Raw genomic sequence first — 55,903 nt, forward strand, 5'->3', positions numbered from 1 at the left:
CGCCGACGCCCCGCGCGCGCAGCCGCCGCGCCAGCCGATGCACCCGGTCGGCGAGTTCCCCCGCGGTGACCCGCCGCTCCCCGTGCACCAGCACCGTCCGTCCGCCGGGCAGGGCGTCGAGCAGGTCCGGGACCGGAGCCGGCCGCCCGGGGACCGCCGGGGTCGTCCAGCTGCCGAGCAGCGCCGCCCGCGCGTCGGCGGGCACCAGGTCCGCGGTGCCGACGGTGGGCTCGTCCGGCCCGGTCAGCGCGTCGAGCAGCGTCAGCAACCCGGTGAGCCGCGCGTCGACCCCCGCCTGGTCGTGGGTCCGGGCGTCCACCTCGAACCCCAGGGAGAGTCCTCCGCTCCCGGTCGGGAGCACGCTCAGCCCCAGGTCCTCCGGCGGGCCACCGGCGATGTTGCGCATGTCGCCGGAGCTTCCGGCGAAGTCCAGCGTGAGGTCGAACGCCTTCAGGTTGATGCCCCGGCCGTGCAGCAACGCCCCGGCGCCCGGCACCGCGAGGTCCCGCGGCAGGTTCTCGCCCCGGTAACGCTGGTGCGCCCGCATCTCCCGCAACGCCACGGCCACCTGCGCGGTCAGCTCCGGGAGCGTGTCGGTCTTGTGCACTCGCACCCGCAGCGGCAGCACGTTCACTGTCATGGCCGGGGTGCGCAGCGCCCTGCCGAACCGGCACATCAACGGCATCGCGAGCACCATGTCGTCGTGGCCGAGCACCCGGTGCAGGAACGCGATGTAACCCGCGATCAGCACTTCGCCCCAGGTCGACCCGATCCGCTCGGCGTAGGTCTTCAACTCGGCCAGCCGCTCCGCGGACAGCACCGTGCCGGCCGCCACGGTTCGCTCCGGTGGGCCCGAGGCGTGGCCGGTGTCGCCGAGGTCGGGCAGCGGAGTGAACCGGTCCGTCCAGTACGCCCGGTCCTCGGTGAGCTGGTCGCTCACCTGGTAGTCGGAGTCCGCGGCGACCAGGTCGGCGAACGCGGCGAACGGGCACGGCGGCGCCGGTTCACCGCGTACCAGGGCCGTGTAGTGCGCGGCGACACGGCGGTTCAGCATGGCCGCGGTGTAGCCGTCGATCACCAGGTGGTGGCTGAGCTGGACGTACCAGACCTCGGTGTCGGACAGGCGGAGCACGGTGTGGCCGGACAGCGGCCGGTCCACCATCCCCCGGCACTCGTCGGCCGCCTGCCAGCGCAACTCGTCGACGCGCGCCCGCGCCGCGGCGGGTGGGTCCGCCTCGGCGCGCAGGTCCATCACCCGGGGCGCGGGCACCGCGTCGGCGGACACCGTCTGGCGCGGACCGTCCGGGGTGTCGCGGACCCGCAGCCGCAGGCTCTCCGCCTCCTCGGTGGTCGCCCGGATCGCCTTGGTCAGCGCGGGCACGTGGACGGGTTCGCGGCCGGTGATCTCCACCACGTCACCGACCACGTAGTACGGCGAGTCCGGTTCCAGCCGCTGAGCGTGCCAGATGCCCAGCTGCGCGCCGGTCAGGGGCAGGTCGGTCATGCGATGCTCCCTCGATCCACGGTGGGAACGACCATCGGCGTGCCGGTCACCGGGTCCGGCACGACCAGGCACGGCAGGTCGAACACCTCTTTGATCAGCGCGGCGTCCACGATGTCGGCGGGTGCGCCCTCGGCGACCACCGCGCCGTTCCTCATGGCGATCACGTGGTCGGCGAACCGGCAGGCCTGGTTGACGTCGTGCAGCACCGCGATCACCGTGCGGCCCTCGTCGCGCAGCCGGCTCAGCAGCGCCAGCAGCTGGTACTGGTGCGTGATGTCCAGGAACGAGGTCGGTTCGTCCAGCAGCAGGTACGGGGTCCGCTGGGCGAGCGCCATGGCCACCCAGACGCGCTGCCGCTGCCCACCGGACAGCTCCTGCACGAGGCGCTCGGCGAGGTCGGTGATCCGGGCCGCGGCCATCGCCCCGGTCACCGCCTCTTGGTCCGCCTCGGACCACCCGCTGAGCAGCGACTGGTGCGGGTACCGGCCCCGCGCGACGAGCTGGCGCACCCGGATGTCGTCGGGCGCCGAGGGCTCCTGCGGCAGGAACGCCACCGACCGGGCGAACCGCTTGGCCGCGATGGCGCCGATGTCGGCGCCGTCGAAGGTCACCGTGCCCTCCGCGGGCCGCAGCAGCCGCACGAGCGCGCGCAGCATGGTCGACTTTCCGCACGCGTTCGGGCCGACGACCGCGGTGAGCGCGCCGTCCGGGACGTCGACCGAGAGCCGGGTGGACACCACCCGGTCGCCGTAGCGGAGGGCCAGGTCCCGTGCGGTGAGGCGGCTGGTCATCCGCTCCGCACCTCCTTGCTGAGAAGCCAGATCAGATAACAACCGCCGATGGCGGTGGTGACGACGCCGACCGGCAGTGATACCGGCGAGAGCAGCAGCTGGGCGATCAGGTCGGCCGACTGCAGCAGCACCGCGCCGGTCAGCGCCGCCGGCAGCAGGCCGATGCCGGAGGTGCGGGCGAGGCGCCGCCCGATCTGCGGCGCGGCCAGCGCGACGAACACGATCGGCCCGGCGGCGGCGGTCACGGTGGCCGTGCAGCCGACCCCGATCACCACCAGCTGCACCTGCAGCGACTCCGTCCGCACGCCCGTTCCGACCGCGACCTCGGTGCCCAGCGCCGCCTGGTGCAGCGCCGGCGCCCGGGTCACCAGCGCGGCGAGGAGCACCGCGATGACGCAGAACGGGATGCGTACCTGCTCCCAGCCGAGCCCGTTGAGCGAGCCGGCGCTCCAGCCGACGGCGGCGATCGCCACCTCGAGTTCGGTGCGCAGCACGATCCACGAGTTGACCGCGGTGAGCATGGCGTTGACCGCGATGCCGATCACGATCAGCCGCAGCCCGGAGACCCCGCCGCGCATCGCGAGCAGGTAAACCAGGGCCGCGGCGGCGAGACCGCCCAGCACGGAACCGGCGGTCAGCCGGGCGGGCGTGCCGGACAGGACGGTGATGGCGACCAGCGCGCCTGTGTAGGCGCCCGCGTCGAGGCCGATCACGTCCGGGCTGCCCAGCGGGTTGCGGGTGACGTTCTGGAAGACGGCGCCCGCGGTGCCGAGCGCCGCGCCGAACACCACGGCGGCGAGCACCCTCGGCAGCTGCCACTCGCGGATCATCACGTTCGGGCCGCCGCGCTGCCCGCTCAGCGCGGCGAACACCCGCGCGGGGCTGGTCCAGCCGTCGCCGTAGCACAGCGCGGTGAGCCCGAGCGCGAGCAGCAGCACCAGCATCACGGCCGTGAACACCAGCGTCCGGCGTTCCACCAGGGCTGAGAAGCGGCCCCGGCGCAGCACCAGGGCGGTTCCGGTCGCGCTCACGGTTGTGCCACCCCATACCGCCGTACCGCCCAGATCAGGGCGGGTCCGCCGAGGAAGGCCGTGACGATGGCCACCGGCACCTCACCGGTGGTCAGCAGCACCCGGGCGGCGGTGTCGGCGGCCAGCAGCAGGACCGGGCCGAGGACGGCGGCGAACCCGATCAGCCACGGCACCGAGCCGTCCGCGGCCCGGCGCACCAGGTGCGGCACGATCAGGCCGACGAACAGGATGGGACCGGCGATCGCGGTCGCCGCCCCCGCCAAGGCGGTGATCAGCACCAACGTGACCAGCCGGACCCGCGTCACGTTCACGCCGAGGGTGTGCGCCACCGCCTCGCCCAGTGCGACGGCCGCGAGCTGGCGGCTCAGCAGCAGCGCCGCGGCCACCGCGACCGCGATCACCAGCAGCGGCACCGTGTTCGGTGCCTGCTCCCGGCCGGCCAGCGAACCGATCGACCAGAACCGGTACTTGTCGAACACGGTCGGCGAGATCAGCCGCATGCCCAGCGTGAGACCGGTCAGCACGGAGCTGAGAGCCATTCCGGCCAGCAGCATGCGCAGCGGTGAACGCCGGCCCACCGCGGCGACCAGCGCGGCCGCCGCCACCGCGCCGACCACGGCCGCCAGCAGTTCGCCGAGCGCGTTCACGGTGAGCCCGAGGCCGGACCCGACGCTGATCGCGAACCCGGCGCCCGAGGTGACGCCCAGCACCCCCGGTTCGCCGAGCGGGTTGCGCGACAGCACCTGCACCAGCACCCCGGACACGGCGAGCGCGGCACCGACCCCGATGGCCAGCACCCCTCTCGGCAGCCGGATGTCGCGGACCAGGGCGACGTCGTTCGGGTCCCCGCTCCCGGACAGCGCGCGCAGTGCCGTGGCCGGCCCGGTGAAGTGCGCGCCCACTCCAACGCTGACCACCATGACCGTGGCCAGCGCGACGAGCCCGGCGAGCAGCAGAAGCGGCCGCCGCGCACCCCACGTTGACCCGGTGCTGTCGGCAGCTGTCGCCGTGGCGGTCATTTCAGCAGGGGCGCGAAGGCCTTGTCAGCCGCGTCGAGCGTCATCTCCGCCTCCCGGTAGGTCGCGGCTTCGGTGTATCGCAGCGGGAAGACCTTGCCCGCCTTGACCGCGGGCAGGTTCTTCCACAGCGGCGAGTCCAGGACGGACTGCACCGGGGGCGGCACCGAGCCGTCCGCCTTGAGCGAATAGGTGATCGCGTCGGCCTCCGCGAAGGCGTCGGGCAGCTCCTCGATCGACGGGTACTCGCTGACGGACCTGGAGCCCTTGCCCTCGACCTTGACCGCGCCGTAGTAGTTGGCGCCCATGTCCTGCGTCACGTTGGTGCCCCACGAACCGTGGAACTCGCGCTGGAAGGTGCCCTTGGCGACCTCACCGTAGGCGCCGACGTGCCCGAGCTTCAGCTTGGGCAGTACGGACTTGTACTTCTCGGCCAGCTGCTTGGCCTTCAGCTCGTACGCGGTCCGGGTGGCGTCGAAGCCCTTGAGCGCGCCCGCGGCGTCGGCCTGCCTGCGGGACAGTTCCCGCCACGCCTTGGGCACCGACGGGCCGAGCGTCACGACCGGTGCGATGGACTCCAGGCGCTTCATGTTGATGTCGGCGAGCGCCGGCTTCGGCACCCCGATGACGATCAGATCAGGGTCCGCCTTCGCGATCGCGTTGTAGTTGGTCTCCGCGGCGGACTCACCGGCGACCTTGGAGATCTCGTCGTACCGCTCGCGTTCCGCGGCGCCCATCATCGGCAGGCCGCGTTGCCAGGTGGAGACGCCCACCAGCGGGGCGCCCGAGTCGAGCAGCGCGGGCACCGCGTAACCGGTGGCCACCACCCGCTTCGGCTTCGCCGGGATGGTGATGGTGCCGTTGTCGGCGACGAACTTCCTGGTGGGTCCGGCGTCGCCGCCGGTGCCGGCGTCACTGGAGCCGCAACCGGCGGCCAGCGCGGCCGCGAGCGCCACGGCGCCCACGATACGGAACCGGGCGGAGGGGCTCCGGGTGGAGACGGGCATGGCTCTTCCTTGGGAGTGGGGGGCGGGGGTCAATGGCGGGGTTCGTGCTCATGGGTCCTCGTCGAAGTCGGCGACGCCGCGCTTCCAGTAGCCCGTGATGTCGTAGTCGGCCCTGGCCAGCCGCAGTTCGTCGCGGACCCAGCGGCGCAGCGGCTTGAGCACCCCGGCTTCACCGGCGAGCCACACGTACACCCGTTCGTCCGGCGGGACCTCGGCCCGCCGCACCGCGTCGGCGAGCAGGCCGATGGTGCCGGGCGCGGCGGCGCCGCGATGCAGCCAGCACACCTCGACCCCTTCCGGCGGGTCCAGCCCGATCTCCTCCCGGGCGTCGGCGACCTCGATGAACGCCCAGCCGCGGGCCGTACGGGGCAGTTCCTCCACCCGCCGCGCGATCGCGGGCAGCGCGGTGATGTCGCCGCCGAGCAGGTAGCGGTCGTAGGGCGGCACGATCAGGCCGCCGGGCGGGCCCGCGACGTGGACGATCTCACCCGGGCGCACCGCCCGCGCCCACGCGGCGCCGAGCCCTTCGGTGCCTCCGGCGCCGTGCAGCGCGATGTCGATGTCGAGTTCCCGGCCGACCGGGTCGTAGCGGCGCACCGTGTACTCGCGTGACGTCGGCGCCGGCCGCGGCCAGCGCAGCAGGTCGCCGTCGGGCTCGGGCAGCCGCAGGCTGCCGTCGTCCTCAGGGAAGATCAGTTTGACGTGCTCGTCCGGCGCGTGCGACTCGAACCCGTCGACGCCGGGCCCGCCCAGCGTGACCCGCACCAGGCCCGCACCGACCATGCCGGTGCGAAGCACCTCGGCCGCGCAGACGCGGATCGGGTAGCGGACCTTCGCGGGCACGGTGCCCGCCCGCACCTCGGCGATCCTGGCCAGGTGCCCGGTCACTGGTTCACCCCCGCCCGGGCGGGCACGGACAGTGCGGAGAGCACGTCGGCGGTGGTGGTGACCACGCCGCAGCGCTGCGCCACGTACTCGCAGGCCCTGTCGTGCCAGGCGCGGGAGAAGTCGGCGACCGCGTCGGCGACGAAGAAGGCGCGTATGTCGCGCATGAACGCCTCGACGGCCGTGGCCTGGCAGCCGATGTGCGCGTACACGCCGGTGATCAGCAGCTGATCGCGCCCCCGCGCGGTAAGGGCTTCGTGGAACGTGCTGCGCTGGAACGCGCTGTAGCGCCACTTCACCAGCACCGTGTCCACGGGTTCCGGTACGAGGTCGGTCACGATGTCGGCGGCGCGCGGGTCGTCGTCGATGACGGCGCCGATGCCCGGTCCCCAGAACTCGGTGAGCAACCCGCGGTCGGCGTCGGCCTGGCGGCCCGGCTGCGCGGTGTAGAACACCGGCACCCCGGCCACGCGCGCCGCGGCGAGCAGGCGTGCGGTATTGGCCGTCAGTTCGGGGATCGGCGACCCGGCAAAGGGAGCAAGGAAGTAGCGCTGGGCATCGTGGACCAGCAGAGCCGCCCGCGCCGGCTCAAGTGGCCAGCGCACCCGGCCGGTGGGCAGTTCGGCCGCCGCCGGCAGCGGATACGGTGCGATCTTCGGCAAGGACATCGGTCACCCTTCCTTCTCCTGGGCGGCCAGCGCCGCCCGCAGATCCCGCTTGCTGGTCTTGCCGACCCCGGTGACCGGGAACGCGTCCACCACGCGCACCAGGTCGGGCACCTTGAACGCGGCCACCCCGCGCTCGCGCACGAACTTGCGCAGCTGAACCCCGGTCGGCGCCGCACCGTCCGCGGGCACCACGTAGGCGCAGGTGCGCTCACCGAGGTAGGCGTCGGGGACCGCGACGACGGCCGCGTCGAGGACGTCCGGATGCGCCATCAGGTGGTTCTCCACCTCTTCGGCGGCGACCTTCTCACCGCCCCGGTTGATCTGCTCCTTGACCCGGCCGACCACTTCCAGGTGCCCGGTCGCGGTGCGCCGCACCAGGTCCCCGGTGCGGTAGAAGCCGTCCGGGGTGAACGCGACCTCGTTGTGCCCGCCCGCGCGGTAGTAGCCGCGGATGGTGTACGGGCCCCTGGTGAGCAGCGCGCCGACCGCGCCGTCGGGCACCACGTCGGTGGACGCGGCCAGCGGGTCGTCCGGGTCGACCACGCGGATCTCGTCGTCGGGCGATATCGGCCGGCCCTGGGTGCCCAGCACGATCTCGTCCGGGTCGTCCAGGCGGGTGTAGCAGACCAGCCCTTCGGCCATGCCGAACACCTGCTGCAACCGGCAGCCCAGCGCGGGCCCGATCCGTTCGGCCAGCTCCCGCCCGCACTTGGCGCCGCCGACCAGCAGCACGTCCAAGGAGGACAGGTCGCAGCCGGTGCGTCCCGCCGCCTGCACCCAGGCCGCGGCCAGCGGCGGCACCACGCCGGTGATCGTCACCCGTTCCGCCTCGATCAACGGGAACACGGTGTCGGCGTCCGGACGCGGTGCCAGCACGACCTTGGCGCCGGCGTGCAGCGCTCCGAGCACCCCCGGCGAGCTGAGCGGGTAGTTGTGCGCGGCCGGCAACGCGGCGAGGTACACGCTGTCCGGGGCCAGCGCGCAGATCCGCATGCTTTCCCGCACGCTGTAGAGGTAGTCGTCGTGAGTGCGCGGGATCAGCTTCGGCAGGCCGGTGGTGCCCCCGGACAGTTGCAGGAACGCCACTCCGGCCGGGTCCGGGTCGGGCAGCTCGCGGGGCCGCGCGGCGGACAGGTCGCCGAACTCCGCCGAGCCGACCACGTGAACCGCCCGCAGCGACGGCACCGCTCCGGCCACCGCGCGCGCGGTGGCCGCGTGGTCGTGCCGCTCGTGCTCGCCGACCGTGATCACCGCGACCGCCTCCGCCTGTCCGGCAATGTGCCGCAGTTCGCTGTCGCGGTGCGCGGGTAACGCGAACACCGGCCACGCGCCCAGCCGCCACAGCCCGAACACCACGGGCAGGAACTCCGGCACGTTCGGCAGTTGCACCAGGACGCGGTCCCCTGCCCGGACCCCGGACTCGGCGAGGCCCGCGGCGATGCGGTGTGCGCGTTCGTCCAGTTCGGCGTAGGTCCACCGGGTCTCGCCGCCGACCACCGCCGTCCGCTCGGCATGGGCCGCCGCCAGCGCGGTGAGCAGCGCTCCGAAGGTCTGGCCGCGCCAGTGGCCGGCCGCGCGGTAGCGGGCGGCGGTCTCCGGCGGCCACGCGACGACGTCCGCGCTCACGAGGGCGTCCCCTCTCCGAGCGCCCGCAGCAGGGTCTGGAACTTCGCCGTCGTCTCGTCGAGCTCCCTGTCCGGGTCGGAGCCGGAGACGATGCCCGCGCCCGCGTGCAGCCGCACGATCCGCTCGGACACCTCGGCGCTGCGGATGGTGACGACCCACTCCCCGTCCCCGGAGGTGTCGGTCCAGCCGACCAGTCCCGCGTAGTAGCCGCGGTCCGCCGGTTCCAGCGCCGCGATGGCGTCCCGCGCCGCGGCCGGCGGCACCCCGCAGACCGCGGGGGTCGGATGCAGCGCCTCGGCCAGGCCCAGCGCGGAGGAGGTGGGGGCGGCGGGGGCCGCGAGCGTACCGGTGATCTTCGTGGACAGATGCCACATGGTCGGTGTCCCGATGACCGACGGCTCGGCGGGCACGTCCAGGTCCACGCAGAACCGGCCGAGCACGTCGGCGACCCCGGCCGCCGTGTGCGCGTGTTCCGCTCTTTCCTTCTCGGACGCCAGCAGGGCGGCGACGCGCCGCCGGTTCTCCGCGTCGTCGGCGCACCGGGGCAGTGACCCGGCGAGCGGGTTGGCCACGACCTGGTCACCGCGCCGGGACACCAGCAGTTCGGGGCTCGCGCCGACCAGGGTGCGCGGCGCGGGGTCGCCGGGCGCGCTGACGTCGATGGCGAACGCGTGCGCGGCGGGGTCCGCGCGCACCAGGCGGGTCAGCAGCGCGGGCACCGAGACCGGTCCGTCCGCGGCCAGTTCGAGGCCGCGGGCCAGCACCACCTTGCTCAGCTCGCCGCCGTCTATTAACGCCAGCGCACGGCGCACGGCGTCGGTGTAGCAGCCGGGCTCCGGCCGGGGCCTGATCGACCAGCGCCGCGCGGGCGCGTCGGGCACCGGAGCGCCGACGGGCGCGCCCGCGCGCCGCACCACTGACGGGACGACCAGTGTGGCCGACGCCTCCGGGCGGAACCCGAGCGCGCCGATCACCACCGGACCCGCCGCCCCGCCGACGGCCGCCGCCCCGCCGACGGCCGCCACCTCGGCGAGTGCCGCCGCGGCCGCGGTCGCCCGGTTCCCGGGGGCGCCGCCGACCACGGCGTCCACCCCGTCGGCGAGGAGGGTGCCACGAGTCGAAGAGAAGTAGTACGAGCCGGGGAGATACGCGGCCAGCAGGTCGGCGGCGCGGTACACGGGGCGGGGGCGCGTCAGCGCGGATACCGACACAGGAGGTTCCTTTCCGTCGATTTCAGGCTGGCGGACCTAAAATCGACGCGATCAGTGGGAGCTTGACGATCAGTGGGAGCTTGACGGTTAGTGGGAGCTTGACGGTTAGTGGGAGCTTGGCGATTAGTGGGAGCTTGCGGTCACGCCCGCAGAGTGGCGCCGCCGTCGACGTAGATGTTCTGCATGGTGATGTGCCGGGCGTGGTCGGAGGCCAGGAACAGCACCGCGTCCGCGATGTCCGCCGGTTCGGCGACCCGGCCGAGCGGGATGCCCACCCGGAATCTGTCCGGGTCGCCGTGCAGCACCCGGCTCTCCGCGTCCTCGTCCGTCCACAGCAGGCGCATCATGGCGGTGTCGGTGGATCCTGGGGAGACCGCGTTGCAGCGCACACCCGCACCGGCCACTTCGAGCCCCAGGCACCGGGTCAGCATGGTCGCCGCCGCCTTGGACGCGGCGTAGGCGGCCATCCCGGTACGGGGTACGCCCGCCGCGTTGGAGCCGACGGTGACCAGCGCGCCGCGCCGTCGCCCGGTCATCCGCCGGGCCAGTTCCCGCAGCACCGTGAACACGCCGGTGACGTTCACCGCGAAGGTCGCCGCCCAGTCCTCGTCAGAGGTCTCGCAGACCGTCGCCGGGCGCAGGATCCCGGCGACCGACACACCGATGTCCACCGGGCCCAGCCGATCCTCGGCCGCTGCGATCGTCGCGTCGACCGCCGCCACATCCGTTACATCGGCGGGGAACGGCATCACCCGATCGGCGCACCGGGCGGCCAGCCGGGTCAAGCCCTCGGTGTCGACGTCGACGGCGGCCACGGTGGCACCGGCGTCGGCTAACGCCCTTGCCACAGCGGCACCGATGCCACGGCCCGCGCCCGTGACCAGCGCGTTCTTCCCGGCCACGCCTGGCCAGCTCTCTGGCAGCGCCACTCGATTCTCCTCATTAATTAGGTTAGGCTCGCCTAACGTAGCGAGACCTCAAGCGGGCGTACAGACCTAATCCGGCCCAATCGGACGACGCACCCCAAACCGCGCCACGCCCGCCCTGATGCGAAGGTGGCCACGGTGGATGGGCGCCAGTGGCGCCCGAGCTGGGCATCATCAGAGCCCGGCCAGTTCGGGGAGCCGGCGCCCAGATCGAGCGGGGCGTTGGTCACCGTGCAGGCGAACCCGCGCCGCCACGGGTTGACCTCGTCGGCGACGCGTTCATCGCCGAGGACGCCTTCGCCGCCGAGATAATGCGGATCGCCCGAGACGACAGAACGGCAAGGGCGGTGACCACTTTTCCCTCTTGATAGAAAAGTTAGGCTAACCTAACATCATCTCATGTCGCGCAGCTCGCCTCCCAAATCGGCATAGATGGCAAATCCGTTGCCGTGCACACGTCGAAGACGACTGAAGACATGGCATCAAGGCACCGAGCCGATGATGAACCCGGCCGAGCACGTGAAATCGCAGAATCCCGGCATGGTCTCGGACATGTTCGTCGAACGCGCCGCCGCACACGGCTTTCGCGGTCGGCGGTTGAGCACCGGCCGCCGCATTGTCCACATCAGACTGATTGGGAGGCCGCATGGCCGAGGATAAGGCAGGATCGGCATTGGACGCGGATCGGCTGCGCGCAGACGTCGCGAAACTGCTCGGCGAAGCACCCGAGAACATCGATTCCTCGGCCAACCTGCTGGACCACGGCCTGGACTCGATCCGCATCATGAGCCTGGTCGAGCGGTGGCGTGAAGAGGGCGCCGAGATCACGCCCCTGGAGCTCGCCGAAGCGCCGACGCTGGCCAGCTGGATCGAGATGATCGGGCGAAAAACGGCGGCGGGATGAGTGCCCAGATCACGGCCACGCCGGCCGCTAGTCGAGGCCACCGGGTGGTGCTGCTGAGACCGTCCCCGTAGACGCGTCACCGGCGGAAGCAGCGCTTGCACCGTCCCCGTGCCCAACCCTGCGTCTACGGCGAAACGTCATGGGTTCTCAATTCAGGCTCGGATGCAGCGCGGCGAACAGGTGCAAGGAGGAGATTTCGGGGGAGGCGAGCCTCCCGGTTATCTGTGTGCCGAGGTGCCACCTCGTAGCGGTCTTCGCCAATGCAGGCCTGTCCTGAATGGTCAGCTCCGCGCAGTAGGGACTCAGCTCGCCCGCGACCGCATCGACCACGTCACCAGAATCGGTCGCGGGTGGTCGTCGGCCACCCGATCCAGCGTGGTGCGCATCCGCATCAGCATGGTTGCGGGGTCGCGGGCGTTGCAGCTCGGTAGTGTCTCCAGCACGCCCTGAGCGAGCAGAGTGTGCCGGGGCGAGCGAAAGTAGAACGAATGGCCCGGCCTGTACCCGTCTAGCGGGTCGATGCCATGAGACGCCTGCCTTACGCTGCTCAAATGCTCGTCCGTTCCGTGAGCGACTCGGGGGCGCAACGCAGCTGCTGTCGAGACGATCGTGCTTGGCCGCGGCTGGCTATGGCGACGTGTCAGTTCCACCCTCGGCAGTGGGACTGGGCGAGTGCGATGAGGGTCCGGGTGGTGGTGGCGACCTCGGAGAGGGCCACGCACTCGTCGGGGGTGTGCATGCGGGCGATGTCACCTGGGCCGTACTGGACTGTTGGAATACGGCCGAGACCGGTGAGAAGGCGTAGGTCGCTGCCGTATGGGGCGCCCCAGACGGCCGGAGTGGCGCCGGTGACGGCGGCGTGTGCCTCGGTGAGCCGGTTCAGCAGGTCGCCGTCCGCGGGGGGAAGGCGCCCGGAGGCGAACCGGCCGCCCCACCACTCGACCTCCACAGGATGGCGGCGCAGCCATTCGTCGGAGGCGCAGACGTTGGCCACCGTTTGCTCCAGCGCTCGCCGTGCGGCCTGCTCGGGCTCGCCCAGGGCGACGCCGATGCGGCCCTCGGCGATCAAGTCCCCGGGGACCGTGGACGACCAGTCACCCGCGTGGACGGTTCCGATCTCGATCGCGTATGGGAGGTCCCACCGTTCCATCAGAGTGTCGACGCTCGTGTTTCGGCGGCGTTCCAGCGCTCGCAGCGCGGCGAAGAGCGGCAAGAATTTCTCTATTGCACTTACCCCGTCGTAACGCCGGGCGGCGTGGGCTGCGCGACCGCGTATCCGGAGGCGGAAAGTCAGCGAGCCCGCGTTCGCGGGGACGACGTCCAGCCCGGTGGGTTCAGGGATGACACAGGCGTCAGCCCGCCAGCCACGCTTGAGGAGGGCATAGGTTCCCATGCCACCGTCCTCCTCACCGGGCACACAGGCGATCAGGACGTCACCGCGTAGCCGCCGACGGCGCAGCGCGCGCATCGCGAACAGCGAGGCGACCAGGCCGCCCTTCATGTCGCAGGCGCCGCGTCCGTACAGCAGGTCGCCGTTGATGCGGCCGCTGAAAGGGTCGTCGCTCCAGGCGGACGGGTCACCGGCCGGGACGACATCGACGTGGCAGTTCAGCATGAGGGAGGGGCCGCCACCGGTGCCGGGCAGGCGGCCGACGAGCCCCCAGGCCCGGGTTCTCGCGACCTCCATGCCGGGGAAGTCGGTCTCGGCGGTGACCTGGTTCAGGGGGATGGGCCAGTGGTCGACTTCCAGGCCCTCGGCTCGCAGCCACGTCGCGAGTCGGTCCTGGATCTGTGCTTCCGCGGCTGAGCCGCCGATGCTGGGGATGCGGACCAACTCTGCGAGAAGTTCGGCCATGCCCGCGACATCATCTCGCGTGACGCCGGTGGCGATGGTCACGGGTGGTCCGTGAGGTAGCCGCCCATCGTCTGGAAGAACTCGGTGGCGGGCAGGTCGATGTCGTCGTCGGTGCGGACTCTCTCGATGACGAGGCCGTGGTTGCGTCCGCGGTGAGCGTCCGCGCCGGCGACGATCACCACGCCGTCGCCTTCGCGAATGAAGACACGTCCCGGCGTGCCTCCGTAGACGCCCTTGGAGACTGATGCCTTCAGCACTCGGACGCGCTGCCCCTTGTAGTGGGTGAAGGCGTTGGGGTAGGGGTCGGACTGCGCGCGGACCAGGCGTTCGGTGTCTTCGGCGGGCCAGGCCCAGTCGATGCGGCTGTCCTCGATCGAGCGTTTGTGGAAGAAGCTGGCCCTGGTTCGGTCCTGCGGGGTGAAGTCGGTACGACCGGAGGCGAGCAGGTCGAGCGCTTCGGTGACGATCGGACCGAGCAGGTCGACGGTGCGGTGGAACAGGTCGGTGGCGGTGTCGGTGGGGCCGACCGGGACCGCGCGCTGGACGACGATGTCGCCGGCGTCCAGTTCGTCGTTCATCATGTGCGCGGTGACCCCGACCTCCTTCTCGCCGTTGATGAGCGCCCAGACGATCGGGGAGAAGCCTGCATAGGCGGGGAGCAGCGAGTCGTGGATGTTGAGGGTCCCGCGCGCTGGAAGGTTGAAGATCTGTGGCGGGATCCAGGTCCGCCAATTGTTGGCGACGATGAGGTCGGGGTCGGCGGCTTTGAGCCGGCCCATCAGTTCTTCGTCGTCGGGACGGTTGCGCAGCAGTACGGGCACGCCGTGCTGGGCGGCCAGGTCGGCGACCGAGTCGTCCCAGATCTTCTCGTAGGCGTGGTCGCTCTTTGGGTGCGTCACGACAAGTAAGACCTCGTGTCCGGACTCCAGCAGCGCCTGGAGGGTCCGGTGTCCCCATGTCTGGTAGCCGAACATCACGACCCGCATGCGGCCTCCTTGTGCGGACATTCAGTGGAGGTTAGGCTCACCTCCGTTAGGTGAGCCTAACCTAATCGAAATGTCGCACTGTGGGAAGCCTAGAGATGTGCGCGATGGGCCAGGACGCGTCGCGTACATCGGTTTCGCCCTGCCCGGAACCCACGACTCCCGACCAAAGCTGTCCGCCCCCTGGAAAGGCTCTTCCATGCCCCCCTCGGACATGCACGTTTACGATCTCATCGGCATCGGCTTCGGTCCGTCCAACCTCGCCCTGGCCATCGCGCTGCGGGAACGGCGGGCGCAGACCGGCGATGCGGTGGACGCGGTGTTCCTCGAGAAGCAACCGGCGTTCGGCTGGCACCGCGGAATGCTCATCGAGGGCACGACCATGCAGGTGTCCTTCCTGAAGGATCTGGTCACGATGCGCAACCCGGCGAGCGGCTTCGGCTTTCTCAGCTACCTGCACGACCGTGGTCGGATGGCCGACTTCATCAACCACAAGACGATGTTCCCCTCGCGGGCGGAATTCCACGATTACCTGGAATGGGCCGCAGTCGCATTCGACGAGCAGGTCGAGTACGGCTCGGAGGTCGTCGGCGTGACCCCGGTCGTCGTCGACGGCGCCGTCGAGTACGTCGACGTCGTGGTGCGGCAGGGCGGCTGCTCCGACGAGCTGACCACGCGGCGCGCTCGGAACCTGGTGATCGCCGCGGGGCTGGAGCCGGTCCTGCCCGACGGGACCGCCGAGAGCGAGCGGATCTGGCACACCGAGGAACTGCTCGACCGCGTGACCGGCCTGCGCGACCCGCGGCGGCTGCTGGTGGTGGGCGCTGGTCAGAGCGCCGCCGAGGCCACCGACTACCTGCACCGCACTTACGCCGACGCCGAGGTCTGCGCGGTCTTCACCAAGTACGGCTACACGCCCGCCGACGACAGCTCGTTCGCCAACCGTGTCTTCGACCCGGAGGCGGTCGACCACTTCTACGCGGCGTCCGACGAGGTCAAACGGATGCTGATGGACTACCACCAATCCACCAACTACTCGGTGGTCGATCTGGAGCTCATCGACGAGCTCTACCGGCGGCACTACCAGGAGAAAGTGGCGGGCGAGGAGCGGCTGCGCATCCTCAACGCCTCGCGGATCGTCGACGTCGCGTCCGATGGCGCGGGGGTGCGGTCCACGGTGGAGTTCCTGCCGACCGGCGAACGCACCACGCTGGACGCCGACGTCCTCGTCTACGCGACCGGCTACCGGCCGTGCAACCCGCTGAACCTTCTCGGCGGGGTGGGAGAGTACTGCTTGCGACACACCGACGGCGCCGTGCGCGTGGAGCGTGACTACCGCATCGCCACCAGCGGGGCGATGAGCTGCGGCATCTACCTGCAGGGCGCCACCGAGCACACGCACGGCATCGGCTCCACGCTGCTGTCCAACACCGCCGTCCGCGCCGGTGAGATCGCCGATTCGATCGGCGAACGCCTCGGTTCCCTCGACCGGAACCCCTACGCCGTCCGCTGACCTGTCGACGAACCTCCGCCGTCCGGGTCAAGCGTTGTGCCTGCAGAGCCCGGCCCCGCGCCGGGCTTCGCGGCGCAGTGCGGCGGGGCCGCCCCGGGGTTAGGGGGCGGTGCCTTTGTCGTGCGGCCGTCCGTGTTGGCGTCCCATGGGATGCCCAAGGACGTGCGGCTGACCGGGTCGGGGGTCACCTGGCAGCGAAGCCCGAAGACGTCTGCGGCCACCGTCGGCGTCCCGATCGTCACCGGCGACAGGTGCACACACTGCGCGATCCCACCCGCGGCGGACTCGCCTCCGCACTCAACGAACTCGCCGAGACCGCCGCCTGCGAACTGCTCGGCCTGGCCCCCCTGCACGTGGCCAACGAGGGCTGCCTGGTCGCCTTCGTCGCACCGACCGCGGCCGACGCCGTCCTGCACGCGATGCACACCCGCCCCGAAGGCGCTCGCCGCCCGTGTGATGGGCAGCCTCGCCGATGAGCATCCCGGCCGCGTCCACATGCGGACTTTCATCGGCGGTGTCCGCGTCGTCGACATGCTCGTAGGCGAACAACTCCCACAGGTGACCGACCGTTCGGGGAGACGCCCTCGTCCCGCTATCGGTTCCGGGGTCATGGTGTGCCGGGGGCATCGCGCCGTTCGGTACGGCCGATGAACGAGCCGGATCAGATTCCTGTACTCCGGCACCCCGAACCGGCGCGATCCCGACAAGCGGACAGACGTGTATAAATCTGCATTGTGTTCTTTGCGAAGACCGAAGCGAATCGCATTATTGAGCTTGCGAATCGATTATTCCAAACAATTTAGGATAGCCTGTCCTTGCCGAGGATAGGCTATCCTAAATAAGGTCGCCCTAAGCAATCGGAGTGCTTTAGAGATCCTTTCACATAGTGCGACGGTGGCCATTTGCGTGATCATCTAAGTTCCTAACGCTGTGACCTCAAACAACGTTCTGAACCGCAGGTGCGCGGCTTGCTTCTTCCAAGAACATTAGAAAGTCGGTCGCGATGTGAAACCGGGATGTGGCAATTGTCCATCTACTGGTCGGCCGAAGATCGTCACGCGGCCGATCGTACGTTCGGTGCCATGACCTGTGTCTTCATGCAGACTTCGCTGTTCCGTCGACGCATCTTGGGGCCTTCTTGTTGAGAATCTCAGCTTCATCTTTTCTGGCTCGGATGAAGACGCCGAAGCCTCCGATGGTGCAGTCCATGCAATGAATTCGTCCGGGAACGGATATTCAACTCGAAATTTCAGGGCTGGTGAGGATCTGCCGGCCGTGCCAGCGTCAGCTACATGGAAGGTGACAGCCAGATCATCGGGCTGCTCAACGAGCAGCTCACAGCGGAACTGACGGCGATCAACCAGTTCTTCCTGCACGCCAAGATGCAGCAGGACTGGGGCTACGTGCGGCTCGCCAAGCACTCGCGCAAGGAAGCCCACGAGGAGCTGGAGCACGCCGAGCGCATCACCGAACGAATCCTTTTCCTGGAGGGAACTCCGAACTACCAGAAACTCAACGCACTGCGGATCGGGCAGGACGTCCCTGAGCAACTCCGGAATGACCTGGCCCTGGAGATGGAGACCGTGACCCGGCTGCGCCCCGGCATCGCGCTGATGCGTGAGCGCGGCGACGTCACCTCCGCCCGGATCTTCGAGGAGATCCTCGCGGACGAAGAAGAGCACGTCGACTACCTGGAGACCGAAGTGGGCCTCGTCGAGTCCCTCGGCGAGCTCAACTACTTGCAGCGCCTCACCGACGCGCCTGGAGAGGACTTCGCCGAGCCCGTCTAAAGCCCTGCGACGACCGACGGGCCCGCGCCGACGCGGGTGTCGCGGCCGTCCCCCCGCTCGCACCCGGGCGCCGAGGATCAGCTTGGTTTCCGACCTGACCCGCTTTCAGGCCGGGGGCGGGATGACCTTGGCGGCCGGGTGCACGTCCACCTACCCCATGTCGACCCGACCCGCCTGTGAGGACGACGGCGACCGCCGCGAGGCCCGGACGACCTGGTGCGCACCGTCCTGCCGATCCCGTGCCTTTCGCCCGGTGCCCCGTGCGGACCAAGCGGCCGGCCGCCCGACTGAGCACCGGAGTCGGCGGTTCCGTTAGCCGGCTGGGCCGGGTGCCGGTCCTCGGCGACGCCCCGTCGCTTCCCATATGGGAGGTGCCGCTGCTCGTGCGGGGACGGAGACATGAAGTTGTGGCGAGACCGTGGGCATCCCGCACATGCCCGTCACATCGGCCGCCCCCACCTCCGTCCCGGCCGGCGTGGCCGGGCACGTGCAGACCCGCCGCGGCGCCGGAAGCCTGAGCTGGACGAACGACTGACCGCCGGTTACCGGCCGCCCCACAGCGGATCCCATCAAAGAAGGAGCATGATCGTGACCAAGACCCTCCCCGCCGACGGCACGGGTACCCGTGCCGCCCCCCTGGAGAACGGCTGGTGCTGAAGATCACCGAGTAAGATCCACCTGGCTAGTGGGCTCCGCAGGTCCGTCCGCCACGCCGCTCGGTAGCTGACCGAGGACGCGAGCCTCTCGAAAATGCGGAAGGAAACTCGGGTCAGGCCTCCCAAGCAGGTGGAAGCCCCGCAGCGCTGGCCACGCACCCGCAATGGAAGCGGCACCCCTGCCTAACTCTCCGCCCGCTCGCCCGGCCCTCCGACCAAGCCGATCACCGCGCCTGAGAGACGATCATGCGGGATCGGGCGTATCGATGACGGGATCAAGCGTGCCAAGAACGGGATCATTTTGGGTGTGACCTGGAGAAACGCGGGTTGCGGGTTCGCCCTCCAAGATCACGCAGATCTACGAGGGCACCAACCAGATCCAGCGCATGGTCATGGCCTGCCAACTCCTCAAGTAACCCGCCATTCCCACGCACGAACCGGCGATCGCGGGATGATCTCCGGTTCCGTCTCAGTTCCGGGCGGCGACGAGCCGGGCCGCCGCATCCGCGCGTCGATCGCCTGCCCGGCACAGTCGTAGCGACCTGACCCGCATGGAGGGGCGGAGTAACGCAGCGTGCACGCTGGATCCTTATGGCCGGCCCAGTGCCGGACGCCGTCACCGTCGGTCGGGGTCGGCGAGGTGGGTGACGACGGTCTGTGTGATGGCCGCGAGAGTGTCGATCTGGTCGTCGGTGAGCAGGTCGATGAAGTGCCGGCGGACGGATTCGACGTGCGGCGGTGCGGCCTCGACGATCGCGCGGAGACCCGTGTCGGTGAGGACGACGAAGCAGCCGCGGCGGTCGGCGGGCGCGTCCTCGCGGGCCACCAGGCCGCGGTTCTCCATGCGGGTGATGTGGTGGGAGAGCCGGCTCTTGGACCACAGGATCTGCGCGGCCAGGTCGTTGAGCTGCTGCCGGTGCCCCTCGGTCTCGGAGAGCGTGGACAGGACGTCGTAGTCGGCCTCGGACAGCCCTGAGTCGCGCGCCAGGTCACGGGTGAACTGCAGGTCGAGCAGGGCGCGCATGCGCCGGTAGCCCCGCCAGGCGCGGTCCTCGGGCTCGGTGAGCCAGCGCGGTTCGGACACGGGGCTCATCCTACCCGATGGTTGACGTGTCATCTAACGCATCCTATGATGTTGACATGTCAACCAGGAGGTCGCGATGCGAGTTCGTCTGGTGAACCTCTACGCGGGGCTGATCCTCTTCGGGGTCAGCATCGCGCTGCTGCTCAAAGCAGGACTGGGGCTGGCCCCGTGGGACGTCCTCCACCAAGGCCTGGCCGAGCGGACCGGGCTGCCGATCGGCCTGGTGGTCAACGTGGTGGGAGCGCTGGTGCTGGCCCTGTGGATCCCGCTGCGGGAGCGGCCGGGCCTCGGCACCATCAGCAACGTGCTGGTCGTCGGGCCGGCCGCGCAGCTCGCGCTGGTGCTCCTGCCGGAGCCGGGAGATCTCGCGGCGCGGGTCGCGCTGCTGATCTCCGGGGTCGTGCTGAACGCGATCGCCACCGGCCTCTACATCGGCGCGAGCCTCGGTCCCGGGCCCCGCGACGGCCTGATGACCGGGCTGGCGCGACGCGGCGTGTCGATCCGCCGGGCGCGTACGTCGGTCGAGGTGTCGGTGCTGGCGGCCGGGTGGCTGCTGGGCGGCACCGTCGGCGCCGGGACGGTGCTCTACGCCGCCGCCATCGGCCCCCTGGCACAGCTCTTCATTCCACTGTTCACCGTGAAGCGCGCCGAGGAGCACGTCGAGGAGCGTGCCGTCGAGGCCGCGAAGACGCCGGTCGGCGTCCGATGAAAGGGAGTCTCATGAATGCTCTGAAGTTCGGGCTGGACGTGCCGGCATCGGCGGCGCCGGGAAGCGACCCGGTCCGCGAGGCGGCGGAGGCCGAGCGGCTCGGCTTCGACTTCGTCTCCGCCTCGGACCACCCCTGCGGCGCCAGCCCGTCGTTCGAGACGTGGACGATGCTGGCGTGGATCGCCGCGGCCACCACGCGGATCCGGGTGGCCACGCGAGTGCTCGGCGTGCCGTACCGGCCGCCGGCGATGGTCGCCAAGATGGCCGAGACCTTCGACCGGCTTTCGGGCGGCCGGCTCATCCTCGGGCTGGGCGGCGGGTACTCCGACGAGGAGTTCCGGGCGTTCGGGCTGCGGGTCCCCTCGCCGCGGGACAAGATCGACGGCCTGGACGAGGCCGTCGCGATCACCCGCGGGCTGTGGTCACGGCCGGCGTTCTCCTTTGACGGGCGCCTCTACCACACCGACGCCGCCGACCTGGAGCCCAAGCCCGACCGGCGCATCCCCATCTGGCTCGGCACCTTCGGCCCCCGCGCGCTGGCGCTCACCGGCCGGGTCGCCGAAGGCTGGATCCCGTCGTACGGGCTCGTACCGCCCGACGCGATCACCGGCCCGCGCGACCGGGTGCTGGCCGCGGCCGAGGAGGCAGGTCGCGATCCCGGCGACATCGTGCTCGCGTACAACATCGAGGTCCGGATCGGCGCGGGAGCCGGGGATCTGACCGGAACCCCCGAGCAGGTCGCCGAGGGCCTGACCGCCTGCGTGAAGCTGGGCTTCACCGCCCTGAACGTCAAGCCCACCGGGCCGGACCGCGCCGAGCAGGTCCACCGGCTCGCCGAGGAGGTCATCCCGGCCGTCCGCGCGGCGGCGTGACCTCCCCTGAGCGCAAGAGCCGCCGCCGTCCAAGCTGGGGCGCACCCGGTGCGGGACGCGGACGTCACCGCCCGCGTGCGGCCCGAAGTCGTTCCCGCCGGCAAAGCGACCATCCGATTACACGGTCGGCAGGCGGACTTCGAAGAGTGCGCCGCCGTTGGGGGCCTCGCCGACGGTGAGGTCTCCGCCGTGCGCCGTCACGAGGTCTCTGGCGATGGCGAGGCCGAGTCCCGCGCCGCCCTCGTCGCGGCTGCGGGCGTCGTCCAGGCGGACGAAGCGCTCGAAGATCCGCTCGCGGTCGGCGGGCGGCACGCCGGGGCCGTCGTCGGCGACCCGCACGACCGCCGTGCCCGCCTCCTCGCGCAGCGACAGCCGCACGGCCCCGTCCGCGTGCCGTTCGGCGTTGTCGAGGAGGTTGCCGATCACCCGCGAGAGCCGTCCGGGCACGCCCATGACCCGCGGGTCGGCCTCGATCGACGCCTGGACGGGGATCCGGTCGCCCGCCGCGCGCCGGTCCAGCTCGGCCCGGACGAGGCGGCCGAGCGCGACGGGGCGCTCCGGCGGACGGTCGCCCGCGTCGATCCGGGCGAGGAGCAGCAGGTCGGCGGCCAGGTCCTGGAGGCGCACGACGTCCTCGACCAGGCCGTCCACGTCGAGGAGTCCGGGATGCGCCGCCGCGACCTCCAGCTGGGTGCGCAGCGACGCGATCGGGCTGCGCAGCTCGTGCGAGGCGTCCGCGACGAACCCACGCTGCTTGGCGACGGAGTCCTCCAGCGCGGCGAGGGTCGCGTTCGTCGTGGCGGCCAGCCCGGCGATCTCGTCCCGCGACTCGGGCACGGGCACCCGGCGGGCCAGGTCCCCGGCCGCGGTGATCTCGGCCAGCTCCGCCCGGACGCCTTCCACCGGGCGCAGCGCTCGCCGCGTGACCAGCCAGGTCACGCCCGCGACCACGGCGAGCAGCAGTGGCAGGCCGGCGAGCATCGCCCGGGTGACGGTGCCGACCGCGTCCCGCGCGGCGGCAAGGTCCGCGCCCGCGTAGACGGTAACGGTCTCGTTCGCGGGCGTCGTCGCCTCGACCGCGGCGAACCGGTAGTCGGCGGTGCGGCCGTCCACGGTCGCGCTGCCGGTGGAGAAGCGCGGACCGTCGTCCGACACCTCGCCGCGTCCGGGATCGTCGTCGGAGTCGGAATCGCCGTCATCGTCGGAGTCGTCGCCCTGGGGCGGGGACGGGTCGGGCCGCACGTCCGGCGAGCCCGTCCCGCCGATCGCGTCCAGGTCCTCGCCGGCGGCGCGCACGCGTCCGCGCTCGTCCACGACCTGGACCGGGTGGTCGTCGGCGTCCGGCAGGTCGAGGCTCCGGTAGGGGACGCCGGTCGCGAGCTGCGACGCGACGTCCCGGGCCGCGACCTCCGCCTCCAGGTCGGCCTGCCCGCCGAGGTTCGCGCGGAGCAGCAGCACCACCGCCAGCCCGGCCGCGACTAGCGCGACCGCGACCACGGCGGTCGCGCCGAGCGTCGTCCGCGCCCGGACGGACGAGAGCCGCCGCGGCACGTCAGGCGCCCCCGTCCCTGGCCAGTCTGTATCCCGCGCCGCGCACCGTCGTGATGGACCTGCGCCCGAACGGGACGTCCAGCTTGCGGCGCAGCGCGCTCACGTACACCTCGACGATGTTGGGGTCCCCGTCGTAGGCGAAGTCCCAGACCGCCTCCATGATCTGCGTCTTCGACACGACCCGGCCCGCGTTCGAGGCCAGGTGCTCCAGGACGGCGAACTCCTTGGCGGTCAACTCCACCTCCGCGCCGCCGCGGAACACCCGCCGCGCCGCCGGGTCGACGACGAGGTCGCCCAGCGCGATGGCCGGGGCGGCGCCGCGCGTCCGGCGGCGCAGGAGTGCGCGGATGCGGGCGACCAGCACCACGTACGAGAACGGCTTGGTGAGGTAGTCGTCCGCGCCGGTGTCCAGGCCCTCGGCCTCGTCGTACTCGCCGTCCTTGGCGGTCAGCATCAGGATCGGCGTGTCGTCGCCCGCGGCCCGCAGCGACGCGCACACCCGGTAGCCGTTCATCCCGGGCAGCATGATGTCGAGGACGATCAGATCGAACTCCCCGCCGAGCGCCCGGCCGAGCCCCTCCGCGCCGTCATGGACGGTCTCGACCACGAACCCCTCGGCCGCCAGTCCGCGGGCGAGCGACGCGGCCAGGCGTTTCTCGTCCTCCACGAGCAGCAGGCGCATGCCCACAGCCTGCCAAACCGTCCCTGAAGAAGGCTTCAGGAAGCTTCAGGGCGGCTACAGGAACCCCCGGCATCGTCGATGGCGCACGGGGCGGCCGGATCCGCCGGCCGCCGGACGCGACACCTGGAGGGTGCAATGAGGATCGACGCACGGCGGTTCGTCTCCGGACGCGGGCTGCTGGTCACGGTGGTCGCCGCGGGCGTTCTCGCGGGTGGGGGAGCGGCCGCCGCGTTCGCGGCCGACGACGGCCCCGGGACGCCGGCGCCCCCGTCCGGCGGCGCGTCCCCCCGGTCGGGGAGCCCGGTCACGGCGGCGGAGGCGGCGGCCGCGGCGCTGAAGGCGTCCCCCGGCACGATCGAGGAGATCGAGCTGGACGACGATGACGACGGCAAGCGCGCCTGGGAGATCGACATCCTCGGCACCGGCGGCGGCTGGCGGGAAGTGACCGTCGACTCCCGCACCGGGAAGATCCTTTCCGACCGCGCGGCCCGCCCGGACGACGACGACGGCGATGACGACGACGGCGCTCCGTCCGCCGCCGCGTTGCGGAAGGCCCAGGTCAGCGCGTCGGACGCCGCTGCCGCCGCGCTGAAGGCGGTTTCCGGCGCCGTGACGTCCGTCGACTTCGAGCGGGACGACGGCAAGTCCCGCTGGGAGGTCGACGTCAACGGCCCGGACGGGAGAGAGCACGAGCTGACCGTGGACGCCGCCACCGCCAAGGTTCTCACCAACGAGACAGACGAAGACGACGACTGACGGGCGAGGGGCCGGGAACGGAACCGCGTATGAGCGCAGACAGGCCCGGCCCCGGCATCGACACGAGCGTCCCCCACGTGGCGCGCATCTGGAACTACTGGCTCGGCGGCAAGGACAACTATCCGGTGGACCGGGAGGTCGGCGACCAGATCCTCGGGATGCTCCCGGACGTGGCGCGCCTCGCCCGCGCGTCCAGGCTGTTCCTCAACCGGGTCGTCTGGCATCTGGCCGCCGAGGCCGGCGTCCGCCAGTTCATCGACGTCGGGTCGGGCCTGCCCACGGTGGACAACACCCATGAGGTCGCGCAGCGGGCGGCGCCCGAGTCGAAGATCGTCTACGTGGACCACGACCCGCTCGTGCTGCGGCACGCGCGGGCGCTGCTCACCAGCACGCCCGAGGGCGAGACCGCCTACGTCCACGCCGACCTGCGCGACCCCGACCGCATCCTGGACGCCGCCGCGCGGACCCTGGACTTCGACCGGCCGATCGCGTTCACGCTGATGGGCGTCCTGGAGTTCATCCCGGACGACGACGAGGCGTACGCGATCGTCCGGCGGCTCATGGACGCGGTGCCGCCCGGCAGCCACTTCGCCATGTCCGACGGGACGAACGTCGTCCACGGCGAGGCGTCCGACCGGATCGTCGAGGTCTGGAACGCGTCCGGGAACGCGCCGCTGGTCCTGCGCACCCCCGAGCAGCTCGGGCGGTTCTTCGACGGCCTCGAGGTGCTGGAGCCGGGCGTGGTGCCCGTGACGCACTGGCGTCCGGACGGCGGCTCCGAGCCGAACGCGGTGGACGCGTACGGCGGCGTCGGCCGCAAGCCGCGGGATTGACATGCAGCCGTCCGGCTGCCTATTGTGAAAGGCAACCAGATGGCTGCATATAGGGACGGTGCATGGACGACGTCTTCAAGGCGCTCGCCGACGGGAACCGCCGCCGGCTGCTGGACAGCCTCAACACCCGCAACGGGCAGACCCTCCGGGAGTTGTGCGCCGGGCTGGACATGGCCCGGCAGTCGGTCAGCAAGCACCTCGCCGTGCTGGAGGACGCGGGCCTGGTGACGACCATGCGCCGAGGACGCGAGAAGCTCCACTACCTCGACGCCGCCCCGATCAACGCCATCGCCGACCGCTGGATGAGCCGGTACGACCGCGAGCGGGCGAACGCGCTCGCCGACCTGAAGACCGCATTGGAGCAGGACACGATGAGCGAATTCGTCTACACCACCTACATCCGCACCACACCCGAGCGGCTCTGGCAGGCGCTGACCGACCCGGCCTTCACCCGCCGCTACTGGGGCGTCTCCTTCGAGACCGACTGGACCCCCGGCTCCACCATCACCTGGCACGAGGAGTACGCGACGATGGCCGACCCGGAGCAGGTCGTCCTCGAAGCCGACCCGCCCCGCCGCCTCGCCTACACCTGGCACACCTTCACCGAGGAATGGGCGAAGGCCGTAGGCGTGGACGAGGACACACGCGCCAAGCTCCTCGCCGAACCCCGCTCCAAGGTGACCTTCGACATCGAGCCGTCCGGCGAGACGGTCAAGCTGACGGTCGTCCACGAGGCGGGCGACGCCCTCCTGGACATGTGCCGCCACGGCTGGCCGCCCGTCCTGTCCGGCCTGAAGACCCTCCTGGAAACAGGCGAACCCCTCCCCACCGAATAACGGGAAATGCCCCCTGGCCGTGCGTGGGCTGGGGTTAGAGGCGCCTGCCGTTGCTGCCGGGTTCTTCTTCGCCGTCGGTGGTGTGCTCGGGTTCCAGGTACTCGTCGTCGGGCCAGAGGGTGTCGGCGAGGCAGGCGAGGTACTCCTCGTCGGCGGGGTCGAGCTCGGCGGTCATCGACTCCGGGTGGACGGCGGGGGAGGCGCCGTGGGGCGGCGGGTCGGGGTCGAGAGCGGGGGAGTGGCGGGCGGGCACGGGCGGCATGGGGCGGAGCAGGTTCGGCAGGCAGAGGCCGAACAGGGCGGCCAGCGCCACGAGGACCAGGACTGTGAGCACACCACACCGTCCTTCCGCGGTCGAGTTCCACATGATTCTTGCGTAAGGAGCAAAACAGTTGAACGCTACCGGGACGACCCTTCGGATGGGAGCCCGACATGCTGACCGCCGGAGACAATGGGCCCGTGGAGTCTCAGGTGGACGCGCGTACGCGGGAGCTGGCCAGGATCGTCTGGGACCATCTCGTCCTGTCCGAGCCCCTCTCCAAGGCTGACGTGATCCTCGCGCTGGGCAGCCACGACACGCGGGTGGCGGTGCACGCGGCGCGGCTCTGGCACGAGGGGTGGGCGCCGCTTGTGGTCATGTCGGGCGGACGCGGCAAGGTCACGTCGGCATGGGAGCTGACCGAGGCGCAGGTGTTCGGACGCGTCGCGCGCGAGCACGGTGTTCCGGAGCGGGCGCTGCTGCTGGAGGAGACCGCGACGAACACGGGGGAGAACATCACGGCGTCCAGGCGGCTGCTGAAGGAGCGCGGCGCGGCGGTGGGGAGCGGGATCCTGGTCGCCAAGCCGTACATGACGCGCCGGGCGCTGGCCACGGCGCGGCGCCAGTGGGCCGGGGTGAGCTGGTCCGCGTCCGCGCCCGAGCTGGGGTTCGAGGCGTTCGGCGAGGACGAGCGGCAGTTCATCGAGCTGATGGTGGGCGACCTGCAGCGCATGGTCGTCTACGCGGAGCGGGGCTTCCAGGTGCCGATGCCCGTCCCGGCGGCGGCGTGGGCGGCGTACGAGGAGCTGGCGCGGCTCGGCTACGACCGGCACGTGATCAGGTGAACGCCGGGCGCCGGGGCCTCCGCGCGGGCGCCTGAGCGGCGGTGGCGGGGCCTAGGCGGCGGTGGTGGGACGGTGCGGAGCGATCACCTGGCCGTCGGGCAGCAGCTCGCCGGTGTCGTCGAAGACGACGATGCCGTTGCAGAGCAGGCTCCACCCTTGCTCCGGGTGGCTGGCCACGGTGCGGGCGGCCTCGCGGTCGAGGTCGTCCGGCGTCGGGCAGGGCGGCTCGTGCGAGCAGATCGAGTCGTGTTGTGCGGTCACGGTGTCCTCCACGGTGTCCCTGTGAATAAGGACATAGATGCAGCCTGCCGTCGCACGTCCGAAATATGCAAGTCGATGATGGATTCTTTACCGTCAAAGACGTGTGAAGCCGGACAAGGCGGGGCAATCCTGCCCGATTCAGCGCAAGAGGCCCTCATCGGGATCGCCGCCGTGATCGACGTCCAGGCCGACGACCGAGGCGCAGCCCGTGCAGATCCACTCCGCGATGACCGCCTCCGGGTTGGTCCCGTGGGTGCGGTACGGGCGGTCGACCTGCCGGCGCCGCATCCCGTGGCCGCAGGACGAGTGCAGCACCCGGCCGCACGTCGGACACGGCCAGACGTCCTCGCACCGCAGGTCGCAGCGGGGGCAGAGCGGCGACTCGTACGGTCCGGCCGGTCCGCCGGGCTCCAGCTCGCCGAGCCACTCGTGTTCGAGGTCGAGGTACTCGTCGCCTGGCCAGTGGTGGTCGGCCAGCCAGGCGAGGTACTCCTCGTCGCCAGGGCCGAGCACGGCCGTCAGGGACTCGGGGTGCTCGTTCGCCGAACTGCGTCGGCGCCTGCCGTGCCGCGCCGAGGCCAGGAGCGTCAGGAGGCCCAGGAGCGCGGCCGCGGCCAGGCCGGTGGCCCAGGGCATCGCGGCTTCCTTATGATCTTGCGGCGGGATATTCGATCATGAATTCACTTCACAAAACCCTGCGAACGCTACAAGAAAGGTTCTTTACTGAAAAGTCGATCAAAAAGATTCTTTACGTGGGCGGCGGCGGGGGCGGTGTCCGAAACCGGGGCGCGTCCGCGTCCAGAACCCGTGCGGCCTGCGGGAACCGGCGGCGCCGAGCCTCCCCGGCCGAGCCCTCGGCCGGAGCCGGTTTCACTCTCCGCTGAATCCGGCGGGTCGCCGCTGGTGGTCGCGTTTGGACCCGTCTGGGCATGTCTGGGGTCCAGGGGCCCTGGGGTGTGGTTTTCCGCAGGAGCGGGGTGCGGTGCGCGGCCGGTCAGGCGGGCGGTGCGCACCATGGTGACGGGGACGGCCGGTTTCTAGCGTCGTCAACATGATCGAAATGGCGTACGCGGCGACCGGGAGCGAGCCCGCCGGCGGCATCGCGGGATGGGCGACGGACCTGATGGACAAGCTCGGCGCGCCGGGCGCCGGGCTGGCGATCGCGCTGGAGAACCTGTTCCCGCCGCTGCCCAGCGAGGTGATCCTGCCGCTGGCCGGGTTCACCGCCGCGCAGGGCGGGATGAGCCTGGCGGCGGCGCTGATCTGGACGACGGCCGGCAGCGTCCTCGGAGCGCTGGTCCTCTACGGGATCGGCGCGCTGATCGGCCGCGACCGGATCCGCGCGCTCGTGGCGCGGCTCCCGCTGGTCAAGCTGTCCGACCTGGACCGGACGGAGGCGTGGTTCGCGCGGCACGGCGCCAAGGCGGTGTTCTTCGGACGCATGATCCCGATCTTCCGCAGCCTGATCTCCGTCCCGGCCGGGGTGGAGCGGATGCGGATGACGACCTTCCTGATCTACACGAGCCTGGGCAGCCTGCTGTGGAACACGACGTTCGTCCTGGCCGGGTACGGGCTCGGCGACAACTGGCGGACGGTCGAGGAGTACGTCGGCGTCTACTCCAAGGGGGTGCTCGCGCTCGCCGTCCTGGGCGCCGCCGTGTTCGTCGCGGTGCGTATCGTGAAAACGCGGCGAAACGCCCCGGACCAGCGGGCGGACGCCCTAGACCGGCGGGCGGACGACGACATGGCGGGCGAGCGCGCATCGGGTGGAGACGCGAGAGTTCGAACGTGACCGGATCTTCTGACCGCCGCGGCCCGCGCACCCTCGTCCGGGCCGCGGCAGGGTTGTCGGTGGGCGCGGTCACCGCTGGCGTGGAACTGGTCCTGCTGGCGGTGGCGGCGCTCCTGATGGCCTACTCCCTGGCCTTTTCGCGCGGCCAGCGGGTGGTCCCGACGGTGGTCGCGGACGCGGCACAGGCGGCGACCGAACTGGAGCGATGGCGGCTCAGGAAGTTCCACGGCGAGGACAGGCCCGTCCAGTACGGTCCGCTGAAGGCGCTGGCGTATCTCGTCCTGCGCGTGCCGGTCGGGCTGCTCGGCGCGGTGATCCTCCTGCTGCTGGTCTACGGCGCGGCGATGGCGGTCGCGCTGGCCTGGAGCTGGTGGGTCACCGGCGACTACCTGGACGGCATCCCGCCGAGCTGGTGGATCGTCCTGTACACGGCGATCCTCGGGCTGGTGCTGCTGTTCCTCGCCGTCCAGGGGCTGGTCGGGGTCGTGGCGCTGGAGAAGACGGTCGCGCGGCGCTGCCTGGGCCCGAGCCCGTTGGAGGAGTACGAGCGGCGCATCGCGCAGCTGTCCGTCACCCGCGCGGAGGTGGTGGACGCGGTCGACGACGAGCGCCGCCGCATCGAACGCGATCTGCACGACGGCGTCCAGCAGCGCCTCGTCGCGCTCGGCATGCTGATCGGCCGCGCCCGCCGCGCCGGCGACGGGGAGAAGGCGGCCGACCTGCTGCGGCAGGCGCACGAGGAGTCGCGGCGCGCCCTGGAGGACCTGCGGGAGGTCACCTGGCGCGTCTATCCGGCCGCGCTGGACGGCGAGGGCCTGCGCGCCGCGCTGGAGACGGTCGCCGAACGCACCCCGCTGCCGGTGACGATCGCCTACGACGTGCCCGGACGCCCCCCGCACGCGGTGGAGACGGCCGCGTACTTCGTCGTCTGCGAGGCCGTCACGAACGCGGCCAAACACTCGGGCGCCCGCCACGTGAGGGTGGACGTCACCGGATCGGCCACAATGATCGGCGTGCGCATCGAGGACGACGGGAGCGGCGGAGCCGACCCGCGCGGCGGCGGGCTCGCCGGCCTGGCCCGCCGGGTCGCCGCGCTGGACGGCGCGTTCGGCGTGGACAGCCCGCCCGGCGGCCCCACCGTGATCACCGCGGAGCTGCCGTGCGGGTGATGCTGGCCGAGGACTCGACGCTGCTCCGCGAGGGCCTGGTGCGGCTGCTCGCCGATGAGGGCCACGACGTGGCGGCGGCGGTCGGCGACGGCGACGCGCTGATCGCGGCCGTGGCGGCGGGCCCGCCGGACGTCGTGGTCGTGGACGTCCGGATGCCGCCGACGCACACCGACGAGGGCCTGCGCGCCGCGCTGGAGATCAGGAGCCGCTGGCCGGACGTCGGCGTCCTCGTCCTGTCGCAGTACGTGGAGAAGCGCTACGCCACCGAGCTGATCACCGCGGACACGACAGGCGTCGGCTACCTGCTGAAGGACCGCGTCGCGCAGGTGGACGAGTTCCTGGACGCCCTCGACCGCGTCGGCGCGGGCGGCGCGGCGTTCGACCCGGAGGTGGTGCGCCGCCTCCTCGCCGCGCACGGGACCCGGGCGGATCCGCTGTCCCGCCTCACGCCGCGCGAGCGGGACGTCCTCGATCACATGGCGCAGGGCCACACCAACGCCTCGATCGGCGCGATCCTGCACATCTCGCAGAGCGCCGTGGAGAAGCACGTCAACGCGATCTTCGACAAGCTCGACCTGTCGCGCGCGACCGGCTACAGCCGCCGCGTCCTCGCCGTCCTCCGCTACCTCGGAACCTGAACCCGGCTGCCTCGGAACCTGAAGCCGGCTGGCTCGGCACCTGAAGCCGGCCGCCTCGGAACCCGCCGCAAATTCGGTCGAAACCGGACTAATGGCGACGAGTCGGGTATGGGAGGTGGACCGATCCACCGACCCGCGGAGGGAGGGGCCGTGGCGGACACCAACCGAGGCGTCGTGTACCAGCGGCCGGGCGAGGTCACGGTCGAGGACCTGGACTTCCCGAAACTCGAACTGGCCGAGCAGAACGGCCGGAAACTCCAGCACGGCGTCATCCTGAAAGTGCTGGCCACCAACATCTGCGGCTCCGACCAGCACATGGTGCGCGGCCGGACCACCGCGCCCCCCGGGCAGACGCTCGGGCACGAGATCACCGGCGAGGTGATCGAACTCGGCCGGGACGTCGAGTTCGTCAAGGAGGGCGACCTCGTCAGCGTCCCGTTCAACATCGCGTGCGGCCGCTGCCGCAACTGCAAGGAGCGCCAGACCGGCGTGTGCGAGAACGTCAACCGGGAGCGTCCGGGCGCCGCATACGGGTACGTCGACATGGGCGGCTGGCACGGCGGCCAGGCCCGCTACGCGGTCGTCCCGTACGCGGACTTCAACCTGCTGAGGTTCCCCGCCGACCGCGACACCGTGATGGCGAAGCTGCAGGACCTGGCGATGCTGTCGGACATCTTCCCGACCGGCTACCACGGCGCCTACACGGCGGGCGTCACCACCGGCTCCACCGTGTACGTGGCGGGCGCGGGCCCGGTCGGGCTCGCCTGCGCCACCGCGTGCCTGCTGCTCGGCGCCGCCGTCGTGATCGTCGGCGACATGAACGCGCGGCGGCTGGACCAGGCTCGCGGGTTCGGCTGCGAGACGATCGACCTGTCCGTGCACGCCGACGTCCCGGAGCAGCTGGAGCAGATCCTCGGCGTCCCGGAGGTGGACGCGGCCGTCGACTGCGTCGGGTTCGAGGCGCGCGGCCACGGCCCGGAAGGATCCGCCGGCGAGCAGCCCGCGACCGTCCTGAACACGCTGATGGACATCACCCGCGCCGCTGGGCGGCTCGGCATCCCGGGCCTGTACGTCACCGGCGACCCGGGCGCGCCCGACGAGAACGCCAAGATCGGGCAGCTCGGCCTGCGCATCGGCCTCGGCTGGGCGAAGTCGCAGGTCCTCACCACGGGACAGTGCCCGGTGATGACCTACAACCGGCAGCTGATGATGGCGATCCTGCACGACCGGGTCCAGATCGCGCGGAACGTCAACGCGTCGGTCATCCCACTCGACCAGGCGCCCGAGGGCTACGCCGCGTTCGACCAGGGCGCGGCGCACAAGTACATCCTCGACCCGCACGGCGTGGTCGCGGCCTGACCCGCGCCGCGCCGCCGGCCGCGCCGCGCCGCCGGGCCGCCATCGTCGAGGTGCGCGCGTGGGCGCGGTGATCCCGTGGCAGGGTGGGAGCCCGGGAACACGAGAGGGGACGCGCTCATGGTCGGCACGCTCGAATGGGGACCGGCGGACGGACGTCCGGAACTGCTCGCGGACCCGGTCGCGGCGGCGATCGGCGCCGTCCCGGGCGCGGAGGTCGCCGAGATCGACCCGGAGCTGGCCGACACGGCCGCGTTCTGCGAGCGCTACGACGTCCCGCTCGACGCCAGCGCGAACTGCGTGGTCGTCGCGGCCAAGCGCGGCGGCGAGGTCACCTATGCCGCGTGCATGATCCTCGCCACCGATCGCGCGGACGTGAACGGCGTCGTCCGCAAGCGCCTCGGCGCCCGGAAGGCGTCGTTCGCGCCGATGGCCGAGGCGACCGCGCTGACCTGCATGGAGTACGGCGGCATCACCCCGGTCGGCCTCCCCGAGGGCTGGCCGATCCTCGTGGACGAGGCCGTCGCCGCGGCCCCGCAGGCCGTCATCGGCAGCGGCCTGCGCAAGTCGAAGATCCTCCTTCCCGGAAAGACGCTCGCGGGCCTCCCCGGCGCCGAGGTCATCGCGCTGGCGCTGTGACCGCCCGCCGGCGATGCCCGCCGCCCGGCTGACGGGCTTCAGGCGGGAACGGAGTCGACGGCGTAGCGGGTGCCGCCCACGGCGCGGGCGCGGTCGAGCAGCGTCCGGTTGGCGGCGAGCATGTCCGCGACGGACGCGCAGCCCGGCGAGGCGGTGCGCAGGACGCTGAACAGGACGGGATCGTCCGGCACGGCCAGCATCGGCACGTGACCGACCCGCAGCGCCTTGATCAGGATGACGCCGCTGAGGCCGAGCGCGGCGGTGGTCATGTCCGCCAGCGTCGCCTCGATCACTTCGGCGGCGCGCGACGCGGGCAGGAACACCATCGCCCACGGATGCGGGCGCGCCCATTCGCCGAGCCTGATCAGCTCCTCGACGTCGGGACGCAGGCGGTCGCAGAAGTCGAAGTACGAAAGCTCCTCGACCTCCGTCGTGCCGGGCGGTGGCTCGGCCTTGTCCCCGTGGAGGACGGCCTTTGCCTCGTACGTCCACCCGTCTCCGTCCTCGGACGGCTTGACCTGCGCCGACATGTCGTCCGCCGTTACGTCGCGCTGCACGCGGAGCACGTCCTCGGCGTCCCGGCACGGGATGGTGCAGCACAGCACCCGCTCCGGCGCCGCGACCAGCGGCAGCGTCGCACGGGTGATCACGCCGTGCCGCCCGAGCCCGGCGCGGACGGCGTCGAACAGGCCGGGCCGGACGGCGGGGGAGCAGACCACGGGCTCGCCGTCCACGACGACGTCGAGGGCGAGCACGTTCCCGGCCTGGACGCCGTGCACGTGCGACGTCCCGCCGATGCCGCCCGCGGAGATCGTCCCGCCGACGGTCACGTCGAGGTAGTCGGTCAGGACCGGCGGGGCCAGCCCGTGCGGCAGCGTCGCGGCGAGGACCTCGCGCCAACTCGTCCCGGCGGCGGCGACCGCGTGCCCCGCCCCGACTGCGTGCCCGGCGCCGACCTCGACCCCGGTCAGCTCCCGCAGATCGATCGACACGCCCCCGGTCAGCGACTGCCCGTACGTCGAGTGCCCGAGCCCGCGCGGCACTGCGTCCAGCCCCTGGGCCGCGGCCTCGCGAACGGCGCGCGCCACCTCATCCGCCGACCTCGGCCGGACGACGCGGACGGGCGACCGCTCCACGATCCCGCCGAAGTCACGCATGCGTCCCACCTCCGGCGCGTCCGGCCGTCGTCGCCTCGCCTTCGGGACGGGCGGCGGTCATCGGTCTCGCAGGCGGTCGGCCACCCGGCCGAGGGCGTCGCCGAGCAGGTCGATCTCCTCGGGGGCCAGCACCTCGATCAGGGTCTCGCGGACGACGCGGCGGTGCCCCGGGCGGACCCTGGCCAGCACCTCGGCGCCCTCGTCGGTCAGCTCGGCCCACACCGACCGCCGGTCGGTCTCGTTCCCGGCACGGCGCACGAGCCCGGCCCGTTCGAGCTGGGTGACCTGGTACGTGAGCCGGCTCTTGGACACCATCACCACGCGCGCGAGGTCCGACATGCGCAGCCGGTTGCCCTCGGCGAGGCTCAGCCCGACCAGCACCTCGAACTCGGCGTGGGACAGTCCGCCCTCTCGTTTCAGCTGCCGTTCGATCTCGTGGTCGATCAGATGGCCGGCGGCCAGGAAGGCCATCCAGGCGCGCAGCTCCCGCGGTGCGAGGGCGTCCCGGGGTTGGTTCATGCCGCGATTGTAGGTGGCCTGGTGATTCTAGTTGGTTAGAAGGCGACCTGAATTTTCAAGATGGTCTGGATTTGAATCAAGTCTGCTAGCGTCGGAGGAAGTTCATATTTGAACCTTCAACAAGAGGAGACCGAGGCATGCTCCCACCCCGCCGCTTTCCCGTCCTCTCCGACGGCGGTCTGCTGATCGGCCGGCTGGCGATCGGCGCGATGTTCGTCGCGCACGGCTGGAAGAAGTTCGCCGACACCGGTCACTCCGAGGTCGCCGCCGGGTTCGACCAGCTCGGCATCCCCCTGCCGGACGCGGCCGCCGCCTTCGCCACCTATGTCGAGCTGCTGGGCGGCGTCGCGCTCATCATCGGCCTGCTGGTCCCGCTCGCGGGTGTGCTGCTCGCCGCGAACATGGCGGGCGCGTTCTACTACGTCCACATGGACCAGGGCTTCTTCCTGGACAAGGGCGGCTACGAGTACGTGATGGTCCTCTTCGCGGCGTCGCTGCTCCTCGCCGGCACCGGCGCGGGACGGTTCTCGCTGGACGGCCTCATCTTCGGCCGCCGCCGCGAGGACGCCCCGGAGCGCGAGTCCGTCCCGGCCTGACCCGTCCCGCCATCACGCGTGACCCCGATCGGCTTGATCCGGCCTGATCCAGTTTGACCGCGCCGGACCCGGTCCGGCCCCCACCCGACCGGTCCGGCCTCCGGCCGGCGCGCTCACCGCCCCAGAGCCGCCGGCCTGTTCGCCCGGCCCGTCCACGGCCCCGCCGGCGCGCGGATTCCGGTTCGCCGGGATACCGGCGCCATGGGCGTGGACGGGCTGGAGGCGATCGCCGCCGAGCACGCCGCCCTGGAAGAACGCCCCGCGGACCCGTCCGTCCGCCGGGCCTTCCGTTCTGCGCGGCGGCTCCGGCGCTGCCTGGAGGCCCCGGAGCCGCACCATACGGACGCCGTGCGGCTCCGGGGTCTCCAGGACGACCTGCGCGACGCCCGCGACCTCGCGCTGTACGTGAGCACCGGCTCACGTAACATGTCGGGCACTGCCAGTGTGATCTAGATAACTCTTTTTCATCGAGTCACCCATGACATGACGGAGCGGTAAACAAGAGTTACCTGCCGAGAAAGGAATATGGCTCGATCCAATCCCCGCCGGTGGCAGTCCCGCTCGCCTGACACCGTCCTTTTCGGGACATCTCGCCTTAACGTCGAAGTGACAAGATGTTCCCGATGTCCGTTTCTGGGCATGGTGATCACTGGGAGTTCCTGGAGAGGCGGGTCGCAGTGTCGCGCGGTAGTGAGTTCGTAGTGGTGGCCAATCGGCTTCCGGTCGACCGGACCGTCGGGGCGGACGGCGTTCCGCGCTGGCGGCGCAGTCCTGGCGGCCTGGTCAGCGCCATCGCCCCGGTGATGCGGCGCAGGAAGGGCACCTGGATCGGCTGGACGGGCGCGCCCGACGAGCGCCTGGAGCCGTTCGAGGAGGACGGCATGGCGCTGCACCCCATCACCCAGACCGCGCGGGAGGTGGAGCTGTACTACGAGGGCTTCTCGAACGCCACCCTCTGGCCGCTCTACCACGACGTCGTCGCCCCGCCGGTCTACGACCGCTCGATGTGGGACGCCTACGTCCAGGTGAACCGGCGGTTCGCCGAGGCGACGGCGGAGGTCGCGGAGGAGGAGGGTGTCGTCTGGGTGCAGGACTACCAGCTCCAGCTCGTCCCGCAGATGCTGCGCGAGCTGCGCCCCGACCTGCGCATCGGCTTCTTCCTGCACATCCCGTTCCCGCCGGTGGAGCTGTTCTGGCAGCTGCCGTGGCGGCGGCGGATCCTGGAGGGGCTGCTCGGCGCCGACCTGGTCGGCTTCCAGCTCCCGGGCGCGGCGGCCAACTTCGTGCGGCTCTGCCGGCGGCTCCTGGAGACCCGGCACGTCAAACAGGACGTGTACTGGGACGACCGGGTCGTCCGGGCCCGCGCGTTCCCCATCTCCGTGGACGTGGGCGAGCTGAACGACCTGGTGGGGCGTCCGGACGTCCAGGAGCGGGCGCAGGAGATCCGGACCGACCTGGGCGACGCGACGATCCTGCTCGGCGTGGACCGGCTCGACTACACCAAGGGGATCACGCAGCGGCTGCAGGCGTTCGGGGAGCTGTTCGAGGACGGCCGCCTCAAGCCGGGCCAGGCCGTGTTCGTGCAGATCGCCACGCCGAGCCGGGAGCGGGTCGAGCAGTACCAGCTGCTCAGGGAGGACATCGAGCAGCAGGTGGGGCGCATAAACGGCGAATACGGAGAAATCGGATTTCCGGTCGTGCACTATCTCCACAGCTCGTATGACCGCCCCGAACTGACCGCGCTCTACCTGGCCGCCGATGTGATGGTCGTCACACCTCTGCGGGACGGCATGAACCTCGTCGCCAAGGAGTACGTGGCATGCCGCAAGGACCTGCGCGGCGCGCTCGTGCTCAGCGAGTTCACCGGCGCCGCCGCCGAGCTCAAGCGCGGCGCGTTCCAGGTCAACCCGTACGACATCGACGGCCTCAAGGACACGCTGCTCGCCGCGCTCGACGCCGAGCCCGCCGACCAGGCGCGGCGGATGCGCACGATGCGCCGCCGCGTGATCGAGCACGACGTGGACCGCTGGGCCCGGGACTTCCTCAGCGAGCTGGAGCGCCCTGGGGTCCGGCCGGTGCAGGCGGAGTCGCTTCCGGCGGCGATGGAGGGCTGACCCGCAGGTCGAAGGCCGCCCACACGGCTTTCCCGCCGGTCGCGAGCCGCGCCCAGCCCCACGCGTCGCTGAGCGCGCCGACGACCAGCAGGCCGCGGCCGCCCTCGACGAACCCGGCCGGGTCGCTCGGGACGGGCTCGGGCGCGCGCCCGCCCGGGTCGGTCACCGACACGACGAGACGCCGCGGGTGCCCGATCAGGACGACCTGGATGGGGCACAGCGGCAGCGGCTGGGGGAGTCCCTCCATGCCGTGCCGGAGCGCGTTGGTCACCAGCTCCGACACCGCGATGACGACGTCGCCCGCGGTGCCGGACAGGCCCCAGCCGTCCAGCGTGACCTGGGTGAACTCGCGCGCGGACCGGGGCGAGGTGATCTCCGCGGGGAACACCTTGCGCGCCATGCGCGGGGTGCCCGAGTGCGGCGCGGGCCAGAGCCCCGCGAGGCCCGGCACGGCGACCGGGACGCTCGCGGGCCCGTGGGCCGGGCCGCTCGCGGAGACGTTCGGCGGGGTGTTCGGGCCGAGCCGCGCCGGGGGCGCGTCGGGCCACGGGTGAAGAGCCGGGGCGTGCCGCGCCCTGCCGCCGCCCATGGCGGCGGGAGTTGCGACTTCGTCTGCCTGGTCAACGGTCATGGTCAACAACCTCAGAGGCGTGCGGGGTGGTCACCGGCGAGCGTTCGCTATCTTGCTCCTCAAGTCGTGCAGATGCAAGACCGTCTGCATGAACCGATGCAAGAACGAATGCACGTGCATCTCGTACCATTGTGTGGGGTGGGGCGAGATCGCGGCCTCCCGCGTGGAGGCTGAGACGCCTGGAGGGGGCAGACCAACGATGGACGGCCGACAGATGCTGGACGTCTGGCGTGGCGAACTCGTCTGGCAGAAGAGCCGGCGGAGCAATCCGTCCGGCAACTGCGTCGAGATGGCCGAACTCCCCAGTGGGGAGATCGCCGTGCGCAACTCCCGTGATCCCGAGGGAGCCGTGCTCGTCTACACGCGCGAGGAGGTGGAGGCCTTCGTGGGAGGAGCCAAGGACGGCGATTTCGATCACATGCTCGTCTGACCGCTCCGCCGACCCGCTCTACCGAACCGGATTCCACCCCGGCCGCCAGGCCGGTACCGTGCGGCCATGCACCTTGGGCAGATCGCCGCACAGACGCCCGACAAGCCCGCCGTCATCATGGCGGGCTCCGGGAGGACCGTCACCTTCCGGGAACTGAACGAGGAGTCCAACCGGCTCGCGCAGCTGCTCCACGCGGAGGGGCTGCGCCCGGGGGACCACATCGCGTTCATGCTGGAGAACCACCCGCACTTCCTGGCCGTCGCCTGGGCCGCCCAGCGGTCCGGGCTCTACTACACGGCCGTCAGCACACGGCTCCAGCCCGAGGAGCTCGCCTACATCGTGGACAACTGCGGGGCGAAGGCGTTCATCGCCGACGCGTCGGTCGAGACCGCCCGCTCCGCACCGGACGTGCCGCTGCGCCTCATGCTCGGCGGCACGACCCCGGGCTACGACTCCTATGAGGAACGCGTCGCCCAGCACCCGCCCACGCCCCTCGAGGACGAGTGCGAGGGCGTCGACATGCTCTACTCGTCCGGGACGACCGGCCGCCCCAAGGGCGTGAAGCCGACCCTGACCAAGGGCCCCATGGGCAGCCAGAACATCCTCTACGGACTCCTGTCGCTGCTCTTCCAGCCCGACGCCGACTCGGTCTACCTCTCCCCAGCGCCGCTCTACCACGCGGCACCGCTGCGCTACAGCATGACCCTGCACCGCTTCGGCGCGACCGTCGTGGTGGTGGACAAGTTCGACCCCGAACAGGCCCTCGCTGCCATCGAGAAGTACCGCGTCACGCACAGCCAGTGGGTCCCGACCATGTTCATCCGCATGCTCAAGCTCCCGGACGAGACCCGCGCCCGCTACGACACGTCCAGCCTGAAGGCCGCCGTGCACGCCGCCGCGCCCTGCCCCGTCCCGATCAAGGAGCGGATGATCGACTGGTGGGGCCCGGTCCTGCACGAGTACTACGCGGGCACCGAGGGCAACTGCTTCGTCTACACCAACGCCGAGGACTGGCTCGCCCACCGCGGCACCGTCGGCCGCCCGCTCCTCGGCGAGGTCCACGTCTGCGACGAGGAGGGCCGCGAACTCCCGCCGGGCACCCCCGGCACGCTGTACTTCGGCAACGGCCCGTCCTTCGAGTACCACGGCGACGAGGCGAAGACCGCCGCGTCCCGCGACCCGGAGGGCCGCGGCTGGACGACCCTCGGCGACATCGGCTACGTGGACGAGGACGGCTTCATCTACCTCACCGACCGCCGCTCCTACATGATCATCAGCGGCGGGGTGAACGTCTACCCGCAGGAGGCCGAGAACGTCCTCGCCGTCCATCCCCAGGTCGCGGACGTCGCGGTCTTCGGCGTCCCGGACGCGGAGATGGGCGAGGCGGTCAAGGCCGTCGTCCAGCCCTTGTCCATGGACGACGCGGGCCCCGCCCTGGAGGCCGAGCTGATCGCGTACTGCCGCGACCGTCTAGCGCACTACAAATGCCCGCGCTCGGTCGACTTCCGCGCCGAGCTCCCCCGTCACCCCACCGGCAAGCTCTACAAACGCCTCCTGCGAGACGAGTACTGGCCCACCAACCGCCCCGCGACCACCTGACCGCCAACCCCACGCCGACACTCGGGCCGAAGCGTTGCGCGGACGTTAAGACGGGGAGTGGCCTGCGATTGCTTGGGGTGGGAAGCGTTCCGCGACCGCGTGGGCCTGCGAAACGTCCCGCCAACGCCCGCGATGAGTGGCCTGCGGCGATCGCCTGGGTGGCGGAGCGGGCTGCCGACGCTTGAGACTGGAAGTATTCCGCGCACGCCTGAGATGGGCGTGGACAGCCGGAGGCCCCGGTCCGGGAGTGGGTGTCCCGGCCGGGGCCTGGAACGCGCCAGGCGCGTTCTCGTGAGCTTTCCCGTTGTCGCGGAGCACGCCGCGCTCTGCGCACGCCGTGTTCCGCGACGACGACACGGCTCAGTGCATAGGCATCGGCGCGTCGGCCGTGCTGGTATCCGGCTTCCTGCGCGGCAGCAGCAGCGCCGGCAGGAACGCCAGCAGGAGCAGCCCGGCCGCGTACCAGTACGTGTGCTGGAACGCGTCCGCCATCGGAGGCGCGATCTTCTCCATGATCGCCGGCGGCACCTTCTCGCTGCTGCCGATCTCGCCGCCGCCCGCGCCGCCGAAGCCGGCGGAGTCGAGCTTGGACGTGAGCTGGTTGGCGAGCAGCACCGAGATCATCGCGGTGCCGATGGACGCGGACACCTGCTGGATGATGTTCAGCATCGTGCTGGCCCGCGGGACCTCGTCGTGCCCGAGCGTCTGGATGGCCGCGGCCATCGTCGGCATCATGGTCATGCCCATGCCGAGGCCCATCACGAACAGCGCCCCGCCGAGAGCCCAGTAGGACGTGTCCGACTCCAGGATCGTGGCGAAGCCCGCGACGGACGCCACCACGACGACGAGGCCGAACAGCACGACCCGCCCGGGACCGATCCGGTCGGTGAGCTTGCCGCCGATCGGCATCGTGACCATCGCGCCGAGCCCCTGCGGGGCCAGCAGCAGGCCGGCGTTCATCGCGCCCTCGCCGCGCACCGTCTGGAAGTACAGCGGCAGCAGCAGCATCGCGCCCATGAACGCGACCATGAACAGGACCATCGTGCCGGACGCCGCCGCCACCGACCGGCGCCTCAGCAGCCGCAGGTCGATCAGCGGGTTCTTGGCGTTCAGCGCCCGGAACACGAACCCGAGCACCAGCAGCGCGCCGGCGACGGTGAAGATCAGCGGTTCCGTCTTCAGGAAGTCCCTCGACTCGGCGCCCTTGGCCACGCCGTAGATCAGCGACGCCAGGCCGGGCGACAACAGGATCAGCCCGATGAAGTCGAGCCGTTCCGCCGGCTTCGGCTCATCCGGCTTGAGGACCTTGGCGGCCAGCAGCAGCGCGATGACGCCGATCGGCAGGTTGATGAAGAAGATCCACCGCCATGACACGTCGTCGACGAGGTAGCCGCCGATGATCGGGCCGAGGATCGGGCCGAGCAGCATCGGCACGCCGACGATGCTCATCACCTGGCCGACCCGTTGCGGCCCGGCCGCCTGGGTCATGATCGTCATGGCCGCCGGCATGATCATGCCGCCGCCCAGGCCCTGCAGGACGCGGAAGATGATCAAAGACTCGGCCGACCATGCGACGCCGGCGAGCGTCGAGCCGATCACGAACAGGCCGATCGAGATCATGTAGAGGCGCTTGGTGCCGAATCTCGCCGAGGCCCAGCCCGTGAGCGGGATCACGGTGGCGAGCGCCAGCGTGTAGCCCGTCGCGACCCACTGGATCGTCGCCAGCGAGGTGTTGAACTCCTTGGCCAGGTCGTTGATGGCGACGTTGACGACGGTGACGTCGAGGATCGCCATGATGGCGCCGACGATGACGACCCCGGCCACGGCGAGCACGCCACGGTCTAGCCCGCCGTCGGCTGCGGGCTCCTTCAACGGGCCGTCCGCTGTCGTTGGAGACGCGGGAGCGGTCAACTCTCATCCAATCGTCGGGGCCCGCGCATGCGGGCACGCAGGGACCGTGGGGCAGGTTCAGGGGGTACCGCCGCAAAATACTGCAGCAACTGACACTTTCGCGAACCGTTAAACTCCGCTGGTTCCGGGAGTATTCCAACGGGGTCTGACAGAACCGCCCTGCTCCACGACCTTCAGCCTGCGACCTCGACTCCGCTTGAGGTCAACGAAGTGTGACAGACGCGACATCCGATTCCTCCCCTCGCTTCACCCCAGGCAGACCACCGGTCCACCCGAAATTCATCGGTCGCTAGGAAACCTTCAACCGCCGCCCCAGCCCCTCCGCGTTACGGACGTCCTGGCCAGAGCTGATGTAGACGTCCAGCTTGCGGTTGGCGGCCAGCGGCGACAGATCGAGCCCGGGCGTGGCGCGCTTGAGGTCGAGCATCCGCAGGCTCGGCAGGAACGCGAGCGGACGGAGATCCGTGAGATCGCGGCAGTCGTTGAGGAACAGCCTCCTCAGCCGGGCGAGGGGGCGGAGCGACGTGAGCTCCTGAACGCGTGTCCCAGCGAGGTTCAGGGTGTCCAGGCCCGTCAGCGAGGCGAGCGGATCGAAGTCGGTGACGCTCCTGCAATGGGTGACGTAAAGCTCGAACAACGGAAGGTCGACGAGCGGGCGGATGCTCCGCACCCAGTCGCAGCGGCTCAGATAGAGCTGCCGGACGCCGGGGGCCGCCTCGCGAACCTCCTCCAAGCCCTCGGCGATCATGGAGTCCTCGAGTCCGAGCGTCAGCAGCGCGCCGAGGGGAGGAAGCTCGGACAGGCCGGTCAGGTGGCGCGGGCTGATCAGCCACAGGGTGGTCAACCCGCCATGCCGCCGCAAGGGCGCGTAGTCGGAGACGCTCTGGCACCTGGGGAGCATGATCCGCTTCAGCCGTGGCAACGTGTCGAGGAAGCCGAGATCGCTCAGGCCGGGGAACCCGATCGAGAGGCTTCGCAGTGCGAGGAGCGGCGGCAGGAGCGCCGGATCGGCCATCGACACCGCCGAGTGGAGACCGAGATGTTCCAGGGTCTCCGCGTGGGGAGCGACGAACCCGAAGTCTTCGATGACGTTCATGGTCACTTCGAGTTCGGCGAGCGGTGGGACCTTGCCGAGGGCGCTCACCTGGCGCGGCACGTACTCCAGCCTGAGCCCGTCGCCTCGTGGAAAGCGCGTGAGGACGCGTTCGGCGAACTCGTCGGCGTCGAAATAGTTCCACGCCTTGGCCAGGTGACGCCGCACTCGCGGGCGCGCATCGGAGGCGTAGCGCGCCAGGACGTCCAGGGCGCCCGGCCCGTTGACCAGCCAGGCCGTCTGGATCGTCGCCGAGGCCGTGGGCCAGCCGAGCCCGTCCAGATTCTCGGGGAGGTGGGTCAGGACGGGCTCACCCGCGGTGGCGAGGGAACGGGCCGATGCATCGTCGCGCGGCGGTATGAGGTCGTCCAGGCAGCGGCCGAGGTCCTCGGCGAGGTCGTCCGGCACGGAGGGGAGCGTCTCCAGGCAGGCGACGGCCACCAGTTTCAGGACGCGGGCATGCCGTTTCTCGGCGCGGGCGCGGTTCAGGATTCCGGTGAGGAGTTCGCGCCTCAGTGGTTCGTTGGCGTGTCCGGCGGCCATGATGACGGTCTCGCGCCAGGTGTCGCGGTGCGCGCTTCGGATGAGCAGGTCCATGTCGCCGAGGTCGGCGGCCTGCTTGGCGGTGAGGTATTCCTGGACGGTCCGGTGCACGAAATCGATCCGTCCCGGTACCGGCTCGCGGAGGATTCCGCTGCGCTGGAGCAGCTCGTCCAGGACCATGCCCGGCGGGACGCGGACCTGCGGCATCGCGCCCAGCCGGTCGGCGACCAGCCGTTCGACCATCGCCTTGGGCAGCTCGACGCGGGCGCTGGTGGAGAGATGCCAGGCGATGTCCTGAAGTATGCGGATCTTCTGGTCGCGTTCGAGGCTGCTGGGAATGCCGCGCTTGGTGTCTCGGGTCTCCAGGAGCATGTCGAGGGCGGCGGCGTAGAGGCCCATGCGGTTGCGGGGGAGGGCCTCGCGATCGAGGTTGAGGGCGCAGAGCATCGCGGCGAGCAGGGGGCTGGACGCGAGCGTCCGCAGATGGGGAGCCGCCTCCAGTCGTGCCAGTAGGCGCGCTTCGTACGAGGGCAGACGTTCCGGGGCGCACGGCAGATCCGGGCACTCACGGACGGCGTTGTGCCAATGCTGGACGAGTGTCCGCACGTCTGCCGGGCCGAGCTGTTCTAGAAAGGCCGTCCCGAAACCTTCGGCGCGCAGCCAATCGGAACCCGCGGCTGCCGGACGGGACGTCACGACGATCCGGATGTCGCGGAATTGGCCGACGATGTCCTTCAGCCACGACCTGACTGATTGCCGTTGGGGGCTCGTGACCTCGTCCACGCCGTCCACGAGCAGCAGCGCCCGTCCTGATGCCAGGCGGCGATGCGCCCAGGCGCGCGGCATGATTCCGGCGAGATTGCCGGCGACGTCGTCGATGAACTCTTCGGGACGCGGCAATGAACCGCCCGCGTGGCTGCGCAGCTTGACGAGGAACGGAACGCATCCGTTCCAGTCGCTCAATGGCCCGCTGAACGAGCCCCGCGCGGCCGTGATCGCGAGCCAGCGCAGAAGCGTGCTCTTGCCGCCGCCCGCCTCACCGCGCAGCAGCATTAGACGTTCGCTGTGGAGCGCCCTCTCCACCCGCACGGCACCCGGCGTGACCTCGTCCCGCCATTCGCTGACAGGAACAGCCTGTGTCTCGGCGGCCCGGCGAGCGCGTTTGCCCTCGTCGGAGACGTTAAGGCTGATGTAGGCGACGCTCAGGGTCGTCTGCGGACGGGTGAACCGCTCGAACCGCACGCCGAACAGTTCGAGCGTGTCGAGAGATTCGCTGATCGAGGCCAGATAACGGCGGGTGAATTCGTCGTCCTCAGACTCGCCTTCCGGGGCGTCGAGCGTCCGTACGGGCAGCCGTGCGAGAACGGCGCCTACCTGGTCGGACATTCCGCTCAGCCGTCCCAGCATCTCCACTGACGCGCGGGGACCGAATTGCGGGAGATGGACGATGATACGGGCCAGGCAGTCGCAGCACTCGTCCAGCGTGACCTCGTACAGCCGGGCTCCTGCCTCACCCAGCTCGAATTCAGCCCTGTGGACCGACAACCGAGATCGGAGGCCGCGCGCCAGTTTCACGGGGTCGGCGTCGGCGGCGAACAGCGCCTCGTCGGAGAGATCGGCGTCCTCAAGCGTCCGGGCGACCTCGTGAAGGGCGGCCTGCCGGTCACCGTCGGTGAGGCCGCGGAACTCGTGCTCGGCGAAAGTCAGTATTCGTTCGGTGACCGAATCGGCGATGCCGTCTATCTGCCGCTGGACGCGCCGTCGCTTGATCTCGTCCGGGAGCCCGGTCTTGATCAGCTCGACAAGATCCTTACCGGCCGCGTCCCTGGTGGTGTGCCCGGCGAGCCACCGCCCGACGGCCAACTGGGCGACCGATCCGCCCACCCGCAACGCTGCGACCTCGACGGACACGCCACCCCCAATTCCTCGGACGAACCATTATCGCGAGATGCGGAGGCGCGCGCTCACACAACGGCCAGTGAACGGTTTTCCGGTGTGCCCGGAATTGTCGACCGAACGTGGACGTAACCGGTGCGTCGCCATCCAGTCACGGAGACGCACAGGGGATCAGGTGGGAGCGGTGGCTTCGTTCGTGGGTTCCTGACACGTCGGGCGACAAAAGCGTAAGATCCTGCCCCAATCGGACATTTCGAGGAGTCGACGATGCCCTCATCTGGCGGCGCTCCCGGCGGCCCGGCCGCGAATCGGCCTTCCCACCTCCCTGACGACGTGCTGGCACGGCTGCGGACCGACATCCCCTCACCGGCCCGGACGTGGAACTACTGGCTGGGCGGCAAGGACAACTACGAGATCGACCGGGAGGTCGGCGACGCCACCGCCGCGCTGAACCCCGACCTGGTGCCGCTGGCCCGGCAGTCCCGCCGGTTCCTGATCCGCGTCGTGAACCATTTGGTGACCGAGGCGAAGGTCCGCAATTTCCTGGACATCGGCGCCGGGCTGCCCACCGAGTCCAACACCCATGAGATCGCACAGCGGGCCGCCCCGGAAGCCCGCATCGTTTATGTGGACAACGACCCCATGGTCCTCGCGCACGCCCGCGCGTTGATGCGCGGCACCACTCCCGAGGGCGTCACCGAGTACATCGACGCTGATTATCACCGTCCTCAGCAGATACTTGCGGAGGCCGCCAACGTCCTGAACTTCAGTCAGCCGATCGCGGTGATGTTCATGGGCGTGATGGGCTTCTGCCAGGAGTACGGGACGGTCAAGCGGATCGTGGACGAGACGATGGCGGGCGTGCCATCGGGCAGTTACCTGGTGCTTTGGGATTGCACTGACACGTCCGAGGCCGCCAGGCGCGGCACGGAGAAGTACGCCGAATCCGGGACCCTGCCATACATCCTGCGCAGTGTCGAGCAACTTGACGCACTTTTCGACGGCCTGGAGAAAATCGACCCCGGGACTGTCTCCATCTCGCAGTGGCGTCCAGATCCAGCCGAGGGCGAACCAGTCCACGTGGATGGCTACGGCGCGGTGGCGCGGAAGCCTTAACCGCTCGCGCGGACGCGAAAAACCGGTTGGGCCGCCTGTCGGCATATGGTGATACTGCGGTCATGAATCTCGACGAAGCGGTTCGGCAATGGCAGCAGGACGGATTCGTCATTCTGCCCGGCTACCTCTCCGAGGAGACCCTGCGCCCGGCGCTCGCCGAGCTGGACCTGCTGTTTCCTTCCGCCCAGGGCTTCCACGACGGAACCGACCTCCGCCGAGACCGATTTCTCGGTGACGAGTTCGCTGGAATCGACAGATTCCCGCTCGACTCGACGCAGATCAGCCTGCTTGCGGTGCACGACGACCTGATCCGGTTGGCCGAGACACTGCTAGGCGGAGACGACCTGCGCCTTTACTCCGCCGAGGCATGGGCCAAATACACCGGGGCGGCCGACTACGACCAGGCCCTCCACCGCGACTACCTCGGCCACACCTTGCTCGTGCCCAGCACGGCGGACGAGTATCGGCAGCTGGAGATGTTCATCTTCCTGGTCGACGTCCCAGAAGATCTGGGGCCGCCGCACCTCGTCCCGAAATCCCACACCGCCGATCTGGCCGCCAAACCGAACTGGTTCCCCGGCCGGACCATAGACCACAGCGACGAAACCGGGTTCGTTGCCGAAAGCCACCCTCATCTCTATGAGCAGGAAGTGTCGGCCGCCGGGCCCACAGGCACCGTAGTGGCCTTTGAACAGGGCACTTTCCATCGCGGCACGGGGCTGACTCGTCCAGGCGGGGCGCGCTATTCGATGCACGTCAGCTACCGGCGCGCGGCAGCGGAATGGGGGCAGCGCCAAGGGTGGGCCGACCGCAGCCACGAGCCGGCCTGGTACCGATTCGTCGCCAACGCCAGCCTCCGCCAGCTCGAACTCTTCGGGTTCCCGCCGCCCGGCCACCCGTACTGGACGGCCGACACCCTCGCCGGTGTCGCGCTCCGCTATCCCGGCCTCGACCTCACACCCTGGCGGGACGGCCAAAACCTCACAGGTTCACAGTGATCCCCAGGCCGCGACGGCGAGCCTCCTCATAAACCACCGAAGCCGCCGCAACGTCCAGTGCTGCATGACCGGTCGACTTGAAAACCGTCAATTCCGTGGGCGAACGCCGCCCCGAATGCCGCCCGTCCAGGACGGCCCCGATCAGATCAGCCTCTCCCGAATCGGCGTCCTGCAGCTCCCACGCACCGGCCGGCGGCGGTTCGGTCACGGCGCCGCGCCATTCCACGAACAGCGACGACGACCGCAGAGTCGCGGCGTCGAATTCCGGGCCGTCCGAACCGCCGACCGAACTGAGATGCGCACCTTCAGCGAGCCACTCTCTCCGGACGACGGGCTGACGGCTCGACGTGCAGCAGAAAACGACATCGGCCGTCCTGACCGCCGCCTCGATACTGCTGACAGACCCGAAATCAAACTCCGCGACGAGCCGCTCGCCCTTCACCAGATCACGCGCCCCGACCACCAGTTCCACCGACTTCATGGACGCGAGGAAAGCGATCTGCGCACGAGCCTGCGTCCCAGTGCCGATCACGGCGAACCGGGCGGCGTCCGGCCGGGCCAAGGCCAGCATGGCGGCGGTCGCCGTGGCCGCCGTGCGCACCGCGGTGATCGCCTCCGCGTCCATGACCGCGAGCAACCGGCCAGACTCCGCGTCGAAATGCGCGACGATCCCGCGATGCGCGCCATGGTTGCCCGCTCCACCGCCGCCGAAGACCGACACGAGTTTGGCCGACAACCCCAGCTCCGGGACGTAACCGGGCATCGCGCCCAGCAGCCCGTGCGCCGAACGAGCCGCGACCCGCGGCGGGGCGGAGACGTCGCCGCGGCTGATCGCCACGAGCGCGGTCCGCACCGCCGCCAGCACCGCGTCCGGCGGCAACGCCGCCCTGGTCTGATCACGATCGAGGACGAGGGCTCCGCTTCCGCCGGGGTCGGTCATCGTCGGCTCCCGTCCTCGCTCTGATGTTCCCGCCAGCGTAGGCGCGGGACGCGCGCCGTCAGCCGTGACCCAACTCGAACCACACGGCGTGCCCCTCACCGCGGCGGTCGACGCCCCACGACGTGGCCAGGAACGCGACGACGAGCAGGCCCCGGCCGCCCTCCGCCATCTCGCCCACCGAGGCCAGGTGCGGGACGGAATCGGCGCCGCCGTCATCGATCACCGTGACGCGGACGAACTTCTCCGAGTGACCCACCTCCACCCGGATCTGCCCGTCCCGTCCCGACTCCGTGTGCCGCAGCGCGTTGGTGATGAGCTCTGTCATGCAGAGCGAGGCGTTGTCCAGCGCCGGGTGCTTGCCCAGCACGTCGTGCAGCCAGCGCCGCGCGTGCCCGGACACCCGGTCCATCCCCGGCAGCAGAAGCGTGTCGAACTTCAGGGTCGGCACCGTCACTACTCCACTCCTCACGGATCGTTGTGTCCGAAAAGAATGTGCTGGACGTGTCATCCCAAGCGATGCGTTCGTCCGCCTCGTCCCGAGGTCCCCAGGCACACGGTCCCCAGGCACTTTTGACTGAGTCACTTTGGCCAACCTGGCAAATATCCTTCACCGGTTACTCATTGTCAGGTAATGATTACGCCATGAGCGACCCGCAGCGCCCGACCATGCGAAGCCGCAAGCTCGGCACGATGCTGCGCGAGCTGCGGGAGAGCCGCGACCTCACCCTCCAGAAGGCGGCTCGCCTGCTGAACCGCACACCGTCCTCCCTCAGCAAGCTGGAAACCGGCAAACGCGGCATTCGCCGTCCCTCTCTGGAGCACATGCTCGACCGCTACGAACTCACGGACCCCGTCCGCCGCAGGGCCCTCTATGAACTCGCCCGCGATTCGAACAAGAAGGGCTGGTGGCTCCGCTACGAGGGCAAACTCTCCGCCTCAACGCTGGACTACATCTCGCTTGAGGCAGATGCGACGTCTGTCAGAAGTTTCCAGCTACACCTCATCCCTGGCCTCCTGCAAACCGAGCAGTACGCCAGCTCGGTCATAGCCTCGACTATCTCGATGGGGGATCCGCATGACGTGGCAGGCTTGACCGAGGTTCGCATGCGCCGCCAGCAGATTCTCTTCAAGGAGGATCCGCTGCATCTCTGGGCCATTGCGAGCGAGGCCGCGCTCCGCCAGCAACAAGGCAGTAAGGAAGTGATGGAGGGCCAACTCAGGAAACTGATTGAACTCTCAAGATTGCCAAACGTGACCCTTCAGGTGCTTCCGTTCACCTCCGGGCCCCATCCCGGTCACAACGGGTCCTTCACGACCTTGGTGACCGACGACTTGTCGGTGGTGCTTGTAGAGAACCTGACCACAGGCTGGTATCTGGAGGATCTAGAGCAGATCCGCCATCACGATGTCGTCTTCGACCACCTTCGCGCTGCTGCCCTGACCCCTTCGGACACCCGCGCATTCATCGAACGGCTAGTGTCGTCCTCATGACCAGTACGCAGTTTTCCTTCTCTCGCTGGCGCAAGAGCAGTCACAGCGGAGGCGGCGGCTCGGAGTGTGTGGAGGTCGCCGCGTTCTGGCGCAAGAGCAGCCATAGTGGAAGCGAAGGGACGTCGTGTGTCGAGGTCGCGGCGCTGACAGGACAGGGCGTAGCGCTGCGAGACTCCAAGGACGCAGATGGCCCGATGCTCTCCATCGCGCCGTTCGCGTGGACGTCCCTCCTCACCGTCATCAAGGGCGGCTCGCTCGACCTGACCCCCTGACCCGCAAACTCCTAGGGGACGGCCAAGACTCGGCCGTCCCCTTTCTTTCTGGCTGGAAGATCTAACCGGCTCAACATGGCTACGTCACTCTGGCCGCGGGCGGCACTCTCAACGGGCATAACTCTCCCGAGCTCCTTCCTCTGATCACGGGGTCCGCCATGGGCCCGAGCCTCGGCATGCTCGTACGGTCCGCCCGCGTCGCCCACGGCTGGACGCAACGCGACCTGGCCAATCGCCTCCACTGCTCCCGCTCCACCGTCTCCCGCCTGGAAACGGGTGCCAAGCTCTGGACGACGTTGCCACCCTTCGCCGCCTCGCCGAGGTTCTAGAGATCACTCCGACCACACTGGGTATCACCGCTACGGTGGCGATCGACCCACCAGCGGAGGGCGATGTGCGGCGCCGTCACCTGTTGACCAGTCTCGCGGTCACCGCTGCCGCCGCCAGCGCACCGGCCCGCGCCGCCGTCGCGGCGGCCGGCTCCAACGCCGATCAGCGAAACTTCCTTCTGGCTCGTGTCCGCGACGCCATGCTCGGAACCGGCCGCTTGAGCCACCCCATACCGCCGCCGCAACTCCGTCCCGCGCTTGGCGCGGCGGTCCGGGCCTACGACAACTGCCAGTACGGTCGACTCGCGGACGCCCTGCCACGCTTGATCTCCAGCGGACACTCGGCCGGAGAAACGGCCATCCCCGTCCTCGCCGAGACGTACACCCTGGTCACGCGGATCATGATCAAGCTGGACGATCAGCTCGGCTGGATCGCCGCCGACCGAGCCCGCACTCTTGCCGCGGCGTCCGGCAGGCCCCTGGTGGCCGGGGAAGCGGCACGCAACCTCGCCGTGCTGGCGCGCCGCGCGGGCTGGCACACCCAAGCGACGCAGATCGCATTGGACATGGCCGAGGACGAGATGCTCCGAGGCCCCGCCCCCACCCTCACCGCCGAACGCGGCCTGCTGGTGATGTCCGCCGCGTACACCGCCGCCCACGACGGCGACCGGTCAGGCATGCGCCAGCTCACTGAACAAGCAGCAGCAACCGCAGCACAACTCGGTAGCGGTGTGCTCCTACGCGACCACGGCGGCGGCTTCGGCCCCACCGCGGTCCGGCTTCACCGCATATCCGCCGAGTACGCCGCAGGCGACCCCGCCGCCGCAATCGCGGCCGCTCGAGAGCTCACGCCCCGGTCTCTGCCAACGCTCGAACGCCGAGCCCGCTACTTCACCGACATCGCCCGCGCGTACGGGATGTGGGGGCGCCGCGACCAGTGTCTAGAGGCCCTCCTGCACGCGGAACGCGCGGCCCCTCAAGAAACGCACTCCCGTCCTGCGGTTCGCGACTTGGTGACCAGCCTCCTGGTCTCCGGCCGGACGTCCCCGGACTTGCGAGGCCTGGCCGCCCGGTGCGGCGTCCCCTAAACCTCGATCCTCGGCCGCGTGCAGAAGATGCACGCGACGTCCACGACCTGGTCCCCGGCCTCGTCTCGTCACCCCAGCCGGGCGACAGTGCGACCAGGACCGCCGGACTCGCGGCAGGTCACCGGCTCAAGGAGGCCCAACCATGACCACCGGAACCGTCCAGGACGTCGGCCGGACGGGCACCAAGCCCAGAGACCCCAAGTCATTCGTCGACCCGCAGGTGTGGGAGCGGCAGATCGCTCTGCTGGTCCGCGACCACCCCTTCGACACCGTGATGGCCGAGCGCCTTTTCGGCCAGGCCGTCGCCTACCTCATCACCGCGATGGAGAAGTGGGGCGAGAATCTGGAGATCGGCTGCGGGCCGCTGGTCGACATCGCCGTCCACGGGTTCATCCTCGACACCCGCAACTACCGCGAGTTCTGCGACCGGCACTTCGGCCGCTTCATGGAGCACATCCCAGCGGTCGAGTTCAAGCACGACGGCTCCGTCGAGCGGACGGCCCACGTCATCGAGGTCAACGGGTTCGCGATCGACTGGCCGCTGTGGGAGGCCGACTTCGCCAAGTGCACCCCCTGCTACCCGGGCAGCAACTGCCACTGACCTACGTCCACGCGAGGGGCACGCTCCGCAATGGTGCCTGTCCCTCGCGTCCCTATGAGGCGAACCGGCAGTGCGCCTTCAGGTCCACGGCTACCGTGACACGGGTCCCGACACCCACTCACCAGGGGCCCGCCTACATGCCGACCAGCGTCGACGACCGCGCCAGCTACTGGGATCACTACGCCGAGGGCGTCACGGACGAAACGCCGGAAGAGGCCCTCAAGAACGCCTTCGGCTGGACGCAGTACCCCGGCCACGGCCCGGGTGACGAACTGCTCGGGGACGCGCTGACGGCCCTGGAACTCGGCTCAGGCCGCGGCGACGCCGTAGCCGCCTTGGCGACCAAAGGCATCACCGCCACCGGTATCGACATCTCCGAGACCCAGTGCCAGCATGCCCGAAGCCGCTGGGGTCACCTGTCCTCAGCCCATTTCGAGCATGCCGAGGCCATGGACTACCTCGCCGCCACGGACCGGCGCTGGGACGCCATCTATTCCATCTGGGGCGCGGTCTGGTTCACCGACCCCGACGACCTGCTGCCCCTCGTCCACGACCACCTGAATCCGGGCGGCAAGCTGGTCTTCTCCCACGCTCCCGCCGTCCCCGGCTCCTACGGCGTCCAAGGCATTTACGGCGCTGGCTTCAACGGCCCGCAAGTGTGGCTCTACCGCTGGTCCTATGAGCCGGACACCTGGGGGACCATCCTCCAAGCCCACGGCTTCGTGGACGTCACATCTCAAATAGAGCCAGCCCCGACTCCGGACCACGTTGGCACCCTCATAGTGCAAGCTCGCCGTGCCCAGGGCGTTTGAATTTAGCCGCGGTTCGTCTGGGTGGACGCGGTTTGAGGGGACGGCCGAGGGGCGGCCGTCCCCTTTTGGGTTCGGGTGGACGTTGCTCCTCAGCGGCGTCAAGGGCGGTTCGTTCGGTCGCGGCGGTGGATGGCCAGGGCCCAGGTGAGGCAGGCGAAGGCGAGGGCCGTCGTCAGGGCCCGGACGGTGTTCCAGGCGGTCCACTTGGCCTCGTCGAGCTGGGCTCGGGCGGCGGCGAAGTCGGCGTCGGTGGTGAGTGGTCCGGCTTCCATGATCTTGTCGTTCAGCGGGAAGTGGACGCCGACCGTGACGACGTTCGTCACCAGGTAGAACGCCAGTGCCGCGCCGACCCAGACCAGCACGCGCCGGTGCTCCGCGCGCAGGTGCAGGGCGACGGACAGGCCGGTGAACAGCAGCGCTCCCGTGAACTCCACGCCGATGAACAGCGGATTCTCGATCGCCTCGTTGAGCGCCCGGAAGGCCGTGACGAAGGTGCGGTCGTCGACGTCGCTCAGGCCGGGCATGATCGTGTTCGACCAGTCGGTGAAGACGCCGGCCGTCAGTCCGGTCGTGATGATTGCGATGATCAGGCTTGCGGTTCTCATACGTTCAGGAAATCCGAGTGCGGCGAGAGCCTCCATGGCTGGAACGCTTGCGTCCATTCGTATCCGTCTACCGGAGGTATCCGCGTGAACGGCTGCACCTTCTGCGAGATCGTTGCCGGGCGGTCGCCGTCCTACCGTGTTCTTGAGGACGAGCACACCGTTGCTTTCCTCGACATCGCCCCGGCCTCGCCAGGGCACACGCTGGTCGTGCCGCGCGAGCACGCCGCCGACGTGTGGACGATCTCCGAGTCCGCCCACGCGCAGGTCGCCCGGATGGCGCATCGGGTCGCCGCGCTGGTGAAGGCGGCCCTGGCCCCCGACGGGGTCCACCGGCCGGGCCGCCGGGCAGGAGGTCTTCCACTTCCACACGCACGTGGTGCCGCGGCTGCACGGCGATGATCTACGGCCGATGTGGGGTTCCCTGCCCGTTGATCGGGCTCTCAGGATTTGAGGGCTATGAAGACGAGGGTGGCCACTCGCATCACTGCTTCCCAGTCTTTCTGGTCCATCTCTGGGAACTCGTTCCGGATAGAATCGGGGATCTCCGTTTCCTCCGCGAAATTCGTCACTTCGGAGAGAAATACGTCGGCCGACCTCAGTGCGAGCTCGGTTTGCGTCCCGCCAAAGCGAGGCAGTGTTTTGAAGGCGACTCGCTCTGCGGCGGCGAGGTTGTCCTCGGTGCTCGACCCGAAGGCCAGAAGAGCCTCGCGGAACTTCTCTGTGCGTCCGTCCGGATCGCCCTTCGCGGCGGCGGCCGCCAGGAAATTCTGCTTCGCAATGTCGGACATCGTCGCACCTCTACCTGGGTCTAATGTCGATTTTACGGACTCTCTCGTTGAACGCCTCGCGTGCCGCTTCGGGGATCTCGTAGCGACCGGGCTCGTTGGTGGGTTTGGTCTCGAAGCCCTGGTCCTTCAGCCACTGCCGGGTGCCAGGGTCGGCGTGTATCTCCATTTTGTGCGTGTAGTTCTTGGGTTTGCCGAGCGTCCCTCCGTCGACGGTGCCCTGGTCGCCGATCCATTTCGGCTGGCGCTCGTGGCCGGGCCGGGGGACGAGTCCGTTGGCGTCTCTTGAGGCCTCGGCCTCCGCCTTGCTGCCGTACCGTTCGAAAACCTCCGGCGGGCCCTTCGGGCGCTTCGGAGTGAGGCCGAGCGGGTCGACCCATGTTAGCGGGTTGGGGACGTACGAATGCGGATCGAAGCCTCCGGCAAGGCCGATGGGGTCGGCGGATCCGTACCGCGCGATCAGCGGGTCGTAATAGCGGTGATGGTTGTAGTTCAGGAGGGTTTCGGCGTCCCGGTACTGTCCGGGAAAGGCGAGGGGGCAGTCGATGTGGGCCGGGGGATGTGCCTCTCTTGCGCCCCATAGGCTCGTGTGGGTGCGTCCCGTTACCGCGCCGTCAGGGGCGACGAGTTCTGCGGGCGCGCCTACGAGGTCGGTGACGATGGCCTGGAACTGCCGGTCTATCCAGCTCTGCGGTGCTTCGGCGAGCGGCACCCGTCGTATTTGGGCGACCGGACGGAAGCTGCCCGGCTCGTACTCCCAGGTCGTGCATTCCCTTATCCAAGCCTGGCGTTCGGGCGACCAGAGGGTGTGCACCTGTTCGGCTAGAACGTCGAAGTCCCACATGAAATGGAACTGTTCGACGGTTCCACGGCCGTCTGCTGTGAGTCGTTGCTTGGCCATGCGGCGGCCCAGGGGGTCGTAGGTGTAGCGCCAGCGGTGGCCTTCGGGTGTCTCGACTCCGATCAGGTGGTCTTCCGCGTCCCAGTGGAAACGCCACGTGAGGGGCTTGGACGAGAGCCGCGCGTGCTGCCGCAGGATCATCCGGCCCTGGGCGTCGTACTCATAGCGGACGTTGCCCGCCCGGCGGACCAACGTCCCGGAGTACTCGCGGTCGCCGATCGCGTCTCCGGCGGGCGCGTTCGCTTCGGGTGATGCGGGCCATGAGGCGTCGGTGACCTGGCCTGATCGGTCGTAGACGTAGCGTTCGGCCCATCCGTGACCGGACACGGCCGTGACGCGTCCTGCCGTGTCGAGGTCGAAACGGCGGTCGCCGGTGAGCCGGTCCGTGATCGCCGTCGGGACGCCATCGGCCCGGTAGCTGTACGTCCTGTGCTGGAGCAGCCGCGCCTGGCCCGCGGATTCCGGGGTGGGGGCGCCCCACAGGCTCTGGGTGCTGAGCTGATGCGTGGCGTCCCACTGCTGGGCGAGGATCGTGGCGGAGCCGATGCGGCGCTGAACCTCACGGCCCGCCGCGTCGTATCCGAAACCGATGACCTGGCCGCCGGTCGTGAGGGTGGCGGGCATGCCCACGGCGTCGTAGGTCCACGTGCTCTCCGCCCCGGACGGGGTCAGGCGGCGCGTCCGCTGGCCCAGCAGGTTGTAGTCGGAGACCAGCGCGGCTCCGTTGCACCGCTCCGCGACGATCCGGCCGGCCGGGTCGCGCTCGAACGACAGCCGGGCGGCGGGGTTGGCCGCGGTGATGAGTCGTCCCAGCGGGTCGTGCTCGTA

At 70.2% G+C, this 55,903-nt stretch carries 58 protein-coding genes and 1 pseudogene (2 of these 59 only partly in view); 30 read left to right on the plus strand and 29 right to left on the minus strand.

The window, feature by feature from the left end:
- The 10 genes from ACH35V_RS28255 to ACH35V_RS28300 form a co-directional block, all read right to left on the minus strand.
- Positions 1-1,504, minus strand: the 5' end (the start) of a protein-coding gene (locus ACH35V_RS28255) for an amino acid adenylation domain-containing protein (RefSeq protein ID WP_395976679.1). It extends 8,318 nt beyond the left edge of the window; only the first 1,504 of its 9,822 coding nucleotides appear in the window; it begins with the start codon at positions 1,502-1,504; the stop codon falls past the left edge of the window.
- The gene (locus ACH35V_RS28260; RefSeq protein WP_395976681.1) at positions 1,501-2,295 is read right to left on the minus strand and encodes an ABC transporter ATP-binding protein; all 795 of its coding nucleotides are present in this window, start codon (positions 2,293-2,295) and stop codon (positions 1,501-1,503) included. Before ACH35V_RS28260 ends, ACH35V_RS28255 begins: the two co-directional genes overlap by 4 nt.
- Complete coding sequence (locus ACH35V_RS28265; RefSeq protein WP_395976683.1) at positions 2,292-3,326, minus strand: FecCD family ABC transporter permease; 1,035 nt, start codon at positions 3,324-3,326, stop codon at positions 2,292-2,294. Before ACH35V_RS28265 ends, ACH35V_RS28260 begins: the two co-directional genes overlap by 4 nt.
- Positions 3,323-4,345 (minus strand): FecCD family ABC transporter permease, encoded by a 1,023-nt coding sequence (locus ACH35V_RS28270; protein ID WP_395976685.1) that lies wholly within the window; start codon positions 4,343-4,345, stop codon positions 3,323-3,325. The genes ACH35V_RS28265 and ACH35V_RS28270 overlap by 4 nt, the downstream gene beginning before the upstream one ends.
- The gene (locus ACH35V_RS28275) at positions 4,342-5,349 is read right to left on the minus strand and encodes an ABC transporter substrate-binding protein (RefSeq protein ID WP_395976687.1); all 1,008 of its coding nucleotides are present in this window, start codon (positions 5,347-5,349) and stop codon (positions 4,342-4,344) included. Before ACH35V_RS28275 ends, ACH35V_RS28270 begins: the two co-directional genes overlap by 4 nt.
- Positions 5,350-5,397: 48 nt before the next feature.
- Complete coding sequence (locus ACH35V_RS28280; protein WP_395976689.1) at positions 5,398-6,237, minus strand: siderophore-interacting protein; 840 nt, start codon at positions 6,235-6,237, stop codon at positions 5,398-5,400.
- Complete coding sequence (locus ACH35V_RS28285; protein ID WP_395976691.1) at positions 6,234-6,902, minus strand: isochorismatase family protein; 669 nt, start codon at positions 6,900-6,902, stop codon at positions 6,234-6,236. Before ACH35V_RS28285 ends, ACH35V_RS28280 begins: the two co-directional genes overlap by 4 nt.
- A gap of 3 nt (positions 6,903-6,905) precedes the next feature.
- On the minus strand, positions 6,906-8,528 hold the full coding sequence (locus ACH35V_RS28290) for a (2,3-dihydroxybenzoyl)adenylate synthase (RefSeq protein ID WP_395976693.1): 1,623 nt from the start codon (positions 8,526-8,528) through the stop codon (positions 6,906-6,908).
- The gene (locus ACH35V_RS28295; RefSeq protein WP_395976695.1) at positions 8,525-9,739 is read right to left on the minus strand and encodes an isochorismate synthase; all 1,215 of its coding nucleotides are present in this window, start codon (positions 9,737-9,739) and stop codon (positions 8,525-8,527) included. Before ACH35V_RS28295 ends, ACH35V_RS28290 begins: the two co-directional genes overlap by 4 nt.
- Before the next feature lie 140 nt (positions 9,740-9,879).
- Complete coding sequence (locus tag ACH35V_RS28300; protein ID WP_395976697.1) at positions 9,880-10,668, minus strand: 2,3-dihydro-2,3-dihydroxybenzoate dehydrogenase; 789 nt, start codon at positions 10,666-10,668, stop codon at positions 9,880-9,882.
- A 643-nt stretch (positions 10,669-11,311) separates the two neighbouring features.
- On the opposite strand from ACH35V_RS28300, the gene ACH35V_RS28305 reads away from it, so the two are divergent.
- Positions 11,312-11,569, plus strand: coding sequence for a phosphopantetheine-binding protein (locus tag ACH35V_RS28305; RefSeq protein ID WP_395976699.1), 258 nt, complete (start codon positions 11,312-11,314; stop codon positions 11,567-11,569).
- Between the two features lie 147 nt (positions 11,570-11,716).
- Here the strand turns inward: ACH35V_RS28305 and ACH35V_RS28310 are convergent, their stop codons facing one another.
- The 3 genes from ACH35V_RS28310 to ACH35V_RS28320 form a co-directional block, all read right to left on the minus strand.
- Positions 11,717-11,899 carry a chorismate-binding protein gene (locus tag ACH35V_RS28310; protein WP_395976701.1) on the minus strand — a complete coding sequence of 61 codons (183 nt, stop codon included), beginning with the start codon at positions 11,897-11,899 and terminating at the stop codon, positions 11,717-11,719.
- A gap of 310 nt (positions 11,900-12,209) precedes the next feature.
- Positions 12,210-13,466 (minus strand): ArgE/DapE family deacylase, encoded by a 1,257-nt coding sequence (locus ACH35V_RS28315; protein ID WP_395976703.1) that lies wholly within the window; start codon positions 13,464-13,466, stop codon positions 12,210-12,212.
- Positions 13,463-14,410: a methionyl-tRNA formyltransferase gene (locus ACH35V_RS28320; RefSeq protein WP_395976705.1), complete on the minus strand. Its 948-nt coding sequence runs from the start codon at positions 14,408-14,410 to the stop codon at positions 13,463-13,465. The genes ACH35V_RS28315 and ACH35V_RS28320 overlap by 4 nt, the downstream gene beginning before the upstream one ends.
- A gap of 211 nt (positions 14,411-14,621) precedes the next feature.
- On the opposite strand from ACH35V_RS28320, the gene ACH35V_RS28325 reads away from it, so the two are divergent.
- From ACH35V_RS28325 to bfr, 3 genes are all read left to right on the plus strand, one after another.
- On the plus strand, positions 14,622-15,920 hold the full coding sequence (locus tag ACH35V_RS28325) for a lysine N(6)-hydroxylase/L-ornithine N(5)-oxygenase family protein (RefSeq protein ID WP_395976707.1): 1,299 nt from the start codon (positions 14,622-14,624) through the stop codon (positions 15,918-15,920).
- Between the two features lie 251 nt (positions 15,921-16,171).
- Positions 16,172-16,396, plus strand: coding sequence for an AIR synthase-related protein (locus ACH35V_RS28330; RefSeq protein WP_395976709.1), 225 nt, complete (start codon positions 16,172-16,174; stop codon positions 16,394-16,396).
- Between the two features lie 816 nt (positions 16,397-17,212).
- Positions 17,213-17,710: a bacterioferritin gene (gene bfr, locus ACH35V_RS28335; protein WP_395976711.1), complete on the plus strand. Its 498-nt coding sequence runs from the start codon at positions 17,213-17,215 to the stop codon at positions 17,708-17,710.
- A gap of 1,272 nt (positions 17,711-18,982) precedes the next feature.
- Here bfr and ACH35V_RS28340 read toward each other — a convergent pair.
- Entirely contained in the window at positions 18,983-19,450 is a 468-nt protein-coding gene (locus ACH35V_RS28340) for a MarR family winged helix-turn-helix transcriptional regulator (RefSeq protein ID WP_395976713.1), read from the minus strand.
- Between the two features lie 76 nt (positions 19,451-19,526).
- On the opposite strand from ACH35V_RS28340, the gene ACH35V_RS28345 reads away from it, so the two are divergent.
- Complete coding sequence (locus tag ACH35V_RS28345) at positions 19,527-20,159, plus strand: YitT family protein (protein ID WP_395976715.1); 633 nt, start codon at positions 19,527-19,529, stop codon at positions 20,157-20,159.
- A gap of 11 nt (positions 20,160-20,170) precedes the next feature.
- Entirely contained in the window at positions 20,171-21,031 is an 861-nt protein-coding gene (locus ACH35V_RS28350) for an LLM class flavin-dependent oxidoreductase (protein ID WP_395976717.1), read from the plus strand.
- Between the two features lie 117 nt (positions 21,032-21,148).
- On the opposite strand, the gene ACH35V_RS28355 is transcribed toward ACH35V_RS28350, so the two are convergent.
- The gene (locus tag ACH35V_RS28355) at positions 21,149-22,582 is read right to left on the minus strand and encodes a sensor histidine kinase (RefSeq protein WP_395976719.1); all 1,434 of its coding nucleotides are present in this window, start codon (positions 22,580-22,582) and stop codon (positions 21,149-21,151) included.
- 1 nt (position 22,583) lies between these two features.
- Positions 22,584-23,264 (minus strand): response regulator transcription factor, encoded by a 681-nt coding sequence (locus ACH35V_RS28360; RefSeq protein ID WP_395976721.1) that lies wholly within the window; start codon positions 23,262-23,264, stop codon positions 22,584-22,586.
- Positions 23,265-23,399: 135 nt separating this feature from the next.
- On the opposite strand from ACH35V_RS28360, the gene ACH35V_RS28365 reads away from it, so the two are divergent.
- From ACH35V_RS28365 to ACH35V_RS28375, 3 genes are all read left to right on the plus strand, one after another.
- Positions 23,400-24,020: a PepSY domain-containing protein gene (locus tag ACH35V_RS28365; protein ID WP_395976723.1), complete on the plus strand. Its 621-nt coding sequence runs from the start codon at positions 23,400-23,402 to the stop codon at positions 24,018-24,020.
- Between the two features lie 29 nt (positions 24,021-24,049).
- Positions 24,050-24,853, plus strand: a complete 804-nt coding sequence (locus tag ACH35V_RS28370) for an SAM-dependent methyltransferase (RefSeq protein WP_395976725.1) — start codon at positions 24,050-24,052, stop codon at positions 24,851-24,853.
- Between the two features lie 62 nt (positions 24,854-24,915).
- Positions 24,916-25,689, plus strand: coding sequence for an ArsR/SmtB family transcription factor (locus tag ACH35V_RS28375; RefSeq protein WP_395976727.1), 774 nt, complete (start codon positions 24,916-24,918; stop codon positions 25,687-25,689).
- A gap of 34 nt (positions 25,690-25,723) precedes the next feature.
- Here the strand turns inward: ACH35V_RS28375 and ACH35V_RS28380 are convergent, their stop codons facing one another.
- Entirely contained in the window at positions 25,724-26,023 is a 300-nt protein-coding gene (locus tag ACH35V_RS28380) for a hypothetical protein (protein WP_395976729.1), read from the minus strand.
- A 125-nt stretch (positions 26,024-26,148) separates the two neighbouring features.
- Between ACH35V_RS28380 and ACH35V_RS28385 the strand changes: the two genes are divergently transcribed.
- Positions 26,149-26,793, plus strand: coding sequence for a YdcF family protein (locus ACH35V_RS28385; RefSeq protein WP_395976731.1), 645 nt, complete (start codon positions 26,149-26,151; stop codon positions 26,791-26,793).
- A 51-nt stretch (positions 26,794-26,844) separates the two neighbouring features.
- On the opposite strand, the gene ACH35V_RS28390 is transcribed toward ACH35V_RS28385, so the two are convergent.
- Both ACH35V_RS28390 and ACH35V_RS28395 read right to left on the minus strand, forming a co-directional pair.
- On the minus strand, positions 26,845-27,033 hold the full coding sequence (locus tag ACH35V_RS28390) for a DUF5999 family protein (protein ID WP_395977063.1): 189 nt from the start codon (positions 27,031-27,033) through the stop codon (positions 26,845-26,847).
- Positions 27,034-27,192: 159 nt separating this feature from the next.
- Positions 27,193-27,690, minus strand: coding sequence for a hypothetical protein (locus tag ACH35V_RS28395; protein ID WP_395976733.1), 498 nt, complete (start codon positions 27,688-27,690; stop codon positions 27,193-27,195).
- Positions 27,691-28,105: 415 nt separating this feature from the next.
- Here ACH35V_RS28395 and ACH35V_RS28400 point away from each other — a divergent pair, with 415 nt between their 5' ends.
- The 5 genes from ACH35V_RS28400 to ACH35V_RS28420 all read left to right on the plus strand — a co-directional run bounded on the left by ACH35V_RS28400 (position 28,106) and on the right by ACH35V_RS28420 (position 32,648).
- On the plus strand, positions 28,106-28,846 hold the full coding sequence (locus ACH35V_RS28400) for a DedA family protein (protein WP_395976735.1): 741 nt from the start codon (positions 28,106-28,108) through the stop codon (positions 28,844-28,846).
- A complete protein-coding gene (locus tag ACH35V_RS28405) occupies positions 28,843-30,015 on the plus strand; it encodes a sensor histidine kinase (RefSeq protein ID WP_395976737.1) in 1,173 nt (390 codons plus the stop codon). Before ACH35V_RS28400 ends, ACH35V_RS28405 begins: the two co-directional genes overlap by 4 nt.
- Positions 30,006-30,653: a response regulator gene (locus tag ACH35V_RS28410; protein ID WP_395976739.1), complete on the plus strand. Its 648-nt coding sequence runs from the start codon at positions 30,006-30,008 to the stop codon at positions 30,651-30,653. The genes ACH35V_RS28405 and ACH35V_RS28410 overlap by 10 nt, the downstream gene beginning before the upstream one ends.
- A 150-nt stretch (positions 30,654-30,803) precedes the next feature.
- Positions 30,804-32,012: a formaldehyde dehydrogenase, glutathione-independent gene (gene fdhA, locus ACH35V_RS28415; RefSeq protein ID WP_395976741.1), complete on the plus strand. Its 1,209-nt coding sequence runs from the start codon at positions 30,804-30,806 to the stop codon at positions 32,010-32,012.
- A 117-nt stretch (positions 32,013-32,129) separates the two neighbouring features.
- On the plus strand, positions 32,130-32,648 hold the full coding sequence (locus tag ACH35V_RS28420) for a YbaK/EbsC family protein (protein ID WP_395976743.1): 519 nt from the start codon (positions 32,130-32,132) through the stop codon (positions 32,646-32,648).
- Positions 32,649-32,686: 38 nt separating this feature from the next.
- Here the strand turns inward: ACH35V_RS28420 and ACH35V_RS28425 are convergent, their stop codons facing one another.
- Both ACH35V_RS28425 and ACH35V_RS28430 read right to left on the minus strand, forming a co-directional pair.
- Positions 32,687-33,805, minus strand: coding sequence for an FAD-binding protein (locus ACH35V_RS28425; RefSeq protein ID WP_395976744.1), 1,119 nt, complete (start codon positions 33,803-33,805; stop codon positions 32,687-32,689).
- 57 nt (positions 33,806-33,862) lie between these two features.
- Positions 33,863-34,324 (minus strand): MarR family winged helix-turn-helix transcriptional regulator, encoded by a 462-nt coding sequence (locus tag ACH35V_RS28430; protein ID WP_395976746.1) that lies wholly within the window; start codon positions 34,322-34,324, stop codon positions 33,863-33,865.
- A gap of 137 nt (positions 34,325-34,461) precedes the next feature.
- Here ACH35V_RS28430 and ACH35V_RS28435 point away from each other — a divergent pair, with 137 nt between their 5' ends.
- From ACH35V_RS28435 to ACH35V_RS28445, 3 genes are all read left to right on the plus strand, one after another.
- Positions 34,462-34,920, plus strand: coding sequence for a DoxX family protein (locus ACH35V_RS28435; RefSeq protein WP_395976748.1), 459 nt, complete (start codon positions 34,462-34,464; stop codon positions 34,918-34,920).
- 201 nt (positions 34,921-35,121) lie between these two features.
- Positions 35,122-35,373, plus strand: coding sequence for a hypothetical protein (locus ACH35V_RS28440; RefSeq protein ID WP_395976750.1), 252 nt, complete (start codon positions 35,122-35,124; stop codon positions 35,371-35,373).
- 224 nt (positions 35,374-35,597) lie between these two features.
- On the plus strand, positions 35,598-37,034 hold the full coding sequence (locus ACH35V_RS28445; protein ID WP_395976752.1) for a trehalose-6-phosphate synthase: 1,437 nt from the start codon (positions 35,598-35,600) through the stop codon (positions 37,032-37,034).
- Here the strand turns inward: ACH35V_RS28445 and ACH35V_RS28450 are convergent.
- Positions 36,964-37,665 (minus strand): ATP-binding protein, encoded by a 702-nt coding sequence (locus tag ACH35V_RS28450; protein WP_395976754.1) that lies wholly within the window; start codon positions 37,663-37,665, stop codon positions 36,964-36,966. The two genes, ACH35V_RS28445 and ACH35V_RS28450, sit on opposite strands and share 71 nt — an antisense overlap.
- 199 nt (positions 37,666-37,864) lie before the next feature.
- Here ACH35V_RS28450 and ACH35V_RS28455 point away from each other — a divergent pair, with 199 nt between their 5' ends.
- Both ACH35V_RS28455 and ACH35V_RS28460 read left to right on the plus strand, forming a co-directional pair.
- Complete coding sequence (locus tag ACH35V_RS28455) at positions 37,865-38,095, plus strand: DUF397 domain-containing protein (RefSeq protein WP_131969922.1); 231 nt, start codon at positions 37,865-37,867, stop codon at positions 38,093-38,095.
- 66 nt (positions 38,096-38,161) lie between these two features.
- Positions 38,162-39,694, plus strand: a complete 1,533-nt coding sequence (locus ACH35V_RS28460; protein WP_395976756.1) for an acyl-CoA synthetase — start codon at positions 38,162-38,164, stop codon at positions 39,692-39,694.
- Between the two features lie 360 nt (positions 39,695-40,054).
- Here ACH35V_RS28460 and ACH35V_RS28465 read toward each other — a convergent pair whose 3' ends face one another.
- Both ACH35V_RS28465 and ACH35V_RS28470 read right to left on the minus strand, forming a co-directional pair.
- Positions 40,055-41,566 carry a DHA2 family efflux MFS transporter permease subunit gene (locus tag ACH35V_RS28465; RefSeq protein ID WP_395976758.1) on the minus strand — a complete coding sequence of 504 codons (1,512 nt, stop codon included), beginning with the start codon at positions 41,564-41,566 and terminating at the stop codon, positions 40,055-40,057.
- Positions 41,567-41,894: 328 nt separating this feature from the next.
- Positions 41,895-45,152 carry an NACHT domain-containing protein gene (locus ACH35V_RS28470; RefSeq protein ID WP_395976760.1) on the minus strand — a complete coding sequence of 1,086 codons (3,258 nt, stop codon included), beginning with the start codon at positions 45,150-45,152 and terminating at the stop codon, positions 41,895-41,897.
- 252 nt (positions 45,153-45,404) lie between these two features.
- Here ACH35V_RS28470 and ACH35V_RS28475 point away from each other — a divergent pair, with 252 nt between their 5' ends.
- Both ACH35V_RS28475 and ACH35V_RS28480 read left to right on the plus strand, forming a co-directional pair.
- Entirely contained in the window at positions 45,405-46,253 is an 849-nt protein-coding gene (locus tag ACH35V_RS28475) for an SAM-dependent methyltransferase (RefSeq protein ID WP_395976762.1), read from the plus strand.
- A 62-nt stretch (positions 46,254-46,315) separates the two neighbouring features.
- Positions 46,316-47,251 (plus strand): phytanoyl-CoA dioxygenase family protein, encoded by a 936-nt coding sequence (locus ACH35V_RS28480; protein ID WP_395976764.1) that lies wholly within the window; start codon positions 46,316-46,318, stop codon positions 47,249-47,251.
- Here ACH35V_RS28480 and ACH35V_RS28485 read toward each other — a convergent pair.
- Both ACH35V_RS28485 and ACH35V_RS28490 read right to left on the minus strand, forming a co-directional pair.
- Positions 47,235-48,191, minus strand: a complete 957-nt coding sequence (locus ACH35V_RS28485) for an ornithine cyclodeaminase family protein (protein WP_395976766.1) — start codon at positions 48,189-48,191, stop codon at positions 47,235-47,237. The two genes, ACH35V_RS28480 and ACH35V_RS28485, sit on opposite strands and share 17 nt — an antisense overlap.
- Positions 48,192-48,249: 58 nt before the next feature.
- The gene (locus ACH35V_RS28490; protein ID WP_395976768.1) at positions 48,250-48,645 is read right to left on the minus strand and encodes an ATP-binding protein; all 396 of its coding nucleotides are present in this window, start codon (positions 48,643-48,645) and stop codon (positions 48,250-48,252) included.
- Positions 48,646-48,833: 188 nt separating this feature from the next.
- Here ACH35V_RS28490 and ACH35V_RS28495 point away from each other — a divergent pair, with 188 nt between their 5' ends.
- From ACH35V_RS28495 to ACH35V_RS28520, 6 genes are all read left to right on the plus strand, one after another.
- The gene (locus ACH35V_RS28495) at positions 48,834-49,682 is read left to right on the plus strand and encodes a helix-turn-helix domain-containing protein (protein WP_395976770.1); all 849 of its coding nucleotides are present in this window, start codon (positions 48,834-48,836) and stop codon (positions 49,680-49,682) included.
- On the plus strand, positions 49,679-49,954 hold the full coding sequence (locus tag ACH35V_RS28500; protein WP_395976772.1) for a DUF397 domain-containing protein: 276 nt from the start codon (positions 49,679-49,681) through the stop codon (positions 49,952-49,954). The genes ACH35V_RS28495 and ACH35V_RS28500 overlap by 4 nt, the downstream gene beginning before the upstream one ends.
- Positions 49,955-50,130: 176 nt before the next feature.
- Positions 50,131-50,283 (plus strand): helix-turn-helix transcriptional regulator, encoded by a 153-nt coding sequence (locus ACH35V_RS28505; RefSeq protein ID WP_395977065.1) that lies wholly within the window; start codon positions 50,131-50,133, stop codon positions 50,281-50,283.
- Between the two features lie 83 nt (positions 50,284-50,366).
- Positions 50,367-51,371 (plus strand): hypothetical protein, encoded by a 1,005-nt coding sequence (locus ACH35V_RS28510; RefSeq protein ID WP_395976773.1) that lies wholly within the window; start codon positions 50,367-50,369, stop codon positions 51,369-51,371.
- A 142-nt stretch (positions 51,372-51,513) separates the two neighbouring features.
- On the plus strand, positions 51,514-51,972 hold the full coding sequence (locus tag ACH35V_RS28515) for a glycine-rich domain-containing protein (protein WP_395976775.1): 459 nt from the start codon (positions 51,514-51,516) through the stop codon (positions 51,970-51,972).
- 137 nt (positions 51,973-52,109) lie between these two features.
- Positions 52,110-52,784 (plus strand): class I SAM-dependent methyltransferase, encoded by a 675-nt coding sequence (locus ACH35V_RS28520; protein WP_395976776.1) that lies wholly within the window; start codon positions 52,110-52,112, stop codon positions 52,782-52,784.
- Positions 52,785-52,882: 98 nt separating this feature from the next.
- Here the strand turns inward: ACH35V_RS28520 and ACH35V_RS28525 are convergent, their stop codons facing one another.
- Positions 52,883-53,389, minus strand: a complete 507-nt coding sequence (locus tag ACH35V_RS28525) for a DUF1772 domain-containing protein (RefSeq protein ID WP_395976778.1) — start codon at positions 53,387-53,389, stop codon at positions 52,883-52,885.
- A gap of 84 nt (positions 53,390-53,473) precedes the next feature.
- Between ACH35V_RS28525 and ACH35V_RS28530 the strand changes: the two genes are divergently transcribed.
- A complete protein-coding gene (locus ACH35V_RS28530) occupies positions 53,474-53,788 on the plus strand; it encodes an HIT domain-containing protein (RefSeq protein WP_395976780.1) in 315 nt (104 codons plus the stop codon).
- Positions 53,745-53,840: pseudogene (locus ACH35V_RS28535) on the plus strand (hypothetical protein); the annotation flags it as partial. The gene ACH35V_RS28530 and the pseudogene ACH35V_RS28535, both read left to right, overlap by 44 nt.
- Here ACH35V_RS28535 and ACH35V_RS28540 read toward each other — a convergent pair.
- Both ACH35V_RS28540 and ACH35V_RS28545 read right to left on the minus strand, forming a co-directional pair.
- Positions 53,830-54,177: a hypothetical protein gene (locus ACH35V_RS28540; protein ID WP_395976782.1), complete on the minus strand. Its 348-nt coding sequence runs from the start codon at positions 54,175-54,177 to the stop codon at positions 53,830-53,832. The pseudogene ACH35V_RS28535 and the gene ACH35V_RS28540 sit on opposite strands and share 11 nt — an antisense overlap.
- A gap of 10 nt (positions 54,178-54,187) precedes the next feature.
- Positions 54,188-55,903, minus strand: the end of a protein-coding gene (locus tag ACH35V_RS28545; protein ID WP_395976784.1) for an RHS repeat-associated core domain-containing protein. The gene runs 2,040 nt beyond the window's last position; 1,716 of the gene's 3,756 nt are visible here — the last part of the coding sequence; its start codon lies off the right edge, out of view; the stop codon is at positions 54,188-54,190.

This window comes from Actinomadura sp. 1N219 (genome assembly GCF_044326405.1).
In the GTDB taxonomy this organism is placed as follows: Bacteria; Actinomycetota; Actinomycetes; order Streptosporangiales; family Streptosporangiaceae; genus Spirillospora.

Coding starts and splice junctions, on each gene's coding strand:
- ACH35V_RS28525 (WP_395976778.1), bottom strand. CDS start 53,389: ATGAGAACCGCAAGCCTGATCATCGCAATCATCACGACCGGACTGACG.
- ACH35V_RS28325 (WP_395976707.1), top strand. CDS start 14,622: ATGCACGTTTACGATCTCATCGGCATCGGCTTCGGTCCGTCCAACCTC.
- ACH35V_RS28375 (WP_395976727.1), top strand. CDS start 24,916: ATGGACGACGTCTTCAAGGCGCTCGCCGACGGGAACCGCCGCCGGCTG.
- ACH35V_RS28360 (WP_395976721.1), bottom strand. CDS start 23,264: ATGCGCCTGCTGCTCGTGGAGGACGAGAAACGCCTGGCCGCGTCGCTC.
- ACH35V_RS28435 (WP_395976748.1), top strand. CDS start 34,462: ATGCTCCCACCCCGCCGCTTTCCCGTCCTCTCCGACGGCGGTCTGCTG.
- ACH35V_RS28400 (WP_395976735.1), top strand. CDS start 28,106: ATGATCGAAATGGCGTACGCGGCGACCGGGAGCGAGCCCGCCGGCGGC.
- ACH35V_RS28480 (WP_395976764.1), top strand. CDS start 46,316: ATGAATCTCGACGAAGCGGTTCGGCAATGGCAGCAGGACGGATTCGTC.
- ACH35V_RS28520 (WP_395976776.1), top strand. CDS start 52,110: ATGCCGACCAGCGTCGACGACCGCGCCAGCTACTGGGATCACTACGCC.
- ACH35V_RS28395 (WP_395976733.1), bottom strand. CDS start 27,690: ATGCCCTGGGCCACCGGCCTGGCCGCGGCCGCGCTCCTGGGCCTCCTG.
- ACH35V_RS28515 (WP_395976775.1), top strand. CDS start 51,514: ATGACCACCGGAACCGTCCAGGACGTCGGCCGGACGGGCACCAAGCCC.
- ACH35V_RS28350 (WP_395976717.1), top strand. CDS start 20,171: ATGAATGCTCTGAAGTTCGGGCTGGACGTGCCGGCATCGGCGGCGCCG.
- ACH35V_RS28425 (WP_395976744.1), bottom strand. CDS start 33,805: ATGCGTGACTTCGGCGGGATCGTGGAGCGGTCGCCCGTCCGCGTCGTC.
- ACH35V_RS28370 (WP_395976725.1), top strand. CDS start 24,050: ATGAGCGCAGACAGGCCCGGCCCCGGCATCGACACGAGCGTCCCCCAC.
- ACH35V_RS28500 (WP_395976772.1), top strand. CDS start 49,679: ATGACCAGTACGCAGTTTTCCTTCTCTCGCTGGCGCAAGAGCAGTCAC.
- ACH35V_RS28270 (WP_395976685.1), bottom strand. CDS start 4,345: ATGACCGCCACGGCGACAGCTGCCGACAGCACCGGGTCAACGTGGGGT.
- ACH35V_RS28285 (WP_395976691.1), bottom strand. CDS start 6,902: ATGTCCTTGCCGAAGATCGCACCGTATCCGCTGCCGGCGGCGGCCGAA.
- ACH35V_RS28450 (WP_395976754.1), bottom strand. CDS start 37,665: ATGACCGTTGACCAGGCAGACGAAGTCGCAACTCCCGCCGCCATGGGC.
- ACH35V_RS28505 (WP_395977065.1), top strand. CDS start 50,131: ATGCTCGTACGGTCCGCCCGCGTCGCCCACGGCTGGACGCAACGCGAC.
- ACH35V_RS28275 (WP_395976687.1), bottom strand. CDS start 5,349: ATGCCCGTCTCCACCCGGAGCCCCTCCGCCCGGTTCCGTATCGTGGGC.
- ACH35V_RS28365 (WP_395976723.1), top strand. CDS start 23,400: ATGAGGATCGACGCACGGCGGTTCGTCTCCGGACGCGGGCTGCTGGTC.
- ACH35V_RS28440 (WP_395976750.1), top strand. CDS start 35,122: ATGGGCGTGGACGGGCTGGAGGCGATCGCCGCCGAGCACGCCGCCCTG.
- ACH35V_RS28495 (WP_395976770.1), top strand. CDS start 48,834: ATGAGCGACCCGCAGCGCCCGACCATGCGAAGCCGCAAGCTCGGCACG.
- ACH35V_RS28485 (WP_395976766.1), bottom strand. CDS start 48,191: ATGACCGACCCCGGCGGAAGCGGAGCCCTCGTCCTCGATCGTGATCAG.
- ACH35V_RS28305 (WP_395976699.1), top strand. CDS start 11,312: ATGGCCGAGGATAAGGCAGGATCGGCATTGGACGCGGATCGGCTGCGC.
- ACH35V_RS28420 (WP_395976743.1), top strand. CDS start 32,130: ATGGTCGGCACGCTCGAATGGGGACCGGCGGACGGACGTCCGGAACTG.
- ACH35V_RS28345 (WP_395976715.1), top strand. CDS start 19,527: ATGCGAGTTCGTCTGGTGAACCTCTACGCGGGGCTGATCCTCTTCGGG.
- ACH35V_RS28460 (WP_395976756.1), top strand. CDS start 38,162: ATGCACCTTGGGCAGATCGCCGCACAGACGCCCGACAAGCCCGCCGTC.
- ACH35V_RS28455 (WP_131969922.1), top strand. CDS start 37,865: ATGGACGGCCGACAGATGCTGGACGTCTGGCGTGGCGAACTCGTCTGG.
- ACH35V_RS28320 (WP_395976705.1), bottom strand. CDS start 14,410: ATGCGGGTCGTGATGTTCGGCTACCAGACATGGGGACACCGGACCCTC.
- bfr (WP_395976711.1), top strand. CDS start 17,213: ATGGAAGGTGACAGCCAGATCATCGGGCTGCTCAACGAGCAGCTCACA.
- ACH35V_RS28540 (WP_395976782.1), bottom strand. CDS start 54,177: ATGTCCGACATTGCGAAGCAGAATTTCCTGGCGGCCGCCGCCGCGAAG.
- ACH35V_RS28430 (WP_395976746.1), bottom strand. CDS start 34,324: ATGAACCAACCCCGGGACGCCCTCGCACCGCGGGAGCTGCGCGCCTGG.
- ACH35V_RS28260 (WP_395976681.1), bottom strand. CDS start 2,295: ATGACCAGCCGCCTCACCGCACGGGACCTGGCCCTCCGCTACGGCGAC.
- ACH35V_RS28475 (WP_395976762.1), top strand. CDS start 45,405: ATGCCCTCATCTGGCGGCGCTCCCGGCGGCCCGGCCGCGAATCGGCCT.